The 43,114-nt window shown below is 40.7% G+C and carries 39 protein-coding genes and 1 tRNA gene; 18 read left to right on the top strand and 22 right to left on the bottom strand.

Translation table 11 applies throughout. The features are described from left to right. Positions 1–73, bottom strand: a tRNA-Phe gene (locus tag MTN96_RS33460). Positions 74–411: 338 nt separating this feature from the next. On the opposite strand from MTN96_RS33460, the gene MTN96_RS33455 reads away from it, so the two are divergent. Next, positions 412–3,186 carry a hybrid sensor histidine kinase/response regulator gene (locus MTN96_RS33455; protein ID WP_248534333.1) on the top strand — a complete coding sequence of 925 codons (2,775 nt, stop codon included), beginning with the start codon at positions 412–414 and terminating at the stop codon, positions 3,184–3,186. 50 nt (positions 3,187–3,236) lie between these two features. Here the strand turns inward: MTN96_RS33455 and MTN96_RS33450 are convergent, their stop codons facing one another. After that, positions 3,237–3,509 (bottom strand): oxidative damage protection protein, encoded by a 273-nt coding sequence (locus MTN96_RS33450; RefSeq protein WP_004587535.1) that lies wholly within the window; start codon positions 3,507–3,509, stop codon positions 3,237–3,239. Between the two features lie 33 nt (positions 3,510–3,542). Further along, on the bottom strand, positions 3,543–4,604 hold the full coding sequence (gene mutY, locus MTN96_RS33445) for an A/G-specific adenine glycosylase (RefSeq protein WP_248534331.1): 1,062 nt from the start codon (positions 4,602–4,604) through the stop codon (positions 3,543–3,545). Positions 4,605–4,765: 161 nt separating this feature from the next. On the opposite strand from mutY, the gene trmB reads away from it, so the two are divergent. From trmB to arcA, 4 genes are all read left to right on the top strand, one after another. Then, positions 4,766–5,491 (top strand): tRNA (guanosine(46)-N7)-methyltransferase TrmB, encoded by a 726-nt coding sequence (gene trmB, locus MTN96_RS33440; RefSeq protein WP_024031613.1) that lies wholly within the window; start codon positions 4,766–4,768, stop codon positions 5,489–5,491. 44 nt (positions 5,492–5,535) lie between these two features. Next, complete coding sequence (locus tag MTN96_RS33435) at positions 5,536–6,561, top strand: methyltransferase (RefSeq protein WP_248534329.1); 1,026 nt, start codon at positions 5,536–5,538, stop codon at positions 6,559–6,561. A 154-nt stretch (positions 6,562–6,715) separates the two neighbouring features. Further along, entirely contained in the window at positions 6,716–8,320 is a 1,605-nt protein-coding gene (locus MTN96_RS33430) for a HAMP domain-containing sensor histidine kinase (RefSeq protein WP_248534327.1), read from the top strand. Between the two features lie 490 nt (positions 8,321–8,810). Then, positions 8,811–9,527: a two-component system response regulator ArcA gene (gene arcA, locus MTN96_RS33425; RefSeq protein ID WP_004587530.1), complete on the top strand. Its 717-nt coding sequence runs from the start codon at positions 8,811–8,813 to the stop codon at positions 9,525–9,527. A 14-nt stretch (positions 9,528–9,541) separates the two neighbouring features. Here the strand turns inward: arcA and arcB are convergent, their stop codons facing one another. Beyond that, entirely contained in the window at positions 9,542–11,860 is a 2,319-nt protein-coding gene (gene arcB / locus MTN96_RS33420) for an aerobic respiration two-component sensor histidine kinase ArcB (protein WP_248534325.1), read from the bottom strand. A 226-nt stretch (positions 11,861–12,086) separates the two neighbouring features. On the opposite strand from arcB, the gene folE2 reads away from it, so the two are divergent. From folE2 to MTN96_RS33400, 4 genes are all read left to right on the top strand, one after another. Then, a complete protein-coding gene (gene folE2 / locus MTN96_RS33415) occupies positions 12,087–13,007 on the top strand; it encodes a GTP cyclohydrolase FolE2 (protein WP_055254809.1) in 921 nt (306 codons plus the stop codon). A gap of 114 nt (positions 13,008–13,121) precedes the next feature. Further along, positions 13,122–13,718: a DUF2726 domain-containing protein gene (locus tag MTN96_RS33410; protein ID WP_024031608.1), complete on the top strand. Its 597-nt coding sequence runs from the start codon at positions 13,122–13,124 to the stop codon at positions 13,716–13,718. A 119-nt stretch (positions 13,719–13,837) separates the two neighbouring features. After that, positions 13,838–14,545, top strand: a complete 708-nt coding sequence (gene mtnN / locus MTN96_RS33405; RefSeq protein WP_004587526.1) for a 5'-methylthioadenosine/S-adenosylhomocysteine nucleosidase — start codon at positions 13,838–13,840, stop codon at positions 14,543–14,545. Continuing rightward, entirely contained in the window at positions 14,546–15,490 is a 945-nt protein-coding gene (locus tag MTN96_RS33400) for a regulatory signaling modulator protein AmpE (protein ID WP_248534323.1), read from the top strand. 71 nt (positions 15,491–15,561) lie between these two features. On the opposite strand, the gene tyrS is transcribed toward MTN96_RS33400, so the two are convergent. Next, a complete protein-coding gene (tyrS, locus tag MTN96_RS33395) occupies positions 15,562–16,761 on the bottom strand; it encodes a tyrosine--tRNA ligase (protein WP_096740108.1) in 1,200 nt (399 codons plus the stop codon). A 379-nt stretch (positions 16,762–17,140) separates the two neighbouring features. On the opposite strand from tyrS, the gene MTN96_RS33390 reads away from it, so the two are divergent. Further along, positions 17,141–18,454 carry a peptidoglycan DD-metalloendopeptidase family protein gene (locus MTN96_RS33390; protein ID WP_004587523.1) on the top strand — a complete coding sequence of 438 codons (1,314 nt, stop codon included), beginning with the start codon at positions 17,141–17,143 and terminating at the stop codon, positions 18,452–18,454. 92 nt (positions 18,455–18,546) lie between these two features. On the opposite strand, the gene MTN96_RS33385 is transcribed toward MTN96_RS33390, so the two are convergent. The 5 genes from MTN96_RS33385 to MTN96_RS33365 form a co-directional block, all read right to left on the bottom strand. After that, complete coding sequence (locus MTN96_RS33385) at positions 18,547–18,723, bottom strand: hypothetical protein (protein ID WP_004587522.1); 177 nt, start codon at positions 18,721–18,723, stop codon at positions 18,547–18,549. Between the two features lie 13 nt (positions 18,724–18,736). After that, on the bottom strand, positions 18,737–19,708 hold the full coding sequence (locus MTN96_RS33380; RefSeq protein WP_004587521.1) for an aldo/keto reductase family oxidoreductase: 972 nt from the start codon (positions 19,706–19,708) through the stop codon (positions 18,737–18,739). A gap of 138 nt (positions 19,709–19,846) precedes the next feature. Then, positions 19,847–20,977: a sodium ion-translocating decarboxylase subunit beta gene (locus MTN96_RS33375; protein WP_004587520.1), complete on the bottom strand. Its 1,131-nt coding sequence runs from the start codon at positions 20,975–20,977 to the stop codon at positions 19,847–19,849. Positions 20,978–20,988: 11 nt separating this feature from the next. Continuing rightward, positions 20,989–22,767: a sodium-extruding oxaloacetate decarboxylase subunit alpha gene (gene oadA / locus MTN96_RS33370; protein WP_248534321.1), complete on the bottom strand. Its 1,779-nt coding sequence runs from the start codon at positions 22,765–22,767 to the stop codon at positions 20,989–20,991. A 9-nt stretch (positions 22,768–22,776) separates the two neighbouring features. Beyond that, entirely contained in the window at positions 22,777–23,022 is a 246-nt protein-coding gene (locus tag MTN96_RS33365) for an OadG family protein (RefSeq protein WP_024031602.1), read from the bottom strand. A gap of 528 nt (positions 23,023–23,550) precedes the next feature. On the opposite strand from MTN96_RS33365, the gene MTN96_RS33360 reads away from it, so the two are divergent. The 3 genes from MTN96_RS33360 to MTN96_RS33350 all read left to right on the top strand — a co-directional run bounded on the left by MTN96_RS33360 (position 23,551) and on the right by MTN96_RS33350 (position 24,600). Next, positions 23,551–23,724: a DUF1328 domain-containing protein gene (locus MTN96_RS33360; RefSeq protein WP_002961939.1), complete on the top strand. Its 174-nt coding sequence runs from the start codon at positions 23,551–23,553 to the stop codon at positions 23,722–23,724. A 52-nt stretch (positions 23,725–23,776) separates the two neighbouring features. Continuing rightward, positions 23,777–23,968 carry a hypothetical protein gene (locus MTN96_RS33355; RefSeq protein ID WP_004587517.1) on the top strand — a complete coding sequence of 64 codons (192 nt, stop codon included), beginning with the start codon at positions 23,777–23,779 and terminating at the stop codon, positions 23,966–23,968. 164 nt (positions 23,969–24,132) lie between these two features. Beyond that, positions 24,133–24,600 carry a YcxB family protein gene (locus MTN96_RS33350; protein WP_248534318.1) on the top strand — a complete coding sequence of 156 codons (468 nt, stop codon included), beginning with the start codon at positions 24,133–24,135 and terminating at the stop codon, positions 24,598–24,600. A gap of 50 nt (positions 24,601–24,650) precedes the next feature. Here the strand turns inward: MTN96_RS33350 and csrA are convergent, their stop codons facing one another. The 6 genes from csrA to ribA all read right to left on the bottom strand — a co-directional run bounded on the left by csrA (position 24,651) and on the right by ribA (position 30,720). Next, positions 24,651–24,842 (bottom strand): carbon storage regulator CsrA, encoded by a 192-nt coding sequence (gene csrA, locus MTN96_RS33345; protein WP_004587515.1) that lies wholly within the window; start codon positions 24,840–24,842, stop codon positions 24,651–24,653. 89 nt (positions 24,843–24,931) lie between these two features. Continuing rightward, positions 24,932–26,149, bottom strand: a complete 1,218-nt coding sequence (locus MTN96_RS33340; protein ID WP_054983851.1) for an aspartate kinase — start codon at positions 26,147–26,149, stop codon at positions 24,932–24,934. Positions 26,150–26,155: 6 nt separating this feature from the next. Further along, complete coding sequence (gene alaS / locus MTN96_RS33335; RefSeq protein ID WP_055254821.1) at positions 26,156–28,756, bottom strand: alanine--tRNA ligase; 2,601 nt, start codon at positions 28,754–28,756, stop codon at positions 26,156–26,158. A 19-nt stretch (positions 28,757–28,775) separates the two neighbouring features. Continuing rightward, positions 28,776–29,228 carry a regulatory protein RecX gene (locus MTN96_RS33330; protein ID WP_004587512.1) on the bottom strand — a complete coding sequence of 151 codons (453 nt, stop codon included), beginning with the start codon at positions 29,226–29,228 and terminating at the stop codon, positions 28,776–28,778. Continuing rightward, the gene (locus MTN96_RS33325; protein ID WP_004587511.1) at positions 29,228–30,016 is read right to left on the bottom strand and encodes a BPSS1780 family membrane protein; all 789 of its coding nucleotides are present in this window, start codon (positions 30,014–30,016) and stop codon (positions 29,228–29,230) included. The genes MTN96_RS33330 and MTN96_RS33325 overlap by 1 nt, the downstream gene beginning before the upstream one ends. A gap of 80 nt (positions 30,017–30,096) precedes the next feature. Next, the gene (gene ribA / locus MTN96_RS33320) at positions 30,097–30,720 is read right to left on the bottom strand and encodes a GTP cyclohydrolase II (RefSeq protein ID WP_024031598.1); all 624 of its coding nucleotides are present in this window, start codon (positions 30,718–30,720) and stop codon (positions 30,097–30,099) included. Between the two features lie 455 nt (positions 30,721–31,175). Between ribA and MTN96_RS33315 the strand changes: the two genes are divergently transcribed. Further along, complete coding sequence (locus MTN96_RS33315; RefSeq protein WP_248452321.1) at positions 31,176–32,288, top strand: energy transducer TonB; 1,113 nt, start codon at positions 31,176–31,178, stop codon at positions 32,286–32,288. A gap of 43 nt (positions 32,289–32,331) precedes the next feature. Here MTN96_RS33315 and MTN96_RS33310 read toward each other — a convergent pair whose 3' ends face one another. Further along, entirely contained in the window at positions 32,332–32,781 is a 450-nt protein-coding gene (locus tag MTN96_RS33310) for a low molecular weight protein-tyrosine-phosphatase (RefSeq protein ID WP_024031596.1), read from the bottom strand. Between the two features lie 34 nt (positions 32,782–32,815). Further along, positions 32,816–33,322: a DUF3087 domain-containing protein gene (locus MTN96_RS33305; RefSeq protein ID WP_248452320.1), complete on the bottom strand. Its 507-nt coding sequence runs from the start codon at positions 33,320–33,322 to the stop codon at positions 32,816–32,818. 145 nt (positions 33,323–33,467) lie between these two features. Between MTN96_RS33305 and MTN96_RS33300 the strand changes: the two genes are divergently transcribed. From MTN96_RS33300 to MTN96_RS33285, 4 genes are all read left to right on the top strand, one after another. Beyond that, entirely contained in the window at positions 33,468–34,103 is a 636-nt protein-coding gene (locus tag MTN96_RS33300) for an energy transducer TonB (protein WP_004587506.1), read from the top strand. A gap of 14 nt (positions 34,104–34,117) precedes the next feature. Next, on the top strand, positions 34,118–34,690 hold the full coding sequence (locus MTN96_RS33295; protein WP_248534316.1) for a sigma-70 family RNA polymerase sigma factor: 573 nt from the start codon (positions 34,118–34,120) through the stop codon (positions 34,688–34,690). Continuing rightward, entirely contained in the window at positions 34,677–35,300 is a 624-nt protein-coding gene (locus tag MTN96_RS33290; RefSeq protein ID WP_248534314.1) for a hypothetical protein, read from the top strand. The genes MTN96_RS33295 and MTN96_RS33290 overlap by 14 nt, the downstream gene beginning before the upstream one ends. Before the next feature lie 293 nt (positions 35,301–35,593). After that, positions 35,594–36,103, top strand: a complete 510-nt coding sequence (locus MTN96_RS33285; protein ID WP_248534312.1) for a hypothetical protein — start codon at positions 35,594–35,596, stop codon at positions 36,101–36,103. A gap of 218 nt (positions 36,104–36,321) precedes the next feature. Here the strand turns inward: MTN96_RS33285 and MTN96_RS33280 are convergent, their stop codons facing one another. From MTN96_RS33280 to MTN96_RS33265, 4 genes are all read right to left on the bottom strand, one after another. Further along, on the bottom strand, positions 36,322–38,064 hold the full coding sequence (locus MTN96_RS33280; RefSeq protein ID WP_004587502.1) for a potassium/proton antiporter: 1,743 nt from the start codon (positions 38,062–38,064) through the stop codon (positions 36,322–36,324). 173 nt (positions 38,065–38,237) lie between these two features. After that, on the bottom strand, positions 38,238–39,614 hold the full coding sequence (locus MTN96_RS33275; RefSeq protein ID WP_029773935.1) for a Na+/H+ antiporter NhaC family protein: 1,377 nt from the start codon (positions 39,612–39,614) through the stop codon (positions 38,238–38,240). A 187-nt stretch (positions 39,615–39,801) separates the two neighbouring features. Beyond that, positions 39,802–41,466 carry a penicillin binding protein PBP4B gene (gene pbp4b / locus MTN96_RS33270; RefSeq protein ID WP_248534310.1) on the bottom strand — a complete coding sequence of 555 codons (1,665 nt, stop codon included), beginning with the start codon at positions 41,464–41,466 and terminating at the stop codon, positions 39,802–39,804. A 9-nt stretch (positions 41,467–41,475) separates the two neighbouring features. Then, positions 41,476–42,651, bottom strand: a complete 1,176-nt coding sequence (locus MTN96_RS33265; RefSeq protein WP_248534307.1) for an exo-beta-N-acetylmuramidase NamZ domain-containing protein — start codon at positions 42,649–42,651, stop codon at positions 41,476–41,478. Positions 42,652–43,114 lie beyond the last annotated feature (463 nt).

Raw genomic sequence — 43,114 nt, 5'->3', positions numbered from 1 at the left:
TGCCTCGACCCGGAATCGAACCAGGGACACGAGGATTTTCAATCCTCTGCTCTACCAACTGAGCTATCGAGGCACTTTAACAGTGCTAATTAAAAAGTCATAAATGATTTTTAATGCAATTCCCACTCAGCGCTATCGACTGAGCCATCTGGGCGTGCGGCGTATTAAACGAGTTTTGCCCTTACAAGTCAACTTTTTTTTTACTCTTTATAACTGTTTGAACGGTTTTCACACAACAAAGCGAGTTTTTATAGACTAATGTTTATTTATCCAACAAAAACTTACGAAAAACCTTAATTTAACCAATTAAACCAGACTAAAAACGTAGTGTATTATTTGATGTAAATGATACGATCACATTGATAATGCGTTAAGGCTTATCGTACAGACAAATACCAATGGGAACAATCAATGCAGAGTAAACTCTCTTCGCCGGTAAAAGGCTTACTGCCGTTTTTTTTAATTATTAATATTGCAGTAACAGCGCTTGCTATTGTTGCCTTTGCGTTTTATTCGCAAAACACACAACCTGCACCAGCAGCCAAACAAAAAGTAAGTATTACGCAGCTAGCACAACAACTTGATTTACCAATGGTAGATGCACTTACTATGTATGGGCAAGGCAAGGTTCGCCAGCTACTTGAGCTTACCTCAGTATTAGATGATGAGTTTGAATATACGCTCTATCGCTTTAATGCCACCTCAGAAACCCAACTTGTATATAGCAGCACTAAACCCGCTATCGAGTCTAAAAAAGTAGATGAGCATTTAACTGAGCAAGGTATATTTCACCATATATTGCTTTTGAACGACCAGCCTATTGGTGAGCTAATAATAAAACAGCAGTTACCAGCACCGCCTTTAACGCAGCAAGACTCGCAAGTAATAGCCTATATTATTGCAATTGTAAGCGTGTTTGCCTTATTTGCATTAGCCCTACTATTTAATACCTATATAAATACTCGCTTGCGTAAAAGTAGTCATTTATTAAATGAAGAACTTCAAGCGATTACCGAAAATGGCAATTACGACAGTAAAGTAAGTGAAAAACTAGACTTAGGCTTATCTGGTGTAGCTAAAAACATTAACTTGCTGCTAGATAAAGTTAACTCAGTAATGTCTGAAAAAGAAGCTGCGCAAAAAGAGCTTCAAAAATTACAAACTGGCCTTGAGAGCGAAGTACAACAAAGAACAATTGCATTAGAGCAAGCGACATTAAAAGCACAACGCGCTAGCGAAACTAAAACGACCTTTTTAGCCACTATGAGCCATGAAATTCGCACCCCTATGAACGGCGTTATTGGCACTATAGATTTATTAAGACAAACAGAGCTTGATGGCGCGCAGCATCGTTTAAGTACTATTATCCGTGAGTCAGCGTTTTCACTATTAAGTATTTTGGATGATATTTTAGACTTCTCTAAAATTGAAGCGGGTAAGCTAAATATTGACCCTACGCCTTTTTCAGTTACTGATACGATTGAAGAAGTGGCTCGCGTGCTTTCATCTGTTGCTAAAAAGCGCAAATTAGATTTAGAGCTTTCTATTGCGCCAGATATTCCAACTAATTTAACTGGCGATACAATACGGGTTCGCCAAGTACTGTATAACCTTTGTAGTAATGCAATTAAGTTCACCAGTACTGATGATAAACGCCAAGGGCACGTAAAAATATCGGTAGAAGTGGCCCATAATACGGCAGATCATTTTACGCTGCGTTTTTGCGTAACCGATAACGGCAAGGGCATGACCCAAGCGCAACTGCGAGAAATATTTAACCCGTTTGTGCAAGCCGAAAACTCAATTACCCGTGAATACGGCGGCACTGGTTTAGGGCTTTCTATTTGTAAAAGTTTAACCGAGCTTATGCTCGGTACTATTAATGTAACTAGCCATGCAGGCATTGGTAGCGAATTTACCGTTGAGCTTCCATTTGGTACCTCAGGAAAAATTAAGTACGCACATAAAAATGCGCTCAATGGCAAACATGTAGTGGTAGTGAGCAATCATTTAGAGCGCGAAAAAGCAATGTACCGCTATTTATCGTTTATGGGCGCTAAAATTACCTACGTGCACAACCAGCAAGAAATAGAAGCTCAACAAGAGCAGCACGACATTATATGGGTTGTCGATGGCATAGATGATATGGAAAAAGTTAACTCTTTACTGCGTCGTCTTATTTACTCACTTGAAGATAATAATCAACAAGTGGTGGTATTAAGTAAGCTTGATGAAGCCGCTATAAACCATAAAAATGTATTTTATATTAATGCCTCACCGCTGTGTAAATCTAACTTTATGATGTCGATATTGGTAGCAGCAGGCTTGCATCAACCTAAACAAATTAAAAAAACAAAAACACTCAACAATTATTTAAATGTTGAACAAGCACGCGATGCAAATAAACTCATTTTATTAGTAGAAGATAACCTACTAAACCAGCAAGTTTTAACCGACCAACTGCATATACTTGGCTATGGCGTTGAAGTGGCAAATAACGGTGAAGAAGGTTTAGATATGTGGCGTCAAAACAATTACTCGCTCATATTAACCGACTTACATATGCCAAAAATGTCAGGTTACGATATGGTTGAAAAAATTCGTGATGAAGCCGAGTTGTTAGACTCTATAGACGCTCAGCCTTATATTATTGCGGTTACTGCCAATGCGCTCAAAGGTGAAAAAGAGCGTTGCCTGGCGGTAGGTATTAATGACTTTATTACTAAGCCTATAGAGCTTAATGCCTTAGAAGATACCTTAAAGCGTTGGTATGATAAGCATAATAAAGACCAAACTGTTGTTATTCATCAAAAGCCTGCCATGCCTATTAATATGGACGCAGTATCTACTTATGTAAACGGCGACGAAGCCAAACAATTACGCTTTTTCAAAATGTTTTTAGAGCAAAGCCAAAGCCTAATTAAAAGCATTAATTCCGGCGTTATGGTTAATGACAGAGACGAGATAAGCAGTGCTTGTCATCAGCTCAAGGCTATCTCTAAAACTATTGGTGCAGAGGCCGTTGCGCAATGTGCAGAAGAGTTTGAAAAGAAGTGTCGAAATACTGAGCTTGATACTGATGAGCTAATAGCGCAAAGAGATACCCTTGAAATTGAATACTCTAAAGCTGCGCAGTTTTTAAAAGAACAAGTGCGCTCAGCGAATACTGATGAAGAAACGCTATAAAATATAGCTATAAAAAAAGGGCTATATAGCCCTTTTTTTATGCCTAAAAATTACTTTTCAGGAGGTCGATAACCTTCAATTTCTACGTCTTTGTCTTCAAACAAAAAGCCAACCATTTGCTCTTCTAAAAACGTACGGTGCTCTGGGTCCATCATATTTAAATGCTTTTCGTTAATTAGCATAGTTTGCTTATGCTGCCACTGGCCCCATGCTTCTTTAGAAATATTATTAAAAATTTTCTCGCCTAGTTCACCAGGGTATAACTGAAATCCAAGCCCTTCGGCTTCTTTTTGTAACTTTTGACAAAATACTGTACGTGCCATAATTGACTCTCTTAAGCGCTAAATGCTAATAGTTTAACCTATTGGGCTCATTTGTTTAACCAACTTTTTAGTCGGTGCGGCTAAACCCACCTCTATAGATTGATCGAGTGGGTACCACACAAGTTGTTTATCGTTTACTACATCCGGTACGTTATTAATATTAAGCACATGTGGATTTATTGTCAGCTCAAAGTGCGAAAACACATGAGTAAAAGGCGTTAACTCTTCCAGCTCTGTTTTTAAGCCTTGCTGATTTAAAAATAACACCATTTCGCTGTATTCGTTAAACTCAAAAAAGCCAAACAGACCGCCCCAAATACCGCTGCTTGGGCGCTTTTCCATTAAAACTTTCTCGTTGTGTTGAATAATTAATTGATGACAACTCTTTTTAGGAACCGCTTTTTTAGGTTTAGAATGAGGAAACTCTTTTACTTTAGCGGCATTAAACGCACCGCAATCGCTATTAAGTGGGCACGCTTGGCAGTCAAAGCGACTGCGAGAGCAAAGGCTGGCGCCCAAGTCCATCATGGCTTGGTTAAACTCAGTCACATTGTTTTTAGGGGTTAACTGGGTAGACAAATGCCAAAGTTGGTTTTCTACTTTTTTTACCCCATACCACCCTTCAACCATAAAATAACGGGCAAGCACTCGCTTAACATTACCATCTAAAATAGGGTGGTGCTGGCCAAGCGACAGCGATAATACCGCACCAGCGGTAGAGCGCCCTATTCCGGGTAAATCCATGACTTCTTCGAGTGTAGTAGGAAATTTACCTTGGTATTTATCTCGCACTATTTTGGCCGTTTTATGTAAGTTACGTGCTCGTGCGTAGTAACCTAAGCCAGTCCAATGATGCAGCACTAAATCTTCATCTGCATTTGCTAAAGCAATGATATCTGGGAAGCTTGCCATAAACTTTTCAAAGTATGGAATAACCGTAACAACTTGCGTTTGCTGTAACATTACTTCTGATACCCACACTTTATACGGTGTTTTACCTAGTTGCCAAGGCAATGTTTTACGCCCATGAAGGTGATACCACTGAACCACTTGGTTAGCAAATTTGTCTGACTGCTGTTTATTTAAATCCAACATATACTACTTTTACTCATGCTCAATAGCGGCTCAGTCTATTGCAGTTAATAAAAAGATCAAGCTATGAAGGCGCTATAACACGCTAATACTTGTGATTAGCTGCGTGGTCAGGGATAATACGCAACCATTTTTAAACACATTGTTTTTGTCAGGCCAATAATATGAGTGAATCAAGTAACAACAACCTTGAGCAAGCTAAGCAAGAAGGTAAGTATATCCGCACAATTCGCAGTTTTGTAAAACGCGAAGGCCGCTTAACTAAAGGCCAAGCTGCCGCAATTGAAAAATGCTGGCCAACTATGGGGCTTGAGCATAAAAACGGCCTACTCGACCTAGCTCAAGTATTTGGCAATAACAATGATGTAGTATTAGAAATTGGTTTTGGTATGGGCAAGTCATTAGTTGAAATGGCAAAAAATGCACCGCACCTAAACTTTATTGGTATTGAAGTACATCGCCCAGGCGTTGGCGCATGTTTAATGGATGCAGATGAAGCCGGTGTTACTAATTTACGTGTATTTGAACACGATGCGGTAGAAGTGCTCGCTGACTGCCTTGCAGATGAAAGCTTAACAACGCTGCAATTATTCTTCCCTGATCCATGGCATAAAAAGCGTCATCATAAACGCCGTATAGTGCAAACAGAATTTGCTGAAAAACTGCGTACCAAATTAAAAATTGGCGGTGTTTTTCATATGGCTACTGACTGGGAAAACTACGCCGAGCACATGCTAGAAGTTATGCAAGCAGCGCCAGGCTATAAAAATCAGTCATCTACCAATGACTACGTACCTCGCCCTGATTCGCGCCCGCTAACTAAGTTTGAACAGCGCGGCCACCGTTTAGGTCACGGCGTATGGGACTTAATGTTTGAGCGCACAAAATAATTACACTAATTTACTAATCAATAATTTGTAAGGCAAAGCCATTTATGAGCGTATTAACCAACCCAAGTTTACTGTTACTTCGTAATAGCGAAGAACTAGTGGGAAAATCTATCTTGGTGGTCAACTTTGTTCAAGATGGCTTTTTAGCAGAGCTAAAGCAGCTAAATCCTCAAAGTGCCATCACCGCATTTAGTTATAACCATGCTAATGGTGAATTTGCTAAAAAAATAAATGGCATAAACGTGTGTGTTAACCATGAAATGGCCGCCAACGATTACGATTTAGTCATTCTTTACTACCCAAAATCAAAGCCTGAAGTATTAATGGCACTTGATAATATTCGCGCCGTTATTAACGAAAAAGCACAGCTACTTGTGGTAGGCGAAAATAAAAGTGGCGTTAAGTCGATAGAAAAACAGCTCGCGGGCAAAGCGCAGCACAGTAATAAAATTGACTCTGCTAAGCATTGTATTTTGTTCTCATTTGAGCAACTAGAGAACAACCCAACCTTTGAGATTAGCCGCTACCATAAAACGTTTAGAGTAAATGTAGCAGGAGTAGAGTTTGATGCTATCAGTGTTCCGGGTGTATTTAACCACGGCGCTTTAGATGCTGGCACAAAAATGCTACTAGAAAATGCCCCGACCACTAAACAAGGTAATGTACTAGATTTTGGCTGTGGTGCGGGCTTAATAGCCACTTTTTTAGGTATTAAAAACCCAGCACTGACTTTTACTTGCAGCGATGTGAGCGCACTTGCAACTTATGCTACTGAGCAAACATTAAAGCTTAATAATATTAAAGGCGGCACTATTTTAAGTGATGGCTTAAAAAGTATTAGCGGCAAGTTTGATTTAATAGTTAGTAACCCGCCTTTTCATACTGGCATAGCGACCGACTACACAATTGCTGAAGCATTTTTATCAAATGCTAAGCAGCACTTAACCAAGGTAGGAAAGCTAAGCATAGTGGCTAATAGCTTTTTAAAATACCCGCCAATTTTAGAGGCGCAGTTTGGTAGCTTCCACACTGTGTACAAAAATAACAAATTTGCCGTTTACAGTAGCTAACTAATTATACTTAATTAGGCTAAGTGTAATTAATACTTAGCCTAACTTTCGAATAAATATCAGAATTAATTTCACTATTTCCCTTCACTTTCTATGGTTTTTGCTAAACTAAAGTTCTAAATATAAATATTCATGCTTAGGCGATGCAGCAATAATGCCAAAAAAAGTACATCAAAAAAGTATTCGAAAAGCGCTGATCAACACCATCATGCTTATCACTGCTATTTGTTTAACTTTATCGGTTTCAATTTCCACTTATATGAGTGTAAAAGAACAAAAGGAACTGATCATAAACAAGCTCGTGATCCTTTCCGATATTGTTGCTTTTGATGCCGCAGATTCATTGGTAAAAGACGACAGAAAAACAGAAGAAAAACGCCTAAAGTCGTTTGATAAAATCCCCCTTGTTAAAAACATTCATATTTACGCAATAGAAAAAACATCGAGTAAACCTGTATTTTTTATTAGCTTTAATGCTAAAAAAACCCCACCTGTTCCGCTGCGCGTTGACAGCATTGAAGATCTTAATGAGCCAAGAGTGACCAACAACTACATTGAGCTAATAACACCTGTGCTTAATAACGAGCAGGTGGTGGGTTACGTTTATATGCGTGGCAGCTTAGAAAGCCTAGATGAATTTATAAAACAAAAAATTATTATAGATATTTTCCTTACTCTGTTTATTTTGTTTTTTGTGTACTTTATAGCGATAAAAACACAAAAAAGTATCGCTAACCCTATTGAACACTTAAGTGTATTGCTACAAGACGTATCAAAAAATCATAATTATGACGTACGCGCACCAAGCACCAGCGTAAAAGAGGTTACAGCCTTATCAAACAGCTTAAATATCATGCTTACTCGCACCCGTAAGCAAATAGAACGTCATGAAAAAGACAAACTAGAGATCAAACAACTCAACCAAAGCTTAGAAGAAAAGGTAAGCCAAAGAACAATAGCCCTGCGTGAAGCAAACCAAGAACTGCTTTCTACCCTTGAGCGAATGCACCAATACCAAGAACAAATAGTAGAAAACGAAAAAATGGCCTCATTAGGACAAATGGTAGCCGGCGTAGCCCATGAGGTTAACACCCCAATTGGCCTAGGTATTACTGGCTCAACCTTGCTGCGCGATAAACTTGCCGATATTCAGCTTAGTTTTGATAATAAGTCTCTTACTTCTAACCAATTAAAACGCTTTATTGACGAAGGTATCGAAAACCTTGATTTAATTTATAGAAACCTAAACCGTGCGGCCGACCTTATCTCTAACTTTAAAAAGGTAGCTGTAATTCAAGATGATGGGATTAAAACCCATGTAAACATCCATAGGTTAATATCTGATGTATTAATGTCGATTCAATCAGAGTTAATAAAGTCAAAGCCTAACGTAGTGATTAATTGTCCGAGTGATTTAACCATTGAGAGTAAATCTGAGCCATTACAACAAATTTTCCAACAGCTTATTTTAAACTCTGCCATTCATGGTTTTAGCAATAGCGAAAATAACGAAATTAAGTTTGATATAGAAATAACAGGCCCACAAATAAAAATAATCTACACAGATAACGGCCAAGGCGTTGATAAAAACGTCAAAAACAGGATATTTGACCCATTTGTAACCTCTAAGCGAGGCCAAGGGGCAAGTGGTTTAGGCATGCACTTAGTGTACAACTTAGTAACCCAAGCACTAGGTGGGCATATACTGTATGACCTAGATGCAAAACCCGGCGTACGCTTTGTTATTACAATTCCATAAAAAGTGTTTAAAAAAAGAGTATTTATTTACGCTTTTTACTTGAATTACCATTTAATGACCTTATAGAGAGAGCATGTGATATTTCATGTTTAATTATTTAACTTGATCTAATAATTAAGCGATACAATTTCTGAACTTTATTGCTTTTGCAGTATCACATACATTGATGAAAGGTTATAAAATGATATAATTCCGTTTTGAATTTGCGCGATTATTTTTAGTACCTTTAAGCGATTGGTGGATGTATCAATTATTAAAGGAAATGGCTTCGTTTTCATAATTCAAAAAGCTGCATCCGTTATATATCATTAAACAGTAGTTTTTGCACAATGCCTTTTGGTTAGTTTGGAACACCCCTACTGTTTTATTTTTATCCAACTTGTTTTTTCTTGTTAACATTTGGGTATAATCCTATAATCTCTAGTAATCGAATTATTTAGTTAAGATTCGATTTTTTGTAAATAAAATATTCCAAAAAGGTTAATTAATAATGCAAACGCCAGTCATTCTAATCGTAGAGGATGAAGACGTAACTCGACTAAACCTCGTGAGTTTATTTGAAGCTGAAGGTTACAAAGTTATTGAAGCCATTGATGGCGATGATATGCATGACAAGCTTACAAATAATGATGACGTCAATCTTGTAGTTATGGACATCAACCTACCGGGTAAAAACGGGCTAATTTTAGCACGTGAATTACGCCAAAAACGTAAAGTCGGTTTAATCTTTTTAACCGGCCGTGATAACGATGTAGACCGTATTTTAGGTTTAGAAATTGGTGCTGATGATTACATCACTAAACCTTTTAACCCTCGTGAATTGACTATACGCGCTCGCAACTTAATTACCCGTACAGCGCTAGGCGGCGAAGAGTCAGTGCTAGAAACCAACGGTGTAATTACATTTAACGGTTGGGAACTTGACGAAAACAGCCGTTGTTTAACGTCACCAAATGGTGATGCTAAGCGTTTACCTAAAGGTGAATACAGAGCGCTGCGTTTAATGCTTGATTCTCCAGGGCGTATTTTTAGCCGTGAGCAACTTATTAAGCATATGACTGGCCGTGAACTTCGCGCTAATGACCGTACAGTAGATGTAACGATTCGTCGTATTCGTAAGCACTTCGAAAGTGATAATTCTACTTCTGAGCTAATCAGCACCATCCATGGTGAAGGTTACCGCTTTATTGGTAAAATCGACGCTTAATTAGAGTAAACCGCTTACTCTAATAATTGTAAAAACGAATGAAGGGCAATTTGTCCTTCATTTATTTTATCTGCCAATGTATCTAACCATTCTTTTAGTACTTCATCTGATTCATCAAGCGCACCGTGTTCCATCTTTTTAGCATGTAACTGTACGTCGTTTAATCCTACAGAGCCCGCAGCACCTTTAAGCTTATGCGCCACCGATTTGTACTCTTCCCTGTCGTTTTCATTTAACGCGCTTTGCAGCTCTTGCTGATATTGCGGGTTTAGTTTTTCAAACAAACCACTGCTGCGCTTAAATACTTCAAGCCCCATAGAGTTTACAAAGTCTTCAATGGTTTCAACATCAAGCACACCTGCATTAATGCCCTCAAGCGCTTCTTTACTTACCGTTAGCAGTGGTTTGTCTGATTCACTTTGTTGAATATCAAACAAATCAGCCAGCATTTTATCAAGCTTTATTGTATTAATGGGTTTAGCAAGCGCCCCTTGCACCGAAATACCTTCTAAGTCTTCTTCGGCGCTACGTACATTCGCTGTAAGCGCAACGATAGGTAATTTATCAAAATGGCTATCGGCACGTATTTGTCTTGCCACCTCATCACCATTTATATCGGGCAGTTGCATATCAAGTAGTACTAAATCTAGCTCGTCTTCGGTTTCTACAAACGAGAGTGCATCTTCACCTGTTTCGGCCCAAATCACTTCATGGCCGCGCTGCTCTAACAGGTTAGTCGCAATTTCAGCATTTAATGGCACATCCTCTACAAGTAAAATATATAAACCTCTACCTGCATAGCTTTGTTCGGTAGGCGCTACACATAAGCTAAGCGGTATGTGTACTGTAAAGCAGCTGCCTTCACCTTCTGTACTGGTTACCGAAATAGTGCCTTTCATTGCACTGACCAACGCTTTGGTTACGGCTAAACCAATGCCTGAGCCAATCGCGTTTTTACCGCTTAAATCTGGGGCTTTGTAGTACATATCAAATATGCGCGAGAGTTGATCCTCTGGGATCCCCTGCCCTGTGTCTGATATTTCAAGTTCAAGCCACGGTCCATCGTTACGCTCTTCTCGGCTACATGTGAGTTTTACCTCGCCATGCTGGGTAAACTTAACGGCATTATTAATTAAGTTCCATACCACTTGGCGTAAACGCGTTGGGTCTAGGAGTGCATAAACATCTAATGTGCCATTTCGCTCAATTGAAAATTCAAGCTCTTTTTGTTCAGCAATTAAACCGGCAAAGTTCACTACATCGTTAATAAAGTCTGAAACGTTAATAGAGTCGGTTGCTATATCTAACTGCTCTCGGTCTATTTTATCTAAATCTATAATATCGTTAAAAATATTACCTAAGGTTTCAGCGCTCGAAAACACCGTATTACACCAACTGCGTTGCTGCTTATTAAGCTCTGTATCAAGTAGCATTCGTGTTAAACCTACAATGCCATTTAATGGCGTGCGCAGCTCATGACTAAGCGTTGCTATAAACTTACCTTTATCCTTATAGGCTGTTTCAAGCGCTTGTGCTGCTTCTTTACGGCTGGTTATATCACGGCCAAATGCAAGCAAACCTATGTAGTCACCTTGATCGTTTATAAACGGTAATTTACGCAGCTCAAACCAACGATTTTCGCCATTAACCATATATTCAACATCAATTGTCAGCGCTTGATGCGTTTGCTCTACTTGTTTATCGGTTCTGAGTACTTCTGCTAAAAAGTAGCTTGGGAAAATCTGCTCCACTGTTTTACCAATTAGTTCAGCGCTGGTTTTGCCCATAACCTCTTCAAACATTTTATTACAGCCGGCAAACACGCCGTTGTTATCTCGGTAATAAAATAAATCGGGGGAAGAGTCGACAATAGAGCGAAGGAGCATGCCTTGCTGAGCAAGTTCTTGCTGTGTTTTTTTGCGCTCTGCTATTTCGCGGCGAAGCTCTTCAATGGCGCGATGCTTGGCATGAAAAGCCATTTTTCGCTCATCTATTTCGATGTTGAGGCGGTTGATATTATCTTTTAATGTTTGATTTAACAGCTTTTCTTGTTTTGTGGCGCTGTCTAAATAAGCGTACGAGGCATCTAATTGTCTAATCGAGTTGAGTAAAATACTGATCATAAAGGGAGATACAACCGCGGTAAAAAATACCACAGCTAAAATATCAACTAAATTAACCTCACCCAGTGCCACATAATAAAACATACTCGACAATATAAGCGACACGCCTAATAAAAGCGCGTAGCACATTGCCGCGGTTTTTAACTCACCAAAGCGAGTTATTAAACTAGAAAGTACTCGAGCCCAAGGGCTCAAAGAAGAATCGGTCATAGGTCAGTGTATCTCGTTACTAGGCATAAATAAAAAGTGCCTATTAATAGTCAAACGCATTTTGCAGCAGATTTTAGCATTTTTCTATTAGCTATATTCATGTTGTGCGACAAAAACAGAAAATTTTCATGTTTACTTTTGCCTACTTGTTAAACTCATCATTTCAGCAATAAATTATTTAGTGTAAAATGCTGCGCTTTATTATGACCAATAACGAGTAGCGCACATGCAAACCAACATGCCCGATATAGCTGATACGGCTCCCGCCTTACAAACAGGTAAGTTAGACTGGGTTGGTATGGGCGAAATAGAACTGCCATTTATTTTTGAATCGAAAGATTTAGCACCCGTTACCGTTAACGCAAAAGCGCGTGCCTTTGTTAATTTGCATAAAGAAGACGCTAAAGGCATTCATATGTCGCGTTTATTTTTAGCGCTTGATTTACTCTCTACAGAGCAACAAGTTAACCCACAAACTTTAGCTCAAGCACTCGATACATTTATCACCAGCCACGAAGGATTAAGTGACAAAGCCCAAATAGAGTTTAAATTTGAGTTACCGCTGCGTCGTAAATCGTTGTTAAGCGGTAAAGCAGGTTGGAAAAGCTACCCAATTACCCTAACCAGCACTATTGAAAATAGCGTAATTAGCTACGAGCTAAGCGTGGATGTTACTTATTCATCAACCTGTCCATGCTCTGCAGCACTTGCTCGCCAACTTATTCAAAATGCTTTTAGCGAAAAGTTTAACCAAGAAACACTTAATCAAAAAGATGTTTTAGCATGGCTAGGTACAACACAGGGTATTGTGGCAACGCCTCACTCACAGCGTTCAATTGCAAACGTTAAAGTAAAGCTAGACAACACGATTAGTGAATTTGACGTAGTAAATTTAATTGATACATTAGAAGCTGAGCTAAAAACCCCGGTACAAGCGGCAGTAAAACGTGAAGATGAGCAAGAATTTGCCCGCCTTAACGGTCAAAATTTAATGTTTTGTGAAGACGCTGCACGTAAAATTAAAGCGGTTCTTGAAAACGATAACTTTAGTGATTACTGGCTGCAAATTAATCATTACGAATCACTCCATGCGCATGATGCAGTCGCTATTGCCGTTAAAGGAATTGAGGGCGGTTACAAAGCCTAGCAGCCCTGCTGCGTTAATAATAAATACATACGGTAATTAGCCATAACAACCAATTTTTAGGCACGTAAATTGCTTTACTTAAGCAGTGTCAATTTGTTGTTATGGAGTTACCGTATGGAATTCGCTTTATTATCAATTTTAGTATTAGTGGTTGGGGCCTCTGTGGTTGCGTCAAAATTTAGTGATGATGGCGGCAATCCCTATCCTTTTACCCGCAAACAAACCGTGTTTACACAGGTTGAGGGTGCATTTTTAAATCTTTTAGAGCGTGCGGTAGGCGATCAATACAAAATTGTGAGCCGCGTCAAACTCATCGATGTAATCGACTGCAAGCAAGGCCTCTCAGCTAAATCAAAACGTGCAGCTTTAGCTAAAGCTAAAAATAAGCAACTCGATTTTGTGCTGGTAGATAAAGAAAAAATGACGATAGTGGCAGCGGTCGATTTAGTTAACAACGCCAATAAAGATGGCCACAAAGCGCAGCGCGACTGGTTTGTAAACGGCGCTTTAGAATCCGCTGGCATTCCACATATTCGTATGAAAGTAAAATCAGGCTACCGCCCTTCTGAGGTGCGCGATGCAATTATGTTTAAATTAGGCAAACCTGCAGCGGTGCAATCGGCTCGTCCAACACGTAATCGTGTAAGTAAACCTGCGGTATTGTCACCTTCTCAGGCTAAAGCGCAAACCACTGCGTTAGCCGAAATTTAAAATAGAATTAAATACTCTCCTAAAAGTATTTAAAGCGAGCCGTAAAACAGCTCGCTTTTTTGTTTTTTATTGCTAACTTCACGTATAATCTACGTATTCAAACTCAGGAATCAAACACTATGAATGTTGGTATTATTGGCGCAATGGAGCCAGAAGTTAAAATTTTACGTGAAGCAATGCAAAACCCACAAGTGCTAACTAAAGCAGGGTTTACCTTTTACACAGGCGAATTAGCAGGTAATACAGTAACACTTGTGCAATCGGGTATTGGTAAAGTGGCATCAACGATTGCAACCACGTTATTAATTGATAACTTTAATCCTGATTGTGTTATTAACACAGGTTCTGCCGGTGGCTTTGATCCCTCTCTAAGTGTTGGCGATGTTGTTATCTCTTCAGAAGTACGTCATCACGATGTAGATGTAACCGCTTTTGGCTACGAAATTGGCCAAGTTCCACAAATGCCAGCAGGCTTTGCCGCACACCCAAAACTAGTTGAAGCTGCCGAGCAAACCATTGCGCAAATTAGCGAAGTAAAAACCTTAGTAGGCTTAATTTGTACGGGTGATTCATTTATGTGTGATCCAGTGCGAATTGATAAAGCACGCAGCGACTTTCCTACAATGCTTGCAGTAGAAATGGAAGGCGCATCTATTGCACAAACGTGTTTTGCGCTTAATACGCCATTTGTGGTTATTCGCTCAATGTCTGACATTGCCGGTAAAGAGTCGCCGCAATCGTTTGAAGAATACTTAGAGACTGCATCAATCAATTCATCAAAAATGGTTGTTGCACTATTGGAAAAACTAACAAAAGTTACGCTGTAAATGCTAAGCAATATTGTTCAAAACCATTTGGACTTTATTGCCTTTTTTGTGGCGCTCATTGCTGAGCGCTTTTTCCCGTTAAAAAGCTGGTATCACCCTAATACAGTATTAACCGCTGTATTTAGTGCTATAGGAAAACGGGTTTATAAACCAAGTGAGCCTAAAAGTTACCTTTATTTAGCCTCCACTCTTGCCTGTGCGCTAGTTTTAAGCGTTATTCTTATTATTATTGTGTTACTGCTTGAATTTGCCTTTTATCCTGAGCTGCTCGCGGGCCTCATTTTATATTTGTGCCTAGAAAGCAAAGCGATTGAAAAAAAAGCCCTGCGTGTTGCAAAGTTAGTAAAACAAAACCAAAAATCTACCGCGCGTGAACTCGTAAAGCCACTGCTTGCCCGAGAGGTCAATAAGCTCTCAGCGCCAGGTATTATTAAAGCCTTAATTGAAAGCTTAATTTTACGAACTGCCCGTAATTACTTTACCGTTATATTTATATTTTTATTACTTGGGCCAATTGCCGCTTTAGCGTATCGGCTACTGACTTTAATGCAGCATGCTTGGCGCACCAATATTTCACCTAATAGCCACTTTTTAAAACCGCTTAAAATACTTTTGTTTATAATCGAATTTATCCCCGTACGCTTACTTGCATTAACAATTGCTGCAAGCAAAGCCAGTAAACAAAGTATGCATTACATAAAGCACTATGGCAGACACTTTTATCAAACAAATACAGGGTGGATTTTAAGTGTGTGCTCCGCCTCTATTGGCGCACAGCTAGGCGGCCCTGCGGTTTATTTTGGTAAGCGTTTTAATAAAATGCGAATTGGAACCGAGCGACTCCCAAAAGCCGAAGACGTCCCTGTGATCATAAATAGATTAAATCAAGCGCGTGCATTTTGGCTGATAGTCATTATCAGTATTGAGATATTAAAGCTGATTTAGTGGTTTTTTAGCAGCCAAAATACGCGCACAAAAAAACCAGCCTAAGCTGGTTTTTTTAGTTTTAACTGCGCTTACGCTACAGTAATGTTGGCAAACTTACGTTTACCTACTTGGTAAATAGCGGTCGTGCCTTTTACTACTTCAAGTTTTGTATCAGTGATTTTATCTTCACCGTTAAGTTTTACTGCACCTTGCTTAATCATGCGCATTGCTTCAGAAGTACTGGCTACTAAATTAGCTTCTTTAAGTAAGTTAGCAATTAAAATACCTTCTTCTGCAATCGTAATTGTCAGCTCAGGGATTTCATCAGGTAGCGCTTTTTTCTGAAAACGTTTGATAAAGTCATCGTGTGCGGCTTGCGCAGCTTCTTCACTGTGAAAACGTGCAATTAACTCTTTCGCCAGCTCAATCTTAATATCACGCGGGTTAGTGCCCTGCTCCACGCGTTGTTTTTGCGCTGCAATTTCTTCGATTGATAAGCTGCTTAGTAAGTCGTAATAGCGCCACATAAGTACGTCGCTAATCGACATTACTTTACCAAACATATCGTTTGGCGCATCAGTAATACCAATGTAATTACCAAGCGACTTAGACATTTTTTGAACGCCGTCAGTACCTTCAAGTAATGGCATCATTAATACTGTTTGAGGCTTTTGGCCTTCTACTTTTTGAAGCTCGCGGCCCATTAAAAGGTTAAAGCGCTGATCAGTACCACCAAGCTCTACGTCTGACTCAAGTGCAACCGAATCCCAGCCTTGTACGAGTGGGTATAAAAATTCGTGAATTGCAATGGGTTGTCCGTTGCCGTAACGCTTTTTAAAGTCGTCACGCTCTAGCATACGCGCTACAGTTTGATTAGCTGCAAGTTTGATCATGCCTGCGGCACCCAGGTTTTCCATCCACGAAGAGTTAAAAGCTACGGTGGTTTTAGCTGGGTCTAAAATCTTAAAAACTTGCTCTTTATAAGTCTCAGCATTGGCAAGTACATCTTCACGGGTCAGTGGTTTACGTGTTACATTTTTGCCTGTTGGATCGCCAATCATGCCGGTAAAGTCACCAATTAAGAAAATAACCTCATGACCTAAATCTTGAAAGGTTTTCATTTTATTAATTAGTACAGTGTGACCTAAATGTAAGTCTGGCGCGGTAGGATCGAAACCGGCTTTAATTTTTAACTTTTTGCCCGACTTTAGTTTTTCAACTAATTCGTCTTCAATTAATATCTCTTCTGCACCGCGTTTTATCTCTGCTAGAGCGGTTTGTAAATCCACTGTGTATTACTCCAAAATTCTGCCAACGAAGGGGCAACTAGATGACTTGCTACATAAGGGTTTAAAACAGATTTAAACCAAAAGCACTTATGTTGCTAACATAACAAATTTCTACCTAATTAAAACAATTTTTTATGCGAATAATGCAACTAAACTCAATAAGCTTAGTCTCACTGTGTTAGGCAATTAGAAATGGTGTTTAAACGCCGATTTTAGCGCACTTTAGAAACAGTTTAAATCGATAAACTTAAACAACTATAAATTGTCATTTTACTAACATTTGCGGGGCTTTTAGCTTTATTTACTAGTATTCGTACCTTATTACGTATATCCTGCATTAATATATATTTTATTTTCACGACAGCAGAAAAGGCACGTTATGGTTCACGTGGTTAACACGCTTCCCAAAAAACACAAATTGCTTATTCTAGGTTTGGTTTCTGCTATTGTTGGCTTAGCCTTTCTTCCTTCAGAAAAAGCGACTGCATCCAAAGACAATAGTGCAAATGCACTAGAAATTGGTAAGCGTTACGAGTTACAAGTTAAAGTTGAAGACAACGAAAAATTAACTGAATTAAATTCGCCAGAAGCAGCAGAAAAGCTGCCAGAATACGACTTAGTCGATCATCAAGTTAAAAACGGCGATAATTTAGCAATTATCTTCAAGCGTGCTGGCTTTTCAGCGCAAACGCTTCACAAGCTAATTAACACCAATGCTGAAACACGCAAACTAACTAAGATTCACCCAGGTGAAATACTTAGTTTTGCAACGGCAGAAAACGGTGATTTAGCTCAGCTTCGTTATGTTATTTCAAAAACAGATACTTTGTTTGTTACCTTAAATGACGAAGGTAATTACGACACATCAATAGATAGCAAAGAAATAGAAACACTGAGCAAAACAGCCGGTGGCGAAATTTCTAGCAGCTTTTGGACCTCAGCGATTGCTGCAGGCTTAAGCGAGCGCCAAATAATGAACTTTGCTGATATATTTGGTTGGGATGTGGATTTTGCCAACGATATTCGTAAGGGCGATCAGTTTGGACTAATTTACGAGTCGCATTATGTTGATGGCGAGTTTATTGGCACTGGTAAAATTATTGCGGCAGAATTTATAAACCAAGGCCAGCGTTATGCGGCTATTCGCCATACCGACGGCAGCTTTTATACGCCTGAAGGGCGCAGCATGAAAAAAGCATTTTTACGTGCGCCGGTAAACTTTAAGTATATTAGCTCGAGCTTTAACCCACGTCGCTTACACCCGGTAACAGGGCAAGTAAGAGCGCACCGTGGTATTGATTACGCAGCACGTACAGGTACACCGGTTGTAGCCTCGGGTAACGGTAAAGTAATTAAAGCAGGTTACAGTAAGTACAATGGTAACTACGTATTTATAAGCCATGGCACACAGTACGTAACTAAGTACTTACACCTTAACAAAAAGCTTGTTAAAACAGGCCAAAAGGTTAAACAAGGTGACAAAATTGGTACCGTGGGTTCTACCGGCCGTGTAACAGGCGCGCACCTACACTACGAATTTTTAGTAAATGGTGTACACCGTAATCCTAAAACCGTTAAGTTACCTAAGTCTGAGCCATTACCACGCTCTGAACTTGCTAAGTTTAAACCTATTGCCGAAAACTTTATTGCACAGCTTGAACGCAATCGCGAACTACAGCTAGCACTTAAGTAACGTATAAGTTATAGATACTAAAAAAGCCTTTGCAGGGTTAACCTGCAAAGGCTTTTTTGTGTTTTTTATTAATTTATTAGTTTATTAGTTTATTAGTTCATTAATACATAAATTAGCTGTACGACTAAAGAAACCATAACCAGCGGCCAAATATATTTGCTGTATTTAGTTGCGCCATCCAACCCCATTTTACCTTGGTACTTTTCAAGCAAAGGTATCAGCACTGCAAGAGCGACAAACAAGCAAATTAAAATAACAAATATATTCATTCCTAAACCTTAATTATGGTAATTCATGGCCTTTGGCGCTTACATACAATGCATACCAATGTTCGCGACTTAACGTAACATTTAGCGCACCGCATGACGCTGCAATACGCTCAACGTTCGTTGTGCCAATAATTGGCTGTATTAATGCAGGGTGGCGTAATAACCAAGCTAAAACAATCGCCTCAGGCGTTGTATCGTAAAGTGCAGCAAGCTTATTTACGAGTATGCTGGTATTTATGTCGGCTTGCGATGCATTTGTTAAATCGCCCCCTGTGTATAGCCCTTGGCATAAACTTCCCCAGCTTTGTATTTGAATATCAAAGTGGCGGCAATACTCTACACTGCCCGGTGTAAAGTTAAGATCTTTTCCATCTGCATTACCTGCATAAACACCTTCATCAACAAATTGGTGTTTTTGTAAACTTGCTTCAATTTGGTTAGCAACAATAGGCATATCTAAGGCATGTTGTAAAAAGTTCATTTGGTGCTGCTGCATGTTTGATACGGCAAAATTACGTACTTTGCCGCTTTCTTGAAGACAGCTAAATACTTGTGCAATTTCTTCTACTTCCATTAGCGGATCAGGGCGATGAAGCATAAGCACATCAAGATAATCGGTGTTTAAACGTTTAAGTGAACCTTCAACTGACTCTTCAATCCACTTGGCCGAAAAATCGTAACGCTTAGGGCCTTTATCATCTTCAAAGCGTATACCGCATTTAGATTGAATATACATGTGCTCGCGAAGCTCTGGTCGCTCAGCTAGTGCTTGGCCAAATACCTGCTCGGCTTTGCCAAAGGTATAAATATCGGCGTGATCAAAAAAGTTAATGCCGCCAGCTATGGCTGCATCAATACACTCGTGAGTTTGCTTTAAGTGAGCCTTAGTAATGGCGTCTTTATTCCAACCGCCGCCTAGGCCCATACAGCCAAAAACGAGTCTACTAACATGAGGTAAATATTTTGCCAAAGGGGTGTGAAGCATGATGACTATCCTTATTAGTGTGCATAGCCCTCACTGTAAACAAAAACACGTCTGCAAACAAACTTTAATACGTACAGTTTTATAGGCATAAAAAAAGCGCAGTAAACTGCGCTAATCGGTTGGATTAAATCCTAAATACTAGCCAACAAGCGCCAGTAATATACCTGCGGCTACGGCACTTCCTAGCACCCCAGCTACGTTTGGCCCCATAGCATGCATAAGTAAAAAGTTATGTGGGTTATTCTCAAGCCCAACTTTATTAACTACACGCGCCGCCATCGGTACTGCCGATACACCCGCAGCACCAATTAAAGGGTTAATAGGTGTTTTAGAAAGCTTGTTAAGGCCTTTTGCCATAAACACACCCGACGCTGTACCAATAGCAAATGCCAACGCACCGAGCACCAAAATACCAATAGTTTCTACAGTTAAAAACTGATCGGCCGCTAGTTTAGAGCCCACTGCCAAACCTAAAAATATCGTGGTTATATTAATAATTTCGTTTTGGGCACTGTTACTAAGCCTATCTACAACACCAGACTCACGCATTAAATTACCTAAACAGAACATACCTACTAAGGGAATAGCCGCTGGTAAAAACATAGCGGTTAAGCTCAGTACCATTAAAGGAAATACTATTTTCTCTTTTTTAGATACTTTGCGCAGCTCTGGCATTTTAATAGCACGCTCATCAGGTGTAGTTAATGCGCGCATAATAGGCGGCTGAATAATTGGCACTAACGCCATGTAAGAATAAGCAGCAACCGCAATGGCACCTAGTAAATCAGGGGCAAGCTTTGATGCTAAAAATATGGCTGTAGGGCCATCGGCACCACCAATAATGGCAATGGCTGAGGCATCTTGTAAGCTAAATTCAAAGCCAGGTACATAGTTTAATAAAATTGCCCCAAACAAGGTGGCAAAAATACCAAACTGCGCGGCTGCACCCAGTAATAACATACGCGGGTTGGCAATAAGCGCACTAAAATCGGTTAGCGCCCCTACTCCCATAAAAATTAATAAAGGGAAGATCCCCGTATCAATACCTACATAATACACGTAATAAAGCAAACCACCTGGGTCAGAAAGCCCAGCAACCGGAATATTAGTCAGTATTGCGCCAAAGCCAATCGGCAGCAGTAATAGGGGTTCAAAGTTTTTAGCAATGGCTAAAAACAATAACAAACACCCTACCGCAATCATTATTAAGCCAGGAAACGTAAAGTTAGCAATGCCGGTAGCATGCCAAAGGTTTAAAAGACCTTCCATTAAAGCTACTCCTACGCCATCGCTATAATTGCATCGCCCGTTGTCACAGCATCACCTTCAGACACTAAGACCTCAGCCACAGTACCTGAGTGCATTGCACGAACCTCGGTTTCCATTTTCATCGCTTCCATAATAACAACCACATCGCCTTCGTTTACGGCTTGGCCTGCTTTAACTTTTACTTTAAAAATATTACCTGCCAGTGGCGCATTCAGTGTTTCACCTGATGCAACAGATGCTGATTGTGGTAAGTGCTCTGAATCTTTTAGCGTTACCTCTTTAAGCTCGCCACCTTGCGCAACCACTACATCGTAAACTTTACCGTCAACTTTAACGCTGTATTGCTCAGCGCTAACACCTTTGTTGCTTGCAGGTTTTGCTGCAGGCTTAGCGTTTGCATCATCAGCACTTGGCACTGCTTCAAAGGCATCTGGGTTGTTACGGTTTTTAATAAATTTAAGGCCAACCTGTGGGAATAATGCATAGGTAAGCACATCATCTATTTGCTCATCAGCAAGTGTTAAACCTTGTTCTTGCGCTTCTTTTTGCAGCTCTGCTTCAAGCGATGCAAGCTCTGGGGCTATATTATCTGCAGGGCGACACGTAATAACCTCGCTGCCATCAAGCACTCGCTCTTGCAGCTCTTTGTTCATAGGTGCAGGTGTTAAACCATACTCGCCTTTTAAAACACCGGCGGTTTCTTTGGTAATTGTTTTATAACGCTCACCCGTAAGCACATTTAGTACTGCTTGTGTGCCTACAATTTGCGATGTTGGAGTAACTAGCGGAATAAAACCTAAATCTTCACGCACGCGTGGGATCTCAAGTAATACTTCATTTAGCTTATCTGCTGCGCCTTGCTCTTTCAGTTGGTTTTCCATGTTGGTTAACATGCCACCAGGTACTTGCGCGAGTAAAATACGGCCATCAACACCTTTAAGGCTCCCCTCAAAGGCAGCGTACTTTTTACGTACATCTCTAAAGTAAGCCGCTATTTCTTCTAGCTGGTTTAAATCTAATTCGGTATCGCGGGGCGTACCTTCAACAATTGCTACAATGGTTTCTGTAGCTGAATGACCGTAAGTCATACTCATTGAAGAAATTGCGGTATCAAGCATATCAATGCCTGCATCAATGGCTTTTTGATACGTAGCTGTACTTAAACCGGTGGTTGCATGGCACTGCATAGCAATAGGGATAGAAACGGTTTCTTTTAGCCCTTTAATAAGTTGCTCTGCATCGTATGGTTTTAATAAGCCTGCCATATCTTTAATACAAAGAGAGTGACAACCTAAATCCTCTAGCTGTTTTGCAAGGGTTAACCACATATCAAGGGTATGCACTGGGCTTACAGTATAAGAAATAGTGCCTTGCGCGTGTGCTCCTACTTTTACAGCCGCTTTAATTGCCGTTTCTAAGTTACGTACATCGTTCATGGCGTCAAAAATACGAAATACATCTACACCATTTTTGTAGGCACGCTCTACAAACTTTTCTACCACGTCATCGGCATAGTGGCGGTAACCCAATAAATTTTGCCCGCGCAATAACATTTGCTGTTTAGTATTCGGCATTGCTTTTTTAAGGGCACGAATACGCTCCCACGGATCTTCACCTAAATAACGAATACACGAATCAAACGTAGCGCCGCCCCACGACTCAATAGACCAATAACCGGCATCATCAAGTTTGCTAGCAATAGGGAGCATGTCATCTAAGCGCATACGGGTTGCAAGTAAAGACTGATGAGCATCGCGTAAAACAAGTTCTGTTAATTTTAATTTAGCCATGTGTGCCTCTTATTTATTATTTGATTTGTACTGAGCAATGGCAGCACTAATAGCAGCGATGTGCTCGTTTGGCACACCTTGAGATTTTAAAGATGGTGATTTAACCGGTATTGCAACTTCAGCCTCGTCAAAACGAGCAACCAAGTTAGACATGAGTGACACAGCACCAATCAATATTGAAAGAAATACAAACACGCCCACCATGCCCGTCAGCATCAAGCTACCTGCGGTTGTGAGTACAGCTCCTATATCCATTTTTCTCCCCCTGCACTATATAGCGATATAAAAAACCGCTTTATTTAAATAATTATTCACCGAATGATAACAAAACTTTTAACTTTGTCCACCACCTGTCAATTGGTAAAACCAATTAAAATTAAACTAACATACAGTCACAATAGTTAACATAGCTAATACAGGGTTAAATTAGCTTAGATATAGATGATAAAAATAACCGTTATAGGCAAAGGTTATATGGTTAAACCCAAAAAAACTTAAAAACTATAAAAAATAGTAAGTTAAACGGCAGGTAAAAAATCAGCTTGGGCTAAAATGTAAATTGGTCTTACCAAGATTAGTTAAGCAGCGCACAAAAAATATTTATTTTTTTACTCTCTTTACAATAGTGTGAATAAGTTACATCGTTAAACGTAAAACTTACCAATCCTAAATTTACAATCTTCGCTCAAAAAACCATAACACACTGAAAAATAATAAAATTAAACTCTGGCACGCAACTGGCATTATTACTTTCGAACGAATTTGATAACCAAGGAGAAAACAATGTTACGCTGGACAATTACATTTTTAGTTATTGCTTTAATCGCTGCAGTGTTAGGTTTTGGTGGTATCGCAGGTGCCGCAGCTGGTATAGCAAAAATTATATTCTTTATCTTTTTAGTACTTTTAGTGATTTCTTTAGTTTCAGGTGCGCTGCGCGGTAAATCGCCCAGGTAGCTACTAACATATTTAAAACACTAAACAATCAACATATACAAGGAATTACATTATGAACTCAACAACTTTAAAAGCAGCACTAATCGCCGTATTTGCAGGTTTCTTTATGATGGGTTGTGAAGACAACCACGCAGAAGAAGCCGGTGAGCGTATTGATGAAGCAGTAACTGACGTGCAAAACTCTGTAGAAGATGCATGTGAAAATGTAAAAGAAGGCGTTAACGCAGAAGAAACTAACTGTTAATCTGTTTGGTAACGTAAAAAACGGCTTTTAATAAGCCGTTTTTTTGTGCGCTAATAAACAGCGGCTTCTAACTCTTATAATGCATAGCCTACATTAACGGGTGTGATTTTTACGCTAGCTTGTTAAAATAGCGAAAACTATTACTTATTAGCAATTTAGCAATTATGGCACTGACCACCACTTACACACTCGATAAACCCTACTACTACGAATGCTTTGACGAGTCCCACTCTTATAGTAAAGCAGCCAAGCCAAAGTATTTTTTGCTGGCATTACTGGTGTGCTTAGGTTTAATTAGTATTTACGCTATGGACGATCACTACCTAGGTACATTTTTAATAATGCTGGGTGTATTAGAATGCGTTGCCTTTTATTACCGCAGGCCTTGGTGGGTTACGCGCCAAATGTTTAGTCGTGCTTCGGGCTCAACGGTTACTCTTTCGTTTACTGATGACGCTATTAGCACCGAGAACCACTATAAAAGCCATACATTTAAGTGGGCAGAAATAACCCACATTATTAAAACTAACCACGGCTACTTAGTGCACCATAATAAAGGTATGCAATATATTTCTAGCGGTGTATTAACCGATGAAATGCGCGATTTTATAAACAAAAAAGCCACTCAATGAGTGGCTTTTGGTATAGCTAAGTGCATTACTCAGCTAAGTATAACTGTTGATTAAGCATTGCCCGGATTAGGGTTAGACTTTTCAGCTTGTATACGCATGTAAATCTCTTCACGATGCACTGAAACGTCTTTAGGTGCGTTAACACCAATTCGAACTTGATTTCCTTTAACACCTAATACAGTAACAGTTACTTCGTCACCAATCATTAGGGTTTCACCTACTCTACGAGTTAGTATTAGCATTCTCTTGCTCCCATGTTCCAATAAATTATAAGATTCCGCTTGACCATTTTAATGAAAAATTGATTGAAAAGTAAGTAAAAACTCCCAAACTATCCATTTTCTGTTAAAAATTCTGAGTGTAACGCTCTTACTGCTAGTTCTAAATACTTCTCGTCAATTAAAACCGATACCTTGATTTCAGACGTCGATACTAAAACTATGTGTATGCCTTCTTGCGCCAATGCATCAAAAAATTGATGCGCTACACCACTGTGAGACTTCATTCCTATGCCAACAGCCGACACTTTTGCAACTGTTGTATCACTAGAAATGCTATCAGCCTGCAGATTTACCTGTTGTTGAGTTAGTAAATCGTGTGCTTGCAAATAGTCATTTGAATGCACAGTAAAAGCATAGTCTATTTTTTCAAAGTTATGATTAACTTGACTAATCATATCTATTTCGATGCCATTTTCTGCAAAAAGTTTCAAAATTTTTGTAAGAGAATGAACACAGTATGGTACGCCATGTACCTTTATCAAGCATTCGTCACGATTAAACGCAATCCCCGACACAACCTTAGTTGGCATATCGCTCTCCTCAAAACTTATTAGCGTTCCTTCATCGGGCTCAAAACTCGAAAGCACCCTTAGCGGCATTTTATGATTACCAGCCGACTCAACAGCACGAATATGCAATACTTTTGCACCTAAACTTGCCAGCTCTAGCATTTCGGCAAACGTTACATGACGCATTCGCTGTGCATTTGGTTCTACACGAGGATCAGTAGTGTATACGCCATCAACGTCGGTATAGATCTGACATTCATCGGCTTTTATTGCCGCGGCTATCTCTACCGCAGAGGTATCGGTGCCGCCACGTCCAAGGGTTGTAATATTGCCCTCTACATCGCGCCCCTGAAAACCGGCAATAATCGCAATCCGATTATGCTCAAGCTCATGCTTTAAACGCGTCGCAGCAACCTCTTCAATACGGGCTTTACCAAACATGTTATCGGTTTGAATATTAACCTGATCGGCTAGTAGGCTTACAGCCGAATGGCCACGTTTTATAATAGCCATAGCAAGGAGCGAAACAGAAACCTGTTCTCCAGTGCTAATAAGTACGTCTAATTCTCGGCTACTCGGGCGAGTATCTATTTGCTTGGCGAGGTTAATTAAGCGGTTGGTTTCTCCCGACATGGCCGAAAGAACCACAACCACTTGATGACCTTGCTGCTTAGTTTTAACAACAAGGTCGGCGACCGCTTCTATTCGCTCAATAGAGCCAACCGAAGTGCCGCCAAACTTTTGGACAATAAGTGCCACGTAAGCTTAAACTTTCTCACTTACCCAGGCAGTCACGCTTTCAAGCGCGGCGTTTAGGTTTTCAGGCTGTGAGCCACCCGCTTGTGCCATATCAGGACGACCGCCCCCTTTGCCGCCTACTTGGCCTGCCATGTGGTTTACAAGCTCACCGGCTTTAACTTTACCGGTTAAATCTTTCGTTACACCGGCAATTAGGCTTACTTTTTCGCCGCTGGCAACACCCAGTGCAATAACACCTGAGCCAATCTTGTTTTTAAGGTCGTCAACCATACCACGAAGCGCTTTAGATTCAGTTCCTTCAACGTTTGCCACTAGTAGCTTAACGCCATTAATTTCAACAATCGAATCAAGTAAAGACGCACCCGCTGCACTGGCTAGCTTATCGTTAAGCTGTGCAATTTGCTTTTCAAGGCCTTTAGACTTTTCAAGAAGCGCAGTTACTTTTTCAAGTACCGATGCGCTATCACCTTTTACCAGCGCCGCTACATCGTTTAGCTGTTTTTCTTGCTCGCTTACATACGCCACTGCATCTGCGCCTGTTACAGCTTCAATACGGCGTACGCCTGCAGCAATACCGCTTTCAGATACAATTTTAAATAAGCCAATATCACCCGCGCGCTCTACGTGCGTACCGCCACACAGTTCAATTGAGTAATCGCCAATGGTTACAACGCGTACTTCATCGTCGTACTTTTCGCCAAACAGCGCCATTGCCCCTTTTGCTTTAGCGTCATCAATCGCCATAAGCTCAGTGTTTAGGGCAAAGTTACGACGAATTTCATCGTTAACTACACGCTCAATTTCACGTAGTTCGTCTTTAGTAACCGCTTCAAAGTGCGAGAAGTCAAAACGTAAACGTTCAGGCTCAACCAGCGAGCCTTTTTGGCTTACGTGTTCACCTAATAATTGGCGCAGTGCTTCGTGTAAAATATGCGTAGCTGTGTGATTTTTCTTAATACGTTCACGACGGGCATCATCAATAGTTGCATCTACTTTATCGTTAACCGCAATGCGCCCTTGTACGCTACCGTGGTGCGCAAACGCATTACCCAGCTTAGTAGTGTTAGTTACTGTAAACTCGCCACCTGCAACAGTAATGGTACCGGTATCGCCTGTTTGGCCACCAGATTCTGCATAAAATGGCGTATGGTTAAGTACCACAATGCCTTGTTGGCCGTCTTCTAAAATAGAAACCGACTCACCATTTGCAAACACTTCTACTACTGTAGCGCTATGATGTGTGCTGTCGTAGCCTTTAAACTCAGTGTGTTTTTCTGACTTTAATTGCTCGTTGTAATCGGCACCAAATTTACCCGCTTGCTGCGCTGTTTTACGCTGTACAGCCATGCATTCTTCAAAGCCTGCATGGTCTATTGTCATTTGGCGTTCACGGGCTACATCGGCCGTTAAATCAGCGGGGAAACCATAGGTGTCGTATAATTTGAATACTAAGTCACCAGGAATAACATCGCCTTTAAGCTCGCTTAGGCTCTCTTCTAAAATAGCTAAGCCACGCTCAAGGGTTTTACCAAATTGTTCTTCTTCAATGCGCAGTACTTTTTCGATAATTTCTTGCTGCTTTGCAAGCTCTGGGTAGGCTTGGCCCATTTGTTCAATAAGCGCTGCAACCAGTTTATAGAAAAACGCACCTTGTGCACCAAGCTTGTTACCATGGCGCACTGCACGACGAATAATACGACGCAATACATAACCACGGCCTTCGTTTGACGGCATAACACCATCAGAGATTAAAAACGCACACGAACGAATATGATCCGCCACAACGCGTAGCGACTTATCGTTTAAATCTTGTGCGTTAGTTACACTTGCCGCAGCTGCAATTAAGCCTTGGAACAAGTCGATTTCGTAGTTTGAATGCACGCCTTGTAAAATAGCAGCAATACGCTCAAGGCCCATACCTGTATCAACAGATTGTTTAGGCAGCGGCTCCATAGTACCGTCGCTTTGACGGTTGTACTGCATAAATACAAGGTTCCAAATTTCGATAAAGCGGTCGCCATCTTCTTCAGGCGAGCCCGGAGGACCACCCCAAATGTGCTCACCGTGATCGTAAAATATTTCAGAACACGGGCCACACGGGCCAGTATCGCCCATTGACCAAAAGTTATCTGAGGTAGCAATACGAATAATACGATCTTCGCTTAGGCCAATATCATTGTGCCAAAAGCCAAATGCATCTTCATCGTCGTGGTAAATAGTAACAAGTAGTTTTTCTTGTGGTAATTTAACAACCTCAGTTAAAAACTCCCACGCAAACTTAATAGCGTCTTGTTTAAAGTAATCGCCAAAACTAAAGTTACCTAGCATTTCAAAAAATGTATGGTGACGCGCTGTGTAACCTACGTTTTCTAAATCGTTATGTTTACCACCAGCACGCACACAACGCTGTGCACTTGTAGCACGCGTGTAAGGGCGAGTTTCGGCGCCTAAAAACACATCCTTAAAAGGAACCATACCGGCATTGTTAAATAACAACGTGGCATCGTTACCCGGAATAAGTGAAGCCGATTGGACAATTTGGTGCTGTTTGCTGGCAAAAAAGTCTAAAAACTGTTGCCTAAGTTGTGCCGTAGTCATGTGCTGCATGTGAAAATCTCACCTGTATTTACTGTGCTTGCATTGCAAAATCAATTTGTTCGTAGCTAAATCCTCGGTACATTAAGTAGCGCACGCGCTTAGCTTTATCTTTGTACTCGAGGTTGGCCGGTGTAGTTGAATACTTTTTGTTGTACGCTTCCTGCGCAAGCTCAAACCAGTCTATTTCAAGCTCTTCAACCACTCTTTCAAGTAGTGAACGGTCAATCCCTTTGCCTATGGCTTCGCTTTGAATGCGCTTTAAGCCATGGCCTTTAAAAATGTGTTTTCTGACAAACCCTTCGCAATAACGTTGCTCGTTAATAAAATTGTGCTCTTCGCACCAATTAAGCAGGGTTTCTATAAACTCGTCGCTGGCTTCTTTTTGCTGAAGCTTAAAGGTTAACTCACGGCGCGAATACTCTTGGCGCCCAAGTAACCACAGTACATAGTTTTTAAGTTTTTGTTTTAACTTATCATCCATTAAGCGTCAAAGCGCCCGCTTTGTTCACTGCTAAGTGGTTTAACATTGCTATCGTCACTTGGCGGTACAACTGGCATAAAAATAGCCTGATAAGATACAAAGAAACTAATGTAGCAAATTGGCATTAAAATCAACAGCGGTAAGAACGATAAGAACATAGAAAGCGCCATAAATAACACACAAATAATGCCAAAAACACTCAATGCGAACAGGTTATGATAAAAAACCAATAGCGAATTTTTAAGCGCCGTTAAAATGCGTTTTTCTTTACTAAAATAAATAAGCGGTACCGCGTAAGCAAACGCCATTAAATACACCGCCATTGCCACTAAAAATAGCACCACACTGGCGCCCGAAATACTATTTAAGGTTTGCTCAAGCGCAATGTTAGGATCAAGCCCCTCTTGGCTCATAATAGCCACCGCATCGGCAAATAGGCCATTAGCTAATAAGGCCATTAAAATACCCGCCCCCATTTGGTAAAGCGCTAAACGTAGCAGTCCTAAACGGTTACCTTTTGCGCTAAAGGGTTTGAGTATGTCGGCGAGCATAATTTTACCGCCCTGCTGCTTGCTAAGCACCGCCTGATAAAAGCCGGCGGTTAAAAAAGGCGTAGCAAGTGCCGCAACAACTTGCAGCAAAGGTAAAAATAACGACAGTATGCCCACTATGCCTATTAATAAGTGCATAACTACAAAGGTAAATGGCTGGGTTTTAAAAATATGCCAACCGGCTTTAAACCACTTTAGCCCGGCATCGGCTTTAAAAATTCGTAATTCGTTAGACATACTGGCTCTTAAATTAAACAAAACACGCCAAGTATAACTTGGCGTGAGGGGGGATTAACAGACACTACATGATTAAATAGTTAAGGTTTTTTAATTTTTTTAATATCTAACATATGTGCGCCGTGTTTTATTTTGGTTTCTAGGTAAGCTTTGTTACCTGTAAGGCCTGCTTTAATGTGCGCATGGGTACCAATAACGGTGTCTACTTCAATGCCGGCATCTTTTAATGCATTAAGCTTTTTAGGGTTATTGGTCATTAATTTAACGTGGCTTAAATTAAGTGCGTTGAGCATTAATACCGCGTCCGAAAAATCACGTAAGTCGTCAGCAAAACCTAAGTGATTATTAGCCTCGTAAGTGTTCATACCTTGAGATTGCAGCACGTAAGCATCAATTTTATTATATAAACCAATACCTCGGCCCTCTTGGCGTAAATACAATAACACCCCGCCTTGCTCGTGCATCATTTCAATACACTCATTTAACTGCTCGCCACAATCGCAGCGCGATGAATGAAACACATCACCGGTTAAACACTCAGAGTGCATGCGAATAAGCGGCACATTTTGATTTACATCAGCATTGTTAAATACAAACGCAACGTGTTCTTGGCCGTCTTTTAAGCCACTAAAAGACACTATTTCTGCGGGAATATCACTATTTTTGCCAACATTAAGCTGGGCTCTTGCTCTTACTTGCGCCACGACAAATCCAAATAATTAAATAACTACGACACCATAAGGTGATAATATCACAAATGTTTAAAGTTAGATCGTAGTACACTAGGTTTATGGCAAATATATGGCGATTACACAGCCTATTTTCAATCTTAATATGCAATAAACTCCCACTACCTAAGGCTATTTCCCCAAAACAATGACAAACTTGTACGCATTTGCTATTTTAATTTTATTACTTTTACCACGCTGCTTATACATTAAGTTAATACACCGCACCTATAAAAAGCTAAAACGGTGTTACCTTGTTATCTCAGTAGGCACTATTAGCACAGTTTAATAACGAAAATTAGTTACAGCTTAGTGCACATGGGTATTAGGTAATTAGTTAGTTTTATAAGCAAACGCCCACACAAAGAGTAATGAAAACTATTATCACTTGTGGTATTTTGTTTCTAGATTGAACACTAATAGGGATTATTATGAAAGCACAACACCTCGCCTTAGTTATCGGATTAACCTTTTCGCCTTTTGCAAGCCAGGCCAATGCAAGCCAAGTAAGCGATGATAAAGCCGCCTTTTCTGATGCATACCAAAGTTATTTAACGGCTGTTAAAAAAGACGAAAACATAGAGCAAGCGGCTAAACATGCCTATACTACAGGCCTTGCGCTTTATGGTGATAAAAGTGATAACACCGCAAGCCTTGCTATTAATTACGCCAAAGCAATTACAGCGCCGCGCTCTATCAACGACAAAAAAAATGTATCAGAGCAACGCTTCGAACTTTACTCGCAAGCCTATACAATACTGGCAAATAACCACGGTAAAAATGCAATAGAAACAATCGATGCCCTAATAGGCAAAGCGGAAAACACCAGCTCGGCCTATCAAGCCGATAACGATTACGACCGTATAATTGAGATTGCTAAAACACAAAACAACCCTAAATTCGTTGCCGACATGCAGTTTGAAGCAGCCTCGCTGCTTGCCAAAAAATTTGCTCATAAAAAATACCATAAAGCTAAAACGCTGCTTAACCAAGCCGATGACTACTACCGTAATAACTTAGACGACAACACCGTAGAGCGCATTAAAGCCGACTTTTTAATGGCGTCGTTTGCTCAAGGTAAGAAAAAATACAATGAAGCCATTGAACGACTAAACCATGTTGTATCGGTATTTGATAACAACTTAAGCTTTGATCACAGCGCTGAGCTTACTGCGCACTCAAAGCTTGTTAACCTTTACGAAAAAACAGGCCAAAGCGAACAAGCCACTAAGCATTGTTTAGCAATTGCTAAAATGGTGCCGTGGAAAAAAACACAAGAGCAAACACCTATATACCGCAAAAACCCTGAGTACCCACAAAACAAAGCACGCCAAATGCGAGATGGTATTGTCGTTGTTGAATTTGACGTAGATACCGCAGGCTTTGTTAAAAACCCAGAGGTAGTTAGCTCACAAGGGGGGAAAGAGTTTGAAAGGTCCGCACTTACAGCACTTAAAAAGTGGCGTTATGCACCAAAATTTGAAAACGGCCAACCCGTTGTTGCAAGTACGCAAGTACAGCTCGACTTTAAAATAGCCAGATAACACGCAAGGTATTATAGCGTCTTTTTTGTTCAGGTAGCTTTATTCAAAGCTTTGCGAGTATTTTATCGCTTGCGGCTTCAATTAAATCGAGCACATTTTCAAAGCCATCATCGCCGCCGTAGTATGGGTCGGGTATGGCGCTTTGGCTTTGCTCGCCGTATTCTAAAAACAATGCCAGCTTGTAATGTAAGTGGGTGGGGCATTGCGCTTTTAAGTCAGCTAAGTTTTGTGTGTCGGCCGCTAAAATTAAATCAAACTCAGTAAAATCGCTGCTGCGCACTGGGCGCGAAAATATACCTTTAAAGCTATAACCGCGTTTTTCGCCTGCAGCCATTGAGCGGCTATCTGGCGTTTTACCTTCGTGGTAGCCAATAGTCCCTGCCGAGTCTACTTTTACCTCAACGCCTAATTTTTTAGCACGCGCTTTTAACACCGCCTCTGCTGTGGGCGAACGGCAAATATTACCTAAACACACTATCAGTACTTTTTTCATTAAGGCTCCTTTAGCTAATTTAACCACCTAGGCTTTAAAACTGTTTTAATATAGCCTCGTTATAGTCATCGGCATTTAAAGTCAGGTTATACTTGGCCGCCACACTATCAAGCTCGGTTTGTTTTATAGCTAACTCATCCATAGTAATGGTGTTATCGTCAAGCTGCCATAAAAGCCGTGAGCCCGCATAACTATAATGAATCGCTAATAATGCATCGGCATTACCCTCGCGCCCTGCCGCTTTTAGCTTTGGCATTTTGCGGGTTATTTTATTAAGCGCTTGTTTAAGCTCCCACACATAGACCACTTCGGTCATAAAACTATGGGTACGGTATTTATTTAACAGCCAGCCAATGGCCAAACTTGTTATAACAACACCGGTTAAATTCCAATGAAAATGGCTCCCGCTTTCATCAGGAAACAACGCAATTAACGTTTGCGATATAGCCAAGCTGCCAACAGCTAAACCCGCCGCACACCCAGCAATTACCCTATTTAAATGTTTGCGGTAACGTGCTTTATCTATTTGTATGAGTTGCATAACAGCCTAAAAAATTAATAAGTAAAAATATAGCGAACGCTATTGTAACTAAACCCCGCAATTTTTATAAAATTATTTAACCCCTTTTTGATTTGCCCCCCGTTATAGCTTTTAAACAACCCAATAAGTTTACTCGGAGCGGCTTATGCACACACTTGAAGTACCCAATAATTCAGCATTTATTAAAACATCAACCGCCGTTATTGGCGGCGCAGTAATGACCTTTGCCGCCTTTGCATTTATGCAATACTTAATTAGTGGCGAGCAGCGCGCACCTATAAAACTTGGCGAGGATATTATTGTAGAGATTTTTCAGGCACCAGAGGATTCACAAGTAAGGCATATACAAAAAATACAGCCACCACCGCCTGTGCCAAAAACGCCGCCTAAAGCACCACCAATAGATACCTCAAACGACCCTGTAATAGCGATTAACGAATTAACACCAATCACTATTGATGATTTTGGAGATGATATAAATAGCACGATTAACCGCCCAACAGGCGATGCAACCCCCATAGTACGCATAAATCCAAAATACCCAACATCTGCTGCGCGCAACGGCATAGAAGGCTGGGTACAACTGAGCTTTAGTATTTCGCCCACCGGCGAAGTAATAAACCCAGTGGTAATAAACGCCGAGCCCAAACGCACCTTTGACCGCGAAGCAATAAGAGCCATAAAACGCTGGAAATATCGCCCCAAAGTAATAGAAGGTGTGGCACAATTACAAACAGATCAAACCGTACAGCTCGATTTTAAATTAGATAACTCTATTTAACGGACTAAACGCCTATGCTACTCAGTATTAAGTCATGGTTATTTGAAACGCCAAGCAAGGATTGCATGGCAAGTTACGCAAAAAGTGGCGACAACCGCTACTTAGAGCAGCTTATTGCCCTATACAGTAACGATTTATATCACTACCTAGTGACGCAATCTAATACGCATTTAGCATACGACGTAAGCCAACAAACCTGGCTAAAAGTAATCGAAAAACGCCACCTTTACCAAGCGCAAACCACGCCAAAAGCGTGGTTATTTAAACTCGCGCGCAACACATTAGTAGACGAATACCGCAAACAACAGCGCTTTGTAGAGCTTGACGAAAACACCCACCTACCCGCGCAGCAAAATGAGCAAGGTAATAACAATAGTATTAGCAATATAAATTACCAAGCGTTCGATAGCGCACTCAAGCAACTGAGCTTTGTTCAACGCGAAGCCATTACCTTACAACAAGAAGGCTTTAGCCTTGCCGACATAGCGCTTATAACGCAAAGCAACCATGAGAGCGTAAAAACAAGGCTGCGCTATGCCAAGAAAAACCTTAAACGTTTATTAGGAGCAAACAATGAACAAGCCTGATGAGCAGTTTGATCAAAAGCTCACTCAACACTACAAAGAGCGAAAAGCACGCACTACACTCAGCGCTTCCCAAAAAAAAGCGTTACTTAATAATGCCAGCCATAAAAAGCCCTCAAGGCTTAGTTTTACGCTACAGTTAACCAGCCTTGCCTGCGCACTGGGCGTATTCGCATTTATTGTATTTGATAACAGCAATGGCATTAACTACGCACCTAAAACGGTGCTTAACAGCTCATTTAAAACTATAGACATTCACGACTACTCAATTATTAAAACCCACGAAATAACCCCATCGGGCAGTTACACAAGCGCCATTACCGAGCAAAAACATGCACTCGATACTCAGCATGCTAATAGCTTGCGCTTACACCAACAACGCCACATAGAATACGGCACGCTCGTAAAGGTTGATAACGACTGGTACATAGCCAGCTGTAATGACGAGGTACTGGTGCAAATTAAGCAGTCACTGCTCAGTGATTTAAAGGGTAAACATGCGGTAGAAAGTGGTCTAAATACGGGTGATATGTTGGCTATGGCGCATAACGGTAAAGGGCAGATTATTGCACTTAAACATGCGGGAGTTGGGACTAGGCAGTGTGGGGCTTAGGTGGTTTAGCTCAGTTAATGTTGGTGGTAATTTAGATATTTATTACCACCGAGAACACAGAGGCGCTTCGCGCTGCACAGAGGGAAAGTTACTACATAGCTAACTTTATTCCTCATCATTATTTCAAGCCTCGAGTAGCGCCCTATAAAAGTTAGAAAGCAGTCAGTCTCATTTTGGTTTTTATTGACAGCAAATATATACACTCCTGAAAATACATTATTTTAGCTCTTTGGATTTATGAGTTGTACGAATATAATTTTATTTAACTTTTAGTTTAAATTTAAGAAAAAAATATGAAAAAGCTACTTTTACTCGTTTTTGCTATTTATACATTTTGCTGCTCGTTTGTGCAGGCTGAGGCTTTAGTGAATAACGTATTTGTAGTACCGGTTGAAAAGCGCTTTGAAAACTTTACCTTAGTTAAGGTAAACCCTAAATACACAGTTCTTGATTACAAAGCGCTTATGTCTGCTCGCGAGTTTATTCAAAATAGCTTAGGCACAACATGGCCTGCTGATGACTTTACTTTGGATGAAAACACACAAACATTAGAAAATGATTTAATCGCATTTGATAATAAAGAATCTTTTACCTTCCATGTAATGAATAACAATAAAACGAAAGTGATTGGCTGCATTTACATTTCAGGTACCGCTAGTGATAAGTTTGACGCCACCGTGTTTAGTTGGGTCGCTAAAGAGCATATTGCTACACCACTTTTTACCGAATTAAAAACGAGCGTTAAAATATGGATTAAAAACGAATGGCCTTTTGCACGCGTTGATTACTCATTTAATAAGTAAAATCCACATTCAATGCTTTAAAAAAACTGCTATTAAGCAGGCTTTTATGTATTTTGTAATTGAACTCAGGCTAATACCCGGTGTATCAGCAAGCTAAGCGCTTACAAAAACACTACATATAATTAGCCTTGGGTTTACTCATTGCATCGGTGATACGTTGGGTTTCGTGTCACTCAACCCAACCTACGTCGCTAATACCTTTAAATCAGCGTTAATGGTTACTGCTTTAAAAGTCGTTGCTCTGGATTGTGTAAGTACTTTAAGCCGATGGTCACTATACGTGTATGTACCATTGTTATAACGCGTAGTTGAACATTACCAATAACCACAATTGAGCCTTTACTGATTTCTCCTGAGAGCTTTTGGTTGATCACCTCTTCCAAGCTTATGCCCTCTGGGGCGTCTATTTTCATGTGATATGAGTAAAATATATCGCCTACTAGCGTAACCCCTTTCACTTTAAGTTCGTTGCGCGCTAAGTGACTGTCTTGGTGGTTTGTTTTATCGGTTGCTGTAAAAACTAAATCAACAAAAGGTCTATTAGCAGGTTTTAAAACAACAAATAAATGATCGTTGGGTTTTAACTTAGTAGAGCCGCGTGGCGGTATGATTGAAGGCCCTCGTGTGATCATGGCTACAACTACACTTTCTGGCAGTGCAGCATGTGACAAACTGCGCCCAGAAACGCGAGAAACCTCACTTAACGTATACTCTACAATTTCTATATCAATATCGTTTAGGGCGGTAATTTCGAGCGTTGCAGCTGCTAAATCGGGTGGCGGCTCTATTAAACTTAACTTTTTAGCCATCCAAGGCATAGTTGAGCCTTGCAACGTGGCCGAGATTAACACCACGAAAAAAACCACATTAAAAATAAGCTCCGCCCCTGAAAGGCCAAACAACAGCGGGAATATAGCTAAAATAATGGGCACTGAGCCTCTTAACCCCACCCAAGATACAAATAATGTTTCGCGATTATTAAAGCCAAATAATTTCAAAATTGGCGCTACCGCTAGTGGGCGAGCAACAAAAATAAGTGCCAGTGCAATTAACAACCCTTCTAGCCATACATCAACCAACGACGAGGGATTAATTAAAAGCCCTAACACAACAAACATGGTTATTTGCCCAAGCCACGCTAAACCATCGTGAAACAGAAAAATGCCGCGTTTATATACAAATTTACTGTTACCTAAAATAACGCCAGTTATAAATACAGCTAAAAAGCCACTGCCGCCAAGCGTTGCAGAAAGGCCAAAAGAAAGCAGCCCAAATGCGGTTACCATTACTAAATACAAACCTGATGCATTTAATTTTATTCGATTAATAAACCACACCGACACCTTACCAATTAAAAACCCACAAACGGCGCCTACGCCCATTTGCTGGGCAAATAACTGCAGTAAACCCAGCCCTATTGGCATGTCGTTCACTAGCATTTCGAGCAAACCCACCGTTAAAAAAATAGCCATTGGGTCGTTCGAGGCACTTTCTATTTCAAGGGTTGATTTAAGTTTTTTATTTAAGTGAATGCCTGCACTTCGTAAAAGTGCAAATACGGCAGCGGCATCTGTAGAGCCCACAATAGCGCCCAGTAAAACGCCTTGTAATACGGGTAGGTCTAAAATATAAGTGGCGACAAGGCCGGTAATTACAGCCGTTAAAAGCACCCCGACCGTAGCTAAAGCCGAAGCAGGTTTCCACACTTGTTTAATAGAGCTGGTTGGCGTTTGTAGCCCACCATCAAATAGAATAATAGCCAGTGCTAACGTGCCCAGAGCATGCGCAGCCTCTGCGTTATCAAATGATATACCTGCAATACCGTCTTCACCTGCAAGCATGCCCACCAGTAAAAATAGCACCAGCACGGGTAGGCCAACGCGCGCAGATAGCTTGCTCGAGATAACCCCTAGTAAAATTAAAATGGCACTAACAAGAATGATATTATCTATTACAAACATAGTGTGGGTTTACAGCCTTGTATAAGTTAAAAAGTAAGAATTTATAGCTATTAAAAAGCTTAAAGCTCATGCCATACAATAACCTAAAAAATATAAATACGGGTACTTAACTGCATATTTAAAACAAAAAAGCCTGCGATTAAGCAGGCCTTTGAGTATTTAAACGAGCAATTTTATAACACTATTATGCTTGTTACTAAGTACGCTATAAACGTCAGTGCGCCGCCAAATAACGCGTACGGTAGCTGCGTTTTAACGTGGGTGAGTAAATCACACCCCGAGGCGAGTGCCGATACAGCGCTGGTGTCGGATATAGGGGAGCAGTGATCGCCAAATATACCGCCGCCTAAAATAGCGCCCACCACCAGTGAAGGTGGTAAACCGAGTGCTTGAATAAGCGGTACACCAATAGGAATAAGTATGGCAAATGTGCCCCACGAGGTACCCGTAGTAAACGACATAACCGCACCGGTTAAAAACAGCACTGGTACAATTAAGTAAATAGGTAAGTAATCACCCACTAGCGATGCGACAAATACGCCCGTGCCTAGCTCTTTTAAGCTTGCGCCCAGTGTAAGTGAAAGCAATACAATGCTCACCAGCGGTAATAACTCGCCCATGCCTTTAAAGCCGGTGTCGACTAATTGATGGTGAGTAAATTGGCGCGAGCTAATCATTAAAACATATGCAACCACAATGGCTAATACCGTTGCGTATAAAACCGATTTAGAGCCGCTGCCTTCTGCAAGTACGCCGTTGCCGGTGTAAAACATAAAGCCTACCATGCTCACAATTAGGGTAAGTAATGGCACGAGCATGTAACGCGCTTTAGAGCCTTTTACTTCTTCTTTTAGGTCCGTTTTTTGCAGCTCTAGCTTTTGCTCGGCTTCTTTCATTGGGCCGTGTACTTTATCAAACGCGATAGTGTAAAACACAATGACTAGCGTGATAATGGCGTAAAAGTTGTACCCTACGCTGCCCCATAAAATAGAAACCGCCGATTCGCTTAGCTCGTAATTGCCAAGTAAACCCAGTACAAATGCGCCCCAACCGTTAAGTAATATTAAAATACACACCGGTGCACTGGTACTATCAATAATATAAGCAAGGCGCGCTCGGCTCATTTTAAACTTGTCGAACAAGCCACGCGATACAATACCTGAGGTTAATACGCTGAGGTTTGACTCTATAAATACTGCGATGCCGGTAAACATGGTTAAAAAGCCAACTTGGCGCTTACTTTTTGCAATGCCTTTATTCATAAGCATATTAACGGTGGCTGCTACGCCGCCTGATTCGCGTATGTAGGCAAGCAAGGCACCAATCATAATACTGAATATTAAAATGCGAGTGTTACCCGGCGAGCTGGCTACCGATATTATGCGCTCAATGGTATTTAAAAATGTAGCAAATAAGGTATTACCCTCGCCTTGTATAGCGAGTAAAAATTCTGATGAAGCCACGGCCACCAAAAGTGCCATTATTACTTCTTTTCGCCAAAATACGATAGCGATAGCAATGAGCGGCGGTAATATAGAATACCAAGACATAAATTAACCTTTATTAATAGCGAAGTGCGTTCGCTTTATTCACGTTGAAACGCTTATTTTACAGGCCGTTTTAAAAATGTGGCCTGAATTTGTAAACCGCTTAGCTTAATGGATTGGCTTAGTTAAGTCACCTGCAAATAAATCACTTAAGGCACTGCACTTAGGCCGTTTTAGCCTAAACGATAATTTATTGATTTAGTAGTGCTTCGTAAATAAGCGATACCACCGAGCCATATTGCGCGGTCTCGTATTGTTTGCCCAAAAACTGGTAATGTTTTTGGCTTCCTTTTATTTTTGTGTGCCGCGCATTGGTCAATAAAATAATGGCTAAGTCGTAGGTTGGATCAATAACCGTTACTGTGCCCGTCCAGCCGGTGTGACCATACGCTTGTGCACTTGCATAAGGGCCAAAATGCCAACGCCTAGCTTGGTTGTTACCTGCAAGCCTAAAGCCTAGGCCATAGGTTTCGTTGTTTAATTGTGGCGTTAAAAACTGCGCTAAGGTTGATGCGCTAAATAACTGGGTATTGCCAAAACCACCTTGGTTTAATAGTACTTGGCAAAGCACAGCTAAATCGGGTGCATTACTAAATAAACCGGCATGCCCTGCTACGCCATTAAACGAATAAAATGCTCGCTCGTCGTGCACTTCGCCTTGTAAAACATTAGTACGAATATTATCAAAGGTAATACGGCCATCACGGGTATTGCCGCTAAGCTCGGTTGCTGCAAATTCAGCGCGTTTAAAGCCCTTTTTAAGTGGGTTAAATACCGTATTGGTCAGTTTAAGTGGGGCGTAAATGTGTTGCTCGAGGTAATCATCAAGTGGTTGCCCGGATATACGCTCAACCAGTACGCCTAAAATCATGTAATCAATATCGGAGTAAACGGCTTGTGCGGGGTATTTATTGCTCAGCGGTACTTGCGTAAGTAACAGCTGCTTTGTGGTTTGGCTATTTTGCGAAAAATACGCATCGCCATTTTTAGTTTCTTTACGATGAAAATCAAACACCGGAGGGTAACCCGCTGTATGCGTGAGTAAATCTTTAACTGTGCGCAGCTCGCGGCCATCACCTTTGTATTCGGGTAAGTAACTTTGTACGGGCTTGTTTATATTTAAAAGCCCTTCGCTTACAAGTTTCATTAGGGCAAAGTTAGTGGCAAATATTTTGGTGTTAGAGGCTAAATCAAACAGAGTATGTGTTTGCATTGGCTCTGGGCGTAGTAGCAGCAAATCACTTTGCTGGTACTGTTTGGCATCGCCATAGGCGCTAAGCTTTATTAGTTCACCACTTTTAATAACAGCTAATACCGCCCCCGGAAAACCAGCTTGTATGTCTTTTTCAATAAGGGCATCGACCTGGCTAAAGTCTATATTACTTTGCGCAGCGGTATTTAAGGTTGGAAACTCAAAGCGCAAGGTAAGGCTTGCGCCTTTAGGTTTAATATTTTCAACCTTAAACGTATTTACCCCGTTGTGGGTGCGCCTTGCTAGCGAATACTCATATAAAGTATTGGCGGCTAATTGGTTGGTAATATTAAGCTTTTGGTTATTTATAAAAATATCGGCGCTTATCGCGTTATTATTTTGAATTAATAACTGCCCTCGCCCTTTATACGCTTTAAAAGTGCCACGGTTATTTACGTACTCACGGCTACTTGGGTTAGCCTCAGGAAAAGTGACAATAACTTGGGCGTTTGGAAGCGTTACTAATTTGCTTTGCTTAAGCTCACTGGCTGTAAACTCATTTGGCTTATTTGCCGAACTGCACGCTACAAGAGTAATACTAACAAGCGCCAGTAAAGCCGTTTTAAAACAGCTTCTTAATTTTTTGTTTATTACTAAAGCCATTTGCTCCCCTTACTTGTACAGCAAATAAGGCGCTCGTTGCTTTTTAAATGCTGCAAGCCCTTGCTGCCAACTTTGTTTTATTTGCCGCTCTGATTGCCCTGCTTCAATAGCTAAACGTAGTTTGTTAGTGCCAGCCAATTTATCCATAAAATCAGCGCGTTCAAAAAAGGTAATATTGTTTTTAGTTAATTTATTATAAGCCGTAATTAAATAACTTAAATCAAGCCCACGCGTGTTTGCTGTGCGTAAATCGAGCCCTTTTACAGGGGTATTTTTAAATTTAGGGTTTGCTGCCGCCCCTTTAATAGAGCGCGGTGTAAAACTAAAATCCCCAAGCGCAACGGGCGAGTAGCCAATTACTTGAAACGCAAAGTTGGTGCCTCTGCCAATACTTACAGGGGTTGCCTCAAAAAAGCAAAGCGAAGGATACAGCGCAATTGATTGATCGTTAGGTAAATTAGGGCTGGGTTTTACAGGTAAACTGTAGGATGTTGAGCGCGTGTAATGATCAACCGGGATCACCGTAAGCTTTAAATCAGCCGCTTTATTGATCCAGCTTTCGCCTTTGATCATTTTTGCAAGCTCGCCTACCGTCATGCCGTGCAGCACGGGGATTGGGTGCATGCCTACAAACGATTTAAATTGGCGCTCAAGTATTGGCCCATCAACGTAGGCAATATTGGGGTTTGGCCTATCAAGCACAATAAACTCAATACCTTGCTCGGCTGCGGCTTCCATCATGTAATGCATAGAGCTTATGTAGGTATAAAAGCGCACGCCCACATCTTGTATATCAAAAATAATAACATCTACTTCGCTCAAAGCCTCAGCGCTTGGTTTTTTGTTTTTGCCATAAATAGAAATAAGCGGGATACCGGTTTTACTATCAACCGCATTTTTAACATGAGCTCCTGCGTCGTGATCGCCTCTAAAACCATGCTCAGGTGCAAAAATTTTGGTTATGGTTATATTTTTAGTGAGTAAAGCATCCACTAAATGAGTATTTTCAACAAGCGATGTTTGATTTACCACAAGGCCAACACGTTTATTTTGTAGCTGTGGCAAATAATGTTTGTATTGAGCAGCGCCAACAATTGGCGTTGTTTGAGCTGTGTGAGCGTGCGCGCCCACATTAAAAATAGTGATAAATAGTAAAACAAAGGTGATGAATACAGCTTTAAACATACAGCAAGTTCCTTTTAAACAAGGTGTTTAAAATACCACAGCTTAAGTTAAAGAGCAGTGAATGGTTTTGAGCTGTACATAAGTAACTAGAAGGTGCGCTTCTAACGTGATCACGCTTTATGTCTACGACAATTAAACTCAGGGTTTAAAGTTTACCCTTAGGCGCTAAGCTTGCTAGCGCGACGAGCATCGCTCGTAAATGGGTTTGAATATATGCATAAGTAATTAGAAGCTGCGCTTCTAACGTGAGCAAGCTCTACGTCTACGCTGAAATTTTTAGCAGGGGTGTTTGTTTTGCTTAACTGATAGCTGAAAGCTTTCTCAAAATTCAGACACAAAAAAACCGACTTTTGTCGGCTTCTTTTCTATTAACTTAAGTAGTAATAGAAAGTGGTGGGCGCAGGAGGATTCGAACCTCCGACCGCCTGGTTCGTAGCCAGGTACTCTATCCAGCTGAGCTATG

The organism is Pseudoalteromonas sp. 2CM28B, assembly GCF_023161935.1.
This window is presented reverse-complemented; position numbering and strand designations above follow the sequence as displayed.

Coding starts and splice junctions, on each gene's coding strand:
- MTN96_RS33455 (WP_248534333.1), top strand. CDS start 412: ATGCAGAGTAAACTCTCTTCGCCGGTAAAAGGCTTACTGCCGTTTTTT.
- MTN96_RS33450 (WP_004587535.1), bottom strand. CDS start 3,509: ATGGCACGTACAGTATTTTGTCAAAAGTTACAAAAAGAAGCCGAAGGG.
- mutY (WP_248534331.1), bottom strand. CDS start 4,604: ATGTTGGATTTAAATAAACAGCAGTCAGACAAATTTGCTAACCAAGTG.
- trmB (WP_024031613.1), top strand. CDS start 4,766: ATGAGTGAATCAAGTAACAACAACCTTGAGCAAGCTAAGCAAGAAGGT.
- MTN96_RS33435 (WP_248534329.1), top strand. CDS start 5,536: ATGAGCGTATTAACCAACCCAAGTTTACTGTTACTTCGTAATAGCGAA.
- MTN96_RS33430 (WP_248534327.1), top strand. CDS start 6,716: ATGCCAAAAAAAGTACATCAAAAAAGTATTCGAAAAGCGCTGATCAAC.
- arcA (WP_004587530.1), top strand. CDS start 8,811: ATGCAAACGCCAGTCATTCTAATCGTAGAGGATGAAGACGTAACTCGA.
- arcB (WP_248534325.1), bottom strand. CDS start 11,860: ATGACCGATTCTTCTTTGAGCCCTTGGGCTCGAGTACTTTCTAGTTTA.
- folE2 (WP_055254809.1), top strand. CDS start 12,087: ATGCAAACCAACATGCCCGATATAGCTGATACGGCTCCCGCCTTACAA.
- MTN96_RS33410 (WP_024031608.1), top strand. CDS start 13,122: ATGGAATTCGCTTTATTATCAATTTTAGTATTAGTGGTTGGGGCCTCT.
- mtnN (WP_004587526.1), top strand. CDS start 13,838: ATGAATGTTGGTATTATTGGCGCAATGGAGCCAGAAGTTAAAATTTTA.
- MTN96_RS33400 (WP_248534323.1), top strand. CDS start 14,546: ATGCTAAGCAATATTGTTCAAAACCATTTGGACTTTATTGCCTTTTTT.
- MTN96_RS33390 (WP_004587523.1), top strand. CDS start 17,141: ATGGTTCACGTGGTTAACACGCTTCCCAAAAAACACAAATTGCTTATT.
- MTN96_RS33385 (WP_004587522.1), bottom strand. CDS start 18,723: ATGAATATATTTGTTATTTTAATTTGCTTGTTTGTCGCTCTTGCAGTG.
- MTN96_RS33380 (WP_004587521.1), bottom strand. CDS start 19,708: ATGCTTCACACCCCTTTGGCAAAATATTTACCTCATGTTAGTAGACTC.
- MTN96_RS33375 (WP_004587520.1), bottom strand. CDS start 20,977: ATGGAAGGTCTTTTAAACCTTTGGCATGCTACCGGCATTGCTAACTTT.
- oadA (WP_248534321.1), bottom strand. CDS start 22,767: ATGGCTAAATTAAAATTAACAGAACTTGTTTTACGCGATGCTCATCAG.
- MTN96_RS33365 (WP_024031602.1), bottom strand. CDS start 23,022: ATGGATATAGGAGCTGTACTCACAACCGCAGGTAGCTTGATGCTGACG.
- MTN96_RS33360 (WP_002961939.1), top strand. CDS start 23,551: ATGTTACGCTGGACAATTACATTTTTAGTTATTGCTTTAATCGCTGCA.
- MTN96_RS33355 (WP_004587517.1), top strand. CDS start 23,777: ATGAACTCAACAACTTTAAAAGCAGCACTAATCGCCGTATTTGCAGGT.
- MTN96_RS33350 (WP_248534318.1), top strand. CDS start 24,133: ATGGCACTGACCACCACTTACACACTCGATAAACCCTACTACTACGAA.
- csrA (WP_004587515.1), bottom strand. CDS start 24,842: ATGCTAATACTAACTCGTAGAGTAGGTGAAACCCTAATGATTGGTGAC.
- alaS (WP_055254821.1), bottom strand. CDS start 28,756: ATGCAGCACATGACTACGGCACAACTTAGGCAACAGTTTTTAGACTTT.
- MTN96_RS33330 (WP_004587512.1), bottom strand. CDS start 29,228: ATGGATGATAAGTTAAAACAAAAACTTAAAAACTATGTACTGTGGTTA.
- MTN96_RS33325 (WP_004587511.1), bottom strand. CDS start 30,016: ATGTCTAACGAATTACGAATTTTTAAAGCCGATGCCGGGCTAAAGTGG.
- MTN96_RS33315 (WP_248452321.1), top strand. CDS start 31,176: ATGAAAGCACAACACCTCGCCTTAGTTATCGGATTAACCTTTTCGCCT.
- MTN96_RS33310 (WP_024031596.1), bottom strand. CDS start 32,781: ATGAAAAAAGTACTGATAGTGTGTTTAGGTAATATTTGCCGTTCGCCC.
- MTN96_RS33305 (WP_248452320.1), bottom strand. CDS start 33,322: ATGCAACTCATACAAATAGATAAAGCACGTTACCGCAAACATTTAAAT.
- MTN96_RS33300 (WP_004587506.1), top strand. CDS start 33,468: ATGCACACACTTGAAGTACCCAATAATTCAGCATTTATTAAAACATCA.
- MTN96_RS33295 (WP_248534316.1), top strand. CDS start 34,118: ATGCTACTCAGTATTAAGTCATGGTTATTTGAAACGCCAAGCAAGGAT.
- MTN96_RS33290 (WP_248534314.1), top strand. CDS start 34,677: ATGAACAAGCCTGATGAGCAGTTTGATCAAAAGCTCACTCAACACTAC.
- MTN96_RS33285 (WP_248534312.1), top strand. CDS start 35,594: ATGAAAAAGCTACTTTTACTCGTTTTTGCTATTTATACATTTTGCTGC.
- MTN96_RS33280 (WP_004587502.1), bottom strand. CDS start 38,064: ATGTTTGTAATAGATAATATCATTCTTGTTAGTGCCATTTTAATTTTA.
- MTN96_RS33275 (WP_029773935.1), bottom strand. CDS start 39,614: ATGTCTTGGTATTCTATATTACCGCCGCTCATTGCTATCGCTATCGTA.
- pbp4b (WP_248534310.1), bottom strand. CDS start 41,466: ATGGCTTTAGTAATAAACAAAAAATTAAGAAGCTGTTTTAAAACGGCT.
- MTN96_RS33265 (WP_248534307.1), bottom strand. CDS start 42,651: ATGTTTAAAGCTGTATTCATCACCTTTGTTTTACTATTTATCACTATT.